Consider the following 57,671-nt stretch of genomic DNA (forward strand, 5'->3'; position numbering starts at 1 on the left):
TCACAAATTTGTAACGACATTGGAGAGTTAGATACAACTGGAACGTTTGGAGAGTTGAATCAGCCGTTAGGGATAGCTTTGGCTGTCCGAAGACAAGGATGGGATATTACAAATGTAAATGCCACTTCATCATTAGTAAATAATCAAACGTCAGCAACAGTTCGATTCGTTACAAATGGAGATGGATACGCTGCAGCTGGTTTTGGTGTTCAAATTGATGCGACGGGTCCAATTATTAATCCTGTTAAATCAGTTGATAAAACAGTTGCAGGAGTTGGAGATATTCTCACCTATACAATTACTGTTCCGAATACAGGGACAGGAAGTGCAGATAACGTTGTATTACAAGACAGTATTCCAAACGGAACGACGTTTATAACTGGTAGTGTGACGGTAGGGGGAGTAGCGCAACCGAGCGCGAACCCAGCTAGTGGAATTAATTTAGGAACGATACCTAATAATGCGCAGAGAATTGTAACATTTCAGGTAAGGATCACGTCATTTCCAAATCCAAATCCAATTCCAAATCGTGCGGTGGTATCTTATCAATTCCGTCCTTTCGTAGGAAGCCCACTCGTTACAAGTACAGCTTCTTCAAATACAGTACAGACGATAATTAATCGTGCGAATGTAAGCTTACAAAAGTCTGTAGATTTGCAAACAGCAACAATTAATGACATATTAACGTATACAGTTAATGTGACGAATAATGGAAACATCACTGCGAACAATGTTATTTTTGTTGATAATATCCCTGCTGGAACAACATTTGTTCCAAATAGTGTTACGGTAAATGGAGTAGCGCGTCCAGGAGCAAATCCAGCAAGTAGTATTAATCTTGGGAGTATTAATGCCTCGCAAACGACTGTAGTCCGCTTTCAAGTTCGAGTAACATCTAATCCTCTTGTAAATCCAATTCCAAATCGTGCAAGTGCAACATTTACCTATACCCCAGTGCCTGGTCAAACACCAATTTCAGGTCAAGCGACAAGTAATACTGTATTTACTACAATTAATGTAGCTGATATAAGAACGCGAAAAACAGTAGATCGAGCTTTTGCAACTGTAAATGACGTTCTTACGTACACTGTTACAATTGAGAATACAGGAAATGTACTTGCGACGAATGTTGTTTTTCAAGATCCAATCCCAACTGGAACGACTTTTATCGTAAATAGTGTAACTATAGATGGGATTTCACAACCTGGAGCAAATCCGGCAACTGGGTTTACGATAGCAAATATTTCTCCAGGCGGAAGTAGGACGGTTACATTTCAAGTACGGGTTACATCTACGCCATCCGGAGGCACGATTGCGAATCGAGGAAATGTATCTGCTAATTTCGTTGTTATTCCGAATCAACCACCAGTGACGATTAATAGACAAACGAATACAGTTGTGACACAAGTTAATACAGGTGGTTTAAATGTAATAAAAGAAGTGAATACGACACAAGCGGCAGTAGGTGATACTTTAACATATACGATTGCCGTCCAAAATACAGGAAACGTTCCGTTAACAAACGTGTTTTTCCAAGACACTATTTCTCCCGCTGTCTCATTTGTTGCAAATTCTGTAACAATTAATGGCGTACCACAAAGTGGATTGAATCCAAATACAGGATTTTCTCTTCCGAATATTCCTGCGGCTCAAACAGTTGTAGTCACATTTGACGTATTAATTGTACAGGATCCAGAAAATGAAGATATTTTAAATCAAGCAAATGTAACAGCAAGTTTTCAAGTGGATCCGAGTGAACCACCCGTAACAATCAATGTTCCGAGTAACATTGTGAATACAACAGTACAATCAGGGAACTTTGAAGTTGTGAAATCAGTGAATACGGATGTTGCAACGGTAGGGGATGTTTTAGTATATACAATCGAAATCATAAACGCAGGTAGTGTACCAGCAACAAATGTATTTTTCCAAGATTCAATTCCACAAGGTACATTATTTATTGAAAACAGTGTCTTTGTGAATGGGGTCTTACAAGAAGGGGCAGATCCAGAATTCGGATTCCCATTAAATAATTTGCCTACTGGTGCGAGTGTAATTGTTACGTTTGAAGTATTAATTGATGACATTCCCCAAGGAAATAATGTCCTAAATAATGCGAATGTAACTGGAGATTTTCTTGTAAATCCCACAGAACCACCAATTACTGTAACGGTACCAAGTAATACTGTTATGACAGTCGTGAATTCTTCAGGGTTAAATGTGAGAAAGAGTGTAAGCGCTACTGAAGCAGGAATAGGAGATACGTTAACATATACAGTTCGTATACAAAATAGTGGAACGGTAGCAGCGACAAATGTATCATTTCTTGATCCAATTCCAGTTGGAACAACGTTTGTAACAAATAGTGTAACAATAAACGGAACATCTCAACCAGGTTTAAACCCAACAACTGGATTTCCACTTGCCAATATTCCAGTAGGAGGGATGGTAACAGTTGCTTTTCAAGTGACAATCACGAGTGTACCACCAAATAGAGTTCTTCCGAATACTGCGAATGTAACTGCGGATTTCCAAGTAAGCCCTCTCCAGCCGCCAATTACAATTGTAACGATTAGTAATATTGTTGTGACGCGAGTGAATGTAGGATCACTTAATGTAATGAAGAGTGTAAATACATCGCAAGCAGGAGTAGGAGATACGTTAACGTATACGATTCTTATTCAAAATACAGGAACTGTTCCTGCAACGAATATTATTTTTCAAGATCCAATTCCGTCTGGTACTGCCTTTGTAGCAAATAGTGTGACGATAAACGGAGTCGTGCAGCAAGGTGCGGATCCTATGGCAGGTTTCCCAGTACCAAATATTCCGGTCGGGCAAACATCTACGATTACGTTTCAAGTTACAGTGACGAGTGTTCCGAACGGTGGAAATATAAGAAACCAATCGAACGTTACTGCAAGTTTTCTTATAAATCCAGCAAACCCTCCAATAACGACTGTAACAAATAGTAATTTTGTAGTGACGCAAGTAAACACAGCACAGCTAAATATACAAAAATCTTCATCTGTACAACAAGCAGCACTTGGAGAAACTTACACGTATTCTGTAGTCATTCGAAATAACGGCACAGTAACAGCAACGAATGTTTCTTTTATTGATCCAATTGCTGCAGAGACAACATTTGTCGCAAATAGTGTAACGATAAATGGAGCGCCACAACCTGGATTTGACCCAAATGTTGGTTTCGCACTTCCGAATATTGCAGCTGGAACATCATTGACAGTAACGTTCCAAGTTATGGTAGTTGCACCGTCTACACGTGGAGCAGTATTAAATACAGCATCTGCTACAGCCACTTTTTTATTAAATCCTTTACAACCACCTGTAACAACATCGAATTCAAGTAATACAACGGTAGTTACAATACCGTTACCTCCTCCTGGTGAAGTAACAGCAACAAAAACAGTTGATGTTGCAACTGGGGCTGTTGGAGATGTATTAACGTATACCGTGCTCATTTCAAACGTAGGGATTATCCCTGTTACAGATGTATTCTTCCAAGATGTCATACCAGAAGGAACGACGTTTGTAGAAGGTAGTGTAACGATAGGTGGAGTGCAGCAACTTGGTTTAAATCCAGAAATAGGATTTACAGTTACGCCATTATTAATCGCTAGTGGAAGTATTGAGGTCACATTCCAAGTGACAATTACAGAAATTCCAGATAATGAAGTCATATTAAATGATGCGGACGTTACATTTACTTCACAACCAAATCCGCAGGAACCACCAATTACGGAAACGATATTAACGAATTTAGTCGTTACGACAATTAATATAGCGTTTATTTTTCCATTGAAACTAGTAGATAAGGAAGTAGCCACTGTAGGAGAAATATTAACGTATGATGTATTGATCTTTAATTTCGGAACAGTGCCAGCAACCAATGTTCAATTTATCGATACGACTTCTGCTGGTGTAGCGTTTATACCAGGAAGCGTGAGCATAAACGGGGTACCGGCACCAGGATTAGATCCTTTCATTGGTTTTACAGTTCCAGATATACCTGTAGATAGTTTTGCACGTGTCACATATCAAGAAGTGGTTACGAGCATACCAGAAGGTGGAACGATTGTTAACTTTGTAGACGTTACAGCGACATTTGCTGTAAGTGAAACAGAGCCGCCTATTACAGAAACAACGACAAGTAATACGACATTAACAGAAATTAATGAACCTGGTTTAAATGTTTTAAAATCAGTGAGTCAACCGGTTGTTGCAGTAGGCGATACAATCATATATACAACAGTCGTTCAAAATACAGGAACAGTGGTAGCGACGAATGTTCAATATAGCGATGTATTACCGGCCTCTATCACATTTGTACCAGATAGTGTAACGATAGACGGTGTGTTACAACCTGGGTTCAATCCGAACAATGGATTCCCGCTTCCAGATATAAATCCAGGTGAAAGTGTAGAAGTCACATTCCAAGTAACTGTTGTTAGTGTGCCAACAAACGGAACAATTGCCAATACGGCAAATGTAACAGGAAGTTTTGTATTAGTACCAGGAGAACCACCAGTTATAGTAACAGAGCCGAGCAATACAACACTTACTACTGTAAATAGAGGACAATTTAATGTTATAAAACAAGTAAATAGGGCTGCTACTCTCGTTGGAGATGTATTAACGTATACGGTTCAAATAACGAATACAGGAACAGTAACAGCTAATGATGTTCAGTTTATTGATATTATTTCAGCAGGAGCGTCATTTGTACCAAATAGTGTAACGATAAATGGAGCCCTGCAACCAAACTTAAATCCAATTACTGGATTTGGAGTTGGAGATATACCAGTTGGTGAAACGGTTATCGTGACGTTTCAAGCGATAGTTACAAACATCCCGTCATCAGGAACAATTACGAACGTTGCAAATATAACAGGAAGCTTTACTTTAGTACCAGGAGAGTCACCGGTTGTAGTAACAGAGCCGAGTAATACGACGATAACAAGAATAAATAGAGGGCGTTTTAGCGTTATAAAATCTGTAAATAAAGAAGCAACACGTTTAGGAGATACGTTAACGTATAGTGTGCAAGTTACAAATACGGGAACGGTAACAGCAACGAATGTCCAGTTTATTGATGTCCCATCACCTAGTTTAGAATTCGTTCCTGGAAGTGTACAAATAAATGGGATTCCGCAAGTAGGTTTAAATCCATTTGTAGGCTTTTCATTATCAGATCTTGCAGTAGGGGATAGCGTATTAATTACATTTGAAGTAAATGTAATCGCAGTTCCGCCGTCTAGTAGCATTATGAATACAGCAAGAGTAACGGGTGATTTCGAATTGATTCCAGGAGAACCTCCGTCTACAATTACAAATTCAAGTAATACGACGGTTACGCCGATAAATAGAGGCAGCTTAGAAATGCTAAAAGAAGTAGACCATTCAGTTGTTGGCGTAGGAGAAACGGTAACGTATACTGTTCGTATATTAAATACTGGTACTGCTGATGCAATGAATGTTCAATTTATCGATGTACTATCTCAGGAAGCTGATTTCGTACCAAATAGTGTAACGATAAATGGGGTTCCACAACCGGGGTTAAATCCGCAGATTGGATTTACGATACCAGATATTCCAGTTGGTGAGACGGCACTTGTAACATATGAAGCTACGATTACAAGTTTTCCGGATGGTGGAACAGTAGTAAATGTTGCTGGAGCGTTAGCAGAATATATTTTAGTACCAGGAGAGCCGCGAGTTACATTGATGGACACGAGCAATACAGTTATTGTAACGGTAAATACTGCAATCTTATTTGTTGCAAAAGGAGCAAACTTTGAAGTAGCGATGGTAGGGGATGTTGTCACTTACGGAATTGCCGTTATAAATGATAGTACAGTTCCTGTGACCAATATTGTGTTAACAGATATCATTGATCCGAATACGCTATTTATAAATGGCACGGTAACGGTAAATGATGTACCTTTTCCATTCGCTAACCCGAATACTGGTATTCCGTTAGGTGATTTTCAGCCAAATGATGCAGCAATTATTAATTTCCAAGTTGTCATAACAGGAGAACAAATAAATAATTTAGTTACAAATACTGCTACAGCGAATGGGCTCGCAACTGTAAATCCGAATGAGCCGCCAGTAGTAGTTGAAGGTGATAGTAATACAGTTGTTATCTCGTTTATTCCTCAAAATGTCTCAACGACAGTCGTAAAAACGGCAGACCATCAAACAGCAACGATTGGAGATGTTATTACGTTTACGACAGTTATTACAAATACGGGGGATACAGCAATACAAAATATTCGTTTTCAAGATATGTTAGATAGTAGTGTTCGATTTGTCCTTGGAAGTGTAACTGTTGATAATACGCCAGTGTCAAATGTAAATCCAGTATCAGGATTTCTTATAGGAAGTTTAAATCCGGGTGAGGCACAGACAGTTTCGTTCCAAGTAGTAGTGGAGAGAGCACCAAGCGGTTCAGGGAATTATATAAACCAAGCGAGTATTCGTTTCGAACATCAAGTAGGCACAGTATTGCCACCTGTTACACAAATGGTAGAAAGTAACATAGTTGTCATTCCATTTGTTCCAACGATAGAACAAATTTGTGAAACGAATCTTAATTGCTTAGGGAAAATTCCTTTTCAATGTTCTCCGTGTAATCATTTGCAAATAAATAAAAAATAAATACAGAAAGAGCATCCGGAAAAAAGGATGCTCTTTCTGTATTGATCATGTAGATTCTTTTTTGGGTGAGGTGAAAAATTCGTCGATTTTGTCGGAGAGTAGTAATGGAATGGCTCCTTTTATAACAGAAATGTCCCAGTCCCACCATGCGAGATTCTCTAGTTTGTCAATCGTTTCTTGCGGGAAACGATATCGAACAAATTTTGCAGGATTACCAGCTACAATTGCATACGGGGGTACATCTTTTGTAACAATGCTCCTGGCGCCGATAATGGCCCCGTTACCAATTGTAACACCAGATAAAATGCAGGATTGATAACCAATCCATACATCATTGCCAATTACGATATCACCTTTTGAAGAAGGGTGACCAGTAATATGTGCTCCTTCATCAAAAAGTGCATTAAATGGATAAGTTGTTATCCAGTCTGCTCGATGTTCACCGCCAAGTATGAAAACGACTTCTTCTGCTAAGGAACAAAACTTACCTATTTTTAATTTTGTTTCATCGTTCCAAGAAAAAATGGTTGGCCCTACTTTACTATAAGTATAATCACCAATATCATATTTATTATATTCAGGTTTTTGATTTAAATATAACATGCTTCTTCAGCCTCCTTTCTCAATTAAGCGATACGTATGGAATATTATATGCAAGATGTAGTAATGTGAACTGTATTAATAGGTGAAATGAACAAAAGGGAGTGGGATGTATGCGATACGAAATGGGTTTATATAATAAACCGTTTCAGTCAATTCAATCAGGAAAAAAAGTATATGAAGTACGCCTATACGATAAAAAACGTCAACTAATAAACAAAGGCGATGAAATCGTATTTACGAATCTTACGACGACGGAAATGATGACGGTAAAAGTAACGGAAATAAAGCGATACGAGAGCTTTAAATCTATGTATGAACAAATTGATAAAAAATTATTGGATTGTGAGAATGATAGTTTAGAGGAAATGTTAGAAAGTACATACAAAATATATACGAAAGAACAAGAAAAAGAGTGGGGAACAGTCGCGATTCGTATTGAGGAAATAAAATGATAAGAAATCGCGGGGCGGCTATCATTGTACAGGAAGGGAAAATTGCTCTTATAAAACGTATTCGAGAAGAGGAAACATATTATGTTTTTCCTGGCGGAGGGGTTGAGGAAGGTGAAACGCCTGAAGAGGCAACGAAAAGAGAGGTATATGAAGAATTAGGGCTACATATAAAAGTGGAGCACCTTATTGCAAAGGTAAAATATAAAGGAAATGAATATTATTATGATGCCTATATTACAGGCGGAGTGTTCGGAAGTGGAACAGCTGAGGAATTTCAGCGGGAAGGTAGAGGAAGTTATATTCCGTTATGGCTACCGATAAACGAGTTGGAAAAAGTGAATATAAAGCCTTATGAAGTGGTCGGAAATATATTTAATCATTATAAAATATAACGTCTGACAACATACAAAAAAAACCATTGACATAGGCTTCTGATTTAAGTATTGTATTCGAGTATGTTTATAATCAGGAGGTTTATATGAGCAATCAAACTACTACACATCATGTGAAAATGACAACAGCGGATCCATCTGGAATTGGTCTATTTGGATTAGCGATGGTAACACTTGTAGCATCATCTCAAAAGTTAGGCTTAACAGATGGCGTTTCACTTGTATTACCGTGGGCAATCTTTTTAGGAGGATTTGCACAAATCTTTGCTTGCATTCACGATGCAAAGCATAACAATACATTCGGTACGACAGCATTTGGTGCGTACGGCCTATTTTGGTTAGGTGTTGGAATGACTTGGTTAATTCAACTTGGAGTATTTGGCGAAAAATTAGCACAAGCTGCAGATTCAAAACAGCTTGGTGTAGCCTTTATCGGATATTTGATTTTCACAATCTTTATGACGATTGGTGCAATGGAAACACATAAAGTATTATTTATGATCTTTGTCCTTATTGATTTCTTATTTATTGGTCTTTCATTAAGTACTTTAGGTGTTATGCCGCACGCAATGCATAATTTAGCAGCATATTCTGAACTTCTTATTTCATTATTATCTTTCTATGGTTCAGCAGCAGCAGTGTTAAATACACACTTTGGAAAAGTTGTTTTACCAGTAGGAAAGCCTTTTGGTATTTTTAAAAAGTAATAAAAAAGCACAGATGATTGTATAGTCATCTGTGCTTTTTTATTTATCCCGCTATTTGCCGGACAGTAAGACCCCCCACCTCAAAATTCAGTGGAAGCAAAGAAGTTAGGTGAGGGCCCTGCTGCCCGTAAAAGTCCGATTGGTTCAACTAATAATGAGTGGGGGATGAACAAAACTCCTACTCATTAAAGTTTCACTTTATTTGAAATAAGTAATGTAAATAAAAGTAGAAAAAATCAATTGAAATTGATTCTCATTATTAATATAATGAGAATGAGAATCATTTATTGTAAGAGGGGGATGCCGAAGTGGCGAAAATTTTAATAGCTTATGCAAGTATGTCAGGAAATACAGAGAGTATTGCTGATTTAATAAAAGTTAGTTTAGATGCTTTTGATCATGAAGTAGTATTGCAAGAGATGGAAGGCATGGATGCTGAAGAATTATTAGCTTATGATGGAATCATTTTAGGATCTTATACGTGGGGAGATGGTGAACTACCATTTGAAGCGGAAGATTTCCATGATGACTTAGAAAATATAGATTTATCAGGGAAAAAAGTAGCGGTATTCGGATCAGGAGATACGGCGTATGAACTGTTTTGTGAAGCGGTAACGATATTTGAAGAGAAACTTGTAGAACGTGGTGCAGAGCTTGTACAAGAAGGATTGAAAATTGAATTAGCTCCAGAAGATGAAGAGGATGTTGAAAAATGCAGTAATTTTGCAATTGCATTTGCTGAGAAGTTCTAAGAATGGGAGTGTCAACGTGGAGACAATGTTAAGTGCAACTGCTATTACAAAGTTAAGAGATGGAAAACTGTTGTTAGCTACTACATATAATGGCTTATTTATTGAACAAGACGGAGAATGGAAACGAATTTTAAATGGTTTTCAAAAACGAATTAGGGATTTACATAGCGAAGATAATGTAGTTTATGGTGTAGGTGACGAAGGGATTTTTATTCGTAGTATGAATGGTGGAGAGAACTGGACAATTCAGCGTTTTCCAACAAAAGCAACGAGTTGGAATGTATGTAGCAATGTACAAGGAACTGTCATTGCTCATGGAGAAAAAACGCTGTATCTTTCTAATAATTTCGGTTCGACATGGGAGACTATTCATCCGTTTCTTGAGTATGGCAGTGCGGCACCGTCTATTCGATCGTTATTTTTATATAAGCATTACTTATTTATTGGTACGAAAATACATGCTAAATATGGTGGTGTTTGGCTCTTTGATTTGAAGACACGTAAATTAAAGAGGATTAAAATTGCGATAAATCAAATGATCTCCGCGTTGACTTTACACAATTCTTATTTAGTAGCGGCAAGTGGATCGTGCAAGGGAGTTAGCGGGAATATTTCTTATTGTAAAATAGATGAAAGTATTGCGAGTGAAAAAATATATTGGCATACATGTCAAAGTGAGCAGAAAGCAAGTAGTTATTTAGACTTAAGTGTAGATCAACATGTTTTATATACAACTTCAACACAAAATAAGGCGGGTATTAGTAGTGTGTGCCGTGTGCTTCTTGACGAAGGTATTGTTACAGTATGTGATTCAGTTAAAGGGCACGGATGGCGCATTGTTAATCAAAAAGATGGTTATGTAGTAGCCGGATCAGGCGAATTAAAAGCAATGCAGTGGGAACGAAAAATAATTTAAGAAAAAAACTTTACTTTTATTATATTGATATGATATAGTATATTTAAACCATTTTACTTTTAATAATATAGAGATTTAAATGAGCTGTAACTTCCGAGGAGGATAGCAATGTTAAATCTCCTCAGGGGTTGCAGTTTTTTAATATCTGGCTTATTATTGTAAGGTGGTTGAAAATGAATATGTACATATAGGTACATTGTAGGAGGATTTTTTTCATGCAAAACGGTAAAGTAAAATGGTTTAACTCAGAAAAAGGTTTCGGTTTCATCGAAGTTGAAGGCGGAGAAGACGTATTCGTTCATTTCTCAGCTATCCAAGGCGAAGGCTTCAAAACTTTAGAAGAAGGTCAAGAAGTTACTTTCGAAGTAGAACAAGGTAACCGTGGACCTCAAGCTACTAACGTAAACAAGAAGTAATTTTTGAAAAAAGAAGGGCTCGCCCTTCTTTTTTTTTGCATTTTTATAGATGTCCTCCTACTTACATATCATAACAAGACTGAATTTTCATTTATTTTTTTGGGTATTTTTGTATAAAGTACATGAATAAATAAATACTGAAAATAAAGTGTTTGTGTGAAAAGGAATTTAGAAAGAGGTAAATAAATTGAAAAACGCTACACATTACATTGTGTTTGATATTGAGAGGAATTTCAGACCGTATAAATCAGAAGATCCGTCAGAAATAGTTGATATCGGAGCTGTAAAAATAGAAATAGGTACAATGAAGATAATCGAAGAATTTTCGGAGTTAGTAAAACCAAGTGCACGATTAACTCGTCATACAACAAAATTAACCGGTATTACGAAGAAAGATTTAATGGGTGTAGAAAAATTCCCTCAAATTATAGAGAAATTTATTCAGTTCATCGGCGAAGATTCTATATTTGTTTCATGGGGAAAAGAAGATTATCGTTTTCTATCTCATGATTGTACATTACATGGTGTTGAATGCCCAAGTATAGAAAAAGAAAGTAGAATTGATTTGCAAAAATTTGTTTTCCAAGCATATGAGGAATTGTTTGAACATACGCCAAGTTTACAATTTGCGGTAGAACAGCTCGCTTTAACGTGGGAAGGGAAACAGCACCGTGCTTTAGCAGATGCCGAAAATACAGCAAATATACTTCTTAAAGTGTATAGTGAGAGAGATATTAATAAGCGATACAAAAGACATGGTGAACTTGAACTTGTAAAAAACGGAAAACTAACAGAAAAAGCGAAAAAAAAGATGCGAAAATGGGTGTTTAAAGAACTAAAGAAAGATACAGAACGCCTTTTTGAATGGAGTACATTTGAAAGTAGTGACACGTGGGAAAGTATAACGGAAAGATATTATATAAGTGAAAATACAGTAGAACTGCTGAAAAAACATTTTCGTACGGCGGTTAGAAAAGCGGAAAGGCAGATTAGATACTTGGCTGAAATGGAGGAGAATACAGAGGTTAAATGAATTTCTTCTCCATCTCTAACTACATACATGTAATAACAGCGTATTGATATTAAATAGGCATCAACTTGTTGTTGTGATTGCGCATTATAATGGCTTAGGGAGTGTTAAGATGTAATAAGAGTTTTAAACCGTATTAATAAAATAAAAATATATATAAAGAAAAGAGTGTAGTTTAATGGAAACAATCTTTAACATTTTAACTGTTTTAGTTTTTGGGATAATATTTACCACACAATTAGCATTAACTACACTTTCTTTCATAGTAAAGAAGAATTGGAAAAAACTTAATATCTCTTTAAGTTGTGGTGTATTAAAGTTTAAAATAGAAGAGTAAGATTGAGTTTTGTACAAGGGAGGTGTGGTAGTGGTAGACTTGGATATTAAAGATGTCACAGTAAAGATGGAATTAAACGGTGTCTTTTGGAATGAGGATGGGATTGCTGAAATGAAGGTGACTACAAAAGAAGAGCATTCTTTTATTCTTCGTCTAGTAGTTGATTTAGAAAGTAAAACTATTAGGGCGACGAGTGCGGAAATAGTGAATGGATTCTGCCCTCTGTGCAAACAGAAAAAGGACGAATGTAGTGAACTTAATGACTTGCAAAACAAAATGGAAATTTTAGAAGAAGCCTACGATTGGGTAAGAGAACATCCGGAATATCGTTTTCAATTATCTTTTTACGAGTACAATAAATTTGAGGTAGTGAAGTGAAGTTTTAATTTTGAGAACATACATAGTGACTAAAAGGAACAACATAAAAAACTTATAGAAGGGTTTAATCAACTAGAAATATTGAAGCAGATATCTTTAATGGAAATACGCTTGTATAACAAGGAAAGAATCTACTTGATTCTGCAACAAATTTCATCTTAGATTAAAAAATTTTAAACATAAACATATTTTGCTATAAAGCAGAGCAACCGATTCTTAGTAGAATCGGTTTTTAATATAAATGTCAACTAAGTCTAAAATAAAAGAGCGCTTGTTAAAAGCGCTCAGTAAAAATAGTTATATGGAAGTATTTATTCAATACCGCTCGGATCAAACGAATACTGCTGCTTATTCTCAATCCGCTCAATCACATCTTGCAGCTCATCTGGCTTCAGAAACTCAATAGGAGAGAAGCCTTTTTCAAACGTAAGTGTGTCTGCTTCAATCATAAGTACATATCGGTCATTTACCTTCGCAATATGTATTTGATCCCCGAAATCAGCAAGCAGGGCCTTTACAGAGATATGGTCTGCTTTTAGCTTTAATTCCACTTCAGGAGCGTGCTCGACGATTTGAGCGGTTGCTTCCATTACCTCTTCGGTTGAAAATTGTTCCATAATTTCGCGTTTCGGACTGGCAGCCCATACTTCCATCGCTTGGTCGAATTGTTCGCGTTCTTCCGTACCTTCTTCAAATACATCTTCAATTTGGTCGTATACCATGTCCATTACCTGTGTTTTCATAATTTCAGGCATAGAGCGTTCATATTCGACAAATTTTAAGAAGTCTTCGAAGTAGCGGGCATGTGATGCTTGGTGTATTTTTAGTTCGCCTACTTCAACCATACCTTCTTCAGGCATGTACGGATATTGGATAGATTTCATATTCTTTGTTGTGATGGCCATTTCAACGTTACGAATCAGTGTTGATTCATCAGAAATAGAAGCCACCTTTGGTTCGAAGTCACATTTCATTACGAATACGAATGGATCATCAAAGTATTTGCGTAGTTTTGCCTGTGCAATTAAAAATACACCTCCGCGTACAGCGCTTGTGTCAAGATATGTATAAACGAGAGGTTCGCTCATATCTTTAAAGCTTTCCTTTGTTTCTGCAAAGCGAATACGATTAAAAAGGTTGTAATGAGGGTTTGAATCCAGTTCGTGTCCTTCTTCTACAATAAAGCGACCAATCTTTGTTGGGGCTTGTTCTGTTTTTGCATGACGTTCTACTTTTCGCTTTGATATTTTTAATAACTCACCATTCAAAAATTCTTTTAATGAGCTATCTTCATATTCTTCAGCGTCTAAAGTTTGAAAATGTTTGTAGCGTTTATCAACTGCTTCACCTTTTCCTTCTACTTGTACAACATAAAAGGAAAGATAATTTATTTCAAAATCCATATTTATCACCTTGTTTCATTTCATTAACTCTTATCAGTATAGAGATGGAAAAAACTTTCGTCAATTTATATAAGGAAGGGGGAGCCCCTTCCTTATATAATTTTTATTTTCTCGATTAAAATCCGTCTTCTAATGCTGCGAATGGAATGTTTAGTCTGTTTTCTACTGTGCGTAAACGTTGGTTTAAGCGGTTTAGTCTACGTGTATGGCGCTCAACTGTATTTTCTAGTCGACGTACTCTTTGTTCAAGCTCATTTACGCGTCTTTCTAATTGACGATTTCCAGTGCCAGGAAAAGAGATTGGAAGTTGGAATTGTCTATTTTGGTCATATGAATTCGTTTGCTCTGCTTGATCTATATAAGATTGGTATTGTGCTTGTAAGTCATACTGTGGTTGTTGGTACGCATATTGATTATATGGATCATATGGATTGTAGGGATACATAATAACATCCTCCATTTCTTTAAAATAGGTTGAATTCACCATAATGTATGTGCAAAAGCGGAGCGGTGACACGGCAAATACCTATTTATATTGAGGGATTTCTCTTTATCGTGCTATTTGCTGGGCAGTAAGACTCCCACTGATTAAAGTTTCACTTTATAAAAAATAGCTTGAGGGTTTTTAATTTGTATTTCTTTTGGTTAATGGTATATACTGGATAAAAGGGGAGTTTACATAAAAGTTACAATTCTATCAAGCTCAAACTTTTATGTAAATATGTATAGACATTTGTAAAAGAAAAGAGTAATTTATATAGAGTGAAAAATAACTTGTAACATTTTATAAACATATTGTAAAATGATTGTAACAAAACATACATAAAAATGAAATAAATACATAATAGTGATGTTGGGGAAAGGGAGAGAGTATATTGTTCCGTAAAGTAAAGGGTATATTAGTTGGGGTGTTATGTGTAGCTATAATGAGTGGCTGTGGTGCAAAAGTAAGTGATGTTGCATTGGTAAGTGATATTGGTGGGCACACTGTAGAGGCTAAAGCAGAAGTGCAGAATACTATTAGTTTAGTTGATGGTCGAACTGGTACTGAAGTGAAAAAATTAGATTTATCTAGTTTAGGCTATTTTGAAGATGAAGCGAAATTTAAAAAGTCTGTAACAAAGGTTGTTGGTGAGATTGGAAAAAGCGTCGACAAAAAAATGGTTCCTTCACGTATAGCACTTGATGGAAGTTGGCAAGAAGGAAAACCTTCTTATGAATTAATGGAAAAAGAATTAGTAGATAAATTGTTAAATGTTGGTATGTGGGATGCTACGTATCAGTTGCCGATCGTGGAGAAAAAACCAGTCGCAACATTAAGTGATGCGCAAGGAAATGGTACGGTAATTGGTAGATATGAAACGAACTTAGGTGGTTCAACAGGTGGCCGTATTGAGAATATTCGTTTGTCAGCAGCGAGCATAAATGGAGTTGTGCTAGCAAAAGGAGACCGTTTCTCTTTTAATTCATTAATCGGTGATACAACACCAGATAAAGGATATCAATTAGGGAAAGAAATAGTTGATGGTAAATTAGTAGATGGATATGGCGGTGGTGTTTGTCAAACATCTTCAACTTTATACAATGCAGCAGATCAAGCTGGCCTGAAAATGGTGGAGAGAACTACACATTCTAAAACGGTAGGTTATGTTCCACAAGGAAGAGATGCTACAATTGCATATCCATATTTAGATTTAGTATTTGAAAATACGAATGATGCACCTGTGAAGCTTTATATGGGCATTCAGGGTGGAAAGCTAGTTGCTGAAGTACATAAAATGAGATAAGAGTTAAAAAGCCACCTTTTCTAAAAGTTAAAATGAAGTGCACCCCAATTGTTAGACACAGTCTAACAATTGGAGGTGCATTTTTTATTATGAAAATAAAAATGTATGTAAATTCTGACTTTTATTATTTACATAGGATGATTTTACTTGTATCCTTCATAGTAACGGTTATATGTAATGGGGAAATATAGGGATAAGGAGATGAAGTTATTCATGGTACAAATTCATCCGAAAACACGTATTGGTCATGTTGAATTTAAAGTGAAAGATTTAGAGCGTCAAATTGCTTTTTATGAAAATGTTGTAGGCTTAGAAGTAATTAAGCAAGAGGAAAATAAAGCATATTTATCTGGAAAAGGTGGAAAGAACGCGTTACTTGTTCTTGAAAAGTTAGAGGAAGGGGTACTGCAAGAACCGCGTACGACTGGTATATATCATGTAGCCTTTTTAGTTCCGACTCGTGAAGCTTTTGCTTCTGCGCTATTTGGGGTTCTTCGTAATAAGAATGTAATTGACAGCCCGGCTGAGCAAGAAGGGCGTTATACATATTCAAATGAAATTTTACCAATTTCAAGGTTTAATAGTGCAAGTGATCATACATATAGCGAAGCTTTTTATTTGCAAGATTTAGAGGGGAATGGTATTGAAATTTATGCAGACCGTCCGCGCGATCGATGGGGAGAAGGGCCAGGAGGAAGTACACCACTTGATTTAAAAGAATTGGCAACACTTGTTGATTATGAGTTTGCTGGTTTGCCTGCTAATACTGTCGTTGGGCACGTACATTTACGAATAGCTAATGTAGAGAAATCACATGAATTTTATGTGGAAACAGTAGGTTTTGAAGTACAACAGCGTGAAGAGGATTGCTTATTTATTTCAGCAGGGGGATATCATCACCATATTGGTGCAAATACGTGGAACGGAGTAAACAATCCACATCCACCAGTACATGCAACTGGACTAAAGGTATATGCGATTGTACTACCGCATAAAGAAGCATTAGATGAAGTGAAAGAAAGATTAATAGAAAAACAACATGAAATAAATGAAACTACAAATGGGTTTGCGGTGGTAGATCCAAGTGGTATTACAGTGCAGTTTGAAATAGAAGCAGTGTAAAAGAAGCGAGAAAGTGTATAATCACTTTCTCGCTTTTTTGTGATCATTCATAGCTCAATCCAATATCTTCTTACTACATTCCCATCTTCCTCAGTGAAATCATCATTACGAATCCCGCCGTTATGTAAAATTGTTTTTTCAGAAGCGGTATTCACTGCGTCGCAAACGACAAGTACTTTCGTGATGTCTAATTCCTTCGTTTTTTCTAATGATAATGCTAGTAACTTCGTAGCATAACCTTTTCTTCTTTCAGAAGGGCGAATGCCATAACCAATATGACCGCCAGCGTTAAATAAATGTTCGGTTAAACTATGACGTATATTAACAACTCCCACAATTTTATTTTCATCTGTAACAAGCCAATATGTAGAGTCTGGTACCCAAGTTTCAGGGATATTTATTCCGTTATGCGCATCGAGAAGTTCTTGAACCATAGCTGGGAAGTTGGCAGGATTTTTTGAGATAACCCACGGGATCATTTTTTCATCGCTATCTTTCCATTCGTTATAGAAATCTAAGTATTCTTCTTGTAAATCAGTAGTAGGTGTAAGTAACGAGACGTTCATTGTTAGTAAGCTCCTTTATTTATGTAGTTTTTATAAAAAATTATGACACAAAATGAAAGCGTTTTCCGGAATTTCTCAACCTAATTTCATGTAATCCACCTTTGGTTTTTTAGAAAATTAGTGAAGGTTTAAAATTAGGAGTTATTTATTTTATGTTAATATTTAAAATATTAACATAAAACGGTCGGAGTATTAAGTTTATTTTAGTGATATTCTTTCATATTGATAAGTGGATATTTGTGATAATTTTTGTTTTATCTATCTATAATGAATGAAAGGGGGAAGTGCCCGTGAGTGTAGATTTTGATTTTATTATACGAATCGGTGTTGCTGGCTTGTTAGGAGCAATGATTGGTATTGAAAGAGAAATTCGATCGAAAGAAGCTGGATTAAAGACTCATTTCCTCGTAGCGGTAGGAAGTGCGTTAATAATGGTTGTTTCGAAATATGCCTTTTCAGATATTGTGTATGAAGAGCATACGTCTCTAGACCCAAGTCGGATTGCAGCGCAAGTCGTTAGTGGAGTTGGTTTTTTAGGTGCAGGCACAATTATTATTCAAAAGCAGGCGGTGAAAGGATTAACGACCGCGGCTGGTTTATGGGCTACTGCCGGCATAGGATTAGCAATTGGAGCAGGAATGTATGTAGTAGGCATTGGAGCGACGATTCTCGTTTTAATTGGTTTAGAAATTGTAAGTCGTATTTTTAAGGTGCAATTTTTATTTCCACAAAATATTACAGTGCAAATGTTTGTAAACAAACATGAAGCGGTACAACAAGTATTGGAAACACTACAAGTGAAAGGCATCCCAATACTCTCATATGAGGTGGAAGCTTCACAGCAAGGTACAGAAACTGTTTATAAGATAGGGATGCAACTGAAAAATATATCGTCAGAAGAACAGAATGAGTTTATTCAGCATATGCAAACATTACCGGAAGTTACGTTTATAAAGTTAAAATCATAGTGTTGAAAATGAGGATAGATGTAGCAGGAATTTTGCTATTATCTATCTTTTTTTGATATAAAATGTACGGAAAGTCAAGCGTTAATTTTACATGGAATGAATACATGTGTGAACGTTACCTTATTTTTTCTCAATACAGGACATAAAGTGAAAATAGTAAAATAATGGAGCGGGACACTAAAAATGTAAGGTAGGGGAGAGCATGAAAGGCTATTCAAAGAAAATGTTAGTAGGGGTAAGTTTTGCTAGTTTAATGTTAGGGAGTTTTCAAGGGGGAAGTTTGGCAGAAGATACTAAGGGAGAGCAAGTTTCTTATCGAAATGTGCTCAAAATGGAGCCAGTCGGTGTACAACTACTAGTACAAGAATTAGCTCATTCATCGAAAGTGCTCGAAAGCAAGTCTTTTGAGAAAAGGCTACAATTTGCCGATTTATCACAAAGACCACCTGAGGTGAAAAAAGAAAGTAAGCAATTAGCTGTAGCGAAAACTTATACAATTGCTGAATTAAATCAATTAAGCAATCAGCAGTTAGTAGATTTACTTGTAACAATTGATTGGGAGCAAATTACGGGGCTATTTCAGTTTAATACAGACAGTCTAGCATTCTATCAAAATGATAGTAGGATGCAGGCGATTATTGATAAATTGAAGCAGCAAGGACAAGCCTATACGAAGGATGATTCAAAAGGGATTGAGACATTAGTGGAGGTATTACGTTCAGGATTTTATTTAGGATTTTATAATTCGGAACTTAGTAAATTAAATGAACGGGGTTATCATGATAAATGCTTACCCGCATTAAAAGCGATAGCTAACAACTCAAATTTCAAGCTGGGTACATTAGAGCAAAATAGAGTGGTATCATCATACGGAAAGTTGATAGGAAACGCTTCGAGCGATGTGGAAACGATAACATCGGCTGCAAAGATTTTTAAACAATATAATGATAATTTTTCTACATTAGTAGATAATCTTTCAGCTGGAAATGCTATTTACGATATTATGCAAGGTATTGATTACGACATTCAATCGTATTTGTACGATACGAGGAAAGAACCGAAAGATACAGTATGGTATCAGAAAATAGATAGTTATATTAATGAACTAAGTCGTTTTGCATTAATGGGAACGATTACAGAAAAAAACGGTTGGCTTATTAATAATGGCATTTATTATACAGGTAGACTCGGTATGTTCCATAATACAGGAACGAAAGGGTTACAAGTTGTAACAGATGCGATGAAAATTTACCCGTATTTAGGGGAGCAATATTTCGTAGCTGCTGAGCAAATCGCAACGAATTATGGCGGAAAAGATGCAAATGGTAACGTGGTGAATTTAGATCAAATAAGAGAAGAGGGAAAGAAAAAATATTTGCCAAAAACGTATACGTTTGATGATGGGGCAATTGTTTTAAAAGCTGGAGATAAAGTGACAGAAGAAAAAGTAAAACGTTTATATTGGGCGGCAAAAGAAGTGAAGGCACAATTCCATCGTACGGTTGAAAGTGATCAACCTTTAGAAAAAGGAAATCCTGATGATGTATTAACGATGGTTATTTATAATAGCCCAGCAGAATATCAATTTAATCGTCAATTGTACGGTTATGAAACGAATAACGGTGGTCTTTATATAGAAGGAACAGGTACGTTCTTTACTTATGAGCGTACGCTAGAAGAAAGTATTTATAGTTTAGAAGAATTATTCAGACACGAGTTCACGCATTATTTACAAGGTAGATATGAAGTACCAGGGTTATGGGGACAAGGGAAAATATATGAAAATGAAAGGTTATCTTGGTTTGAAGAAGGGAATGCTGAATTTTTTGCAGGGGCAACGAGAACGGATAATGTTGTACCGAGAAAGAGTATTATAGGAGGATTATCTTCAAATCCAGCAGAGCGTTATACGGCAGAGCGAACGTTAAATGCAAAGTATGGAACGTGGGATTTCTATAATTATTCCTTTGCTTTACAATCGTATATGTACAATAAGAGATATGATATGTTCGATAAAATACATGATCTTATTAGGAAAAATGATGTAACAGCATATGATGCATATCGCTCTACATTAAGTAAAGATGCGAATTTAAATAAAGAATATCAAGATTATATGCAAATGCTAGTTGATAATCGTGAGAAATATAATGTGCCATTAGTATCAGACGATTATTTAGCGAATCATGCATCGAAGCGAGTTTCAGATATTGCGGCAGAAATAACAGCGGAAGCAAAATTGAAAAATGTATCAGTGAAGAAAAATAAATCACAGTTCTTTAATACATTCACACTACAAGGAACATATACAGGAACTACAGTAAAAGGAGAATATGAAGATTGGAAAACAATTACACAAAACGTTAATGATACGTTAAAACGTTTAAGTGCAAAGGAATGGACAGGCTATAAAACAGTAACAGCATACTTCGTAAATTATCGCGTGAATGCATCAGGACAATTTGAATATGATGTTGTGTTCCACGGTATTAATACAGAAGAAGGTGCAGAGAATAAAGCACCAGTTGCAGTTATAAACGGTCCGTATAGTGGAAATGTAAATGAAGCAATTTCATTTAAAAGCGACGGATCAAAAGATGAAGATGGGAAAATTACTTCATATAAATGGGAGTTTGGTGATGGAGCAGTAAGTAATGAGCAAAATCCAATTCACGTATATACAAAAGAAGGAACGTATACGACGAAATTAACGGTAACAGACGATAAAGGAGCAACTAATACTGCTACAGCGACTGTAACTGTTCAAAAGAAAGAAGATAACAGTGTAGAAAAAGAACCGAATAACTCATTCCAAACAGCAAACAAACTGCAGTTAAATCAAGTTTTACGTGCTAGTTTAGGAAATGGCGATACAAGTGACTTCTTTGAAATTAATGTGGAGACTGCTAAAAATCTTCAAATTAACGTAACGAATGAAAATAATATTGGAATGAACTGGGTACTTTATTCTGAAGCAGATTTAAATAATTATGTTACGTATGCTCAGCAACAAGGGAATAAACTAGTAGGTAGTTACTACACGTATCCTGGAAAATATTATTTACATGTGTATCAGTATGGCGGGGGGACAGGGAATTATACGGTGGAAGTGAAGTAGTAAAAGGGTAGTTGCCTTTTTCAATGAATGGAAAAAGGTCTGTACTTTAATGAAAAAACAACTGCAGGAAATGTCCCTAATGATAATAACAAATTAAGTGTCGCGAGATATTATATTTACATTAAACAAGTCTAATCAGTAAATGAGATAAAATCGATGAACTAATATTTCATCACGATGTAAGAAAAGTTATAAATATTAAGTGTTTTTAATTGAATTAAACTAAAGGATCAGAGTATATCTGTAACAATAGATAAGCTCTGATCCTTATTAGTTTTAATTAACACACATAAATTTAAGATAATTAATAAATAAGCTAGCTAACGGGATTCTTAAAATGCGCTTATGTAATTAACTAAACAGAAAATTGTTATCACGTTAGCAAGGGATACTAATAGAAAAGCGTGTCCCTTTCCCTAATTCACTCTCTATTTCTATATCTCCGTTTAATTCTCTAATAATACTATAAGCAATCATAGTACCAAGCCCAGTTCCTTTTTCTGTTGTTGAATAGAATGGCAAAGCAATTCGTTTTATTTGTTGAGATGACATCCCAATTCCTGAATCAATAATATCAATTATGATATTTCCTTTTACTTTTTGTATATTTATTTGTAATAATCCACCATTTTTCATAGCTTCAATTCCGTTTTGGATGATGTTGTTTAGACAGAGTTTGAATTTTTCGGGGTCCCCATTTATATAAAAGGAATCTGTACTATTTTGTTTGATTTCAACTTTGTATGATAGAGCGAGTGGTGAAATAGTATCTTTCACCTGATTTAAAATGTGATTAATATCTATTTTTTCTTTTAGGGTGTTCTGTGGTTTGGTTAAAGATAAATAGTTATTAATAGTAGATTGTATTTGCTGCATTTCAATTAACATGATTTCTAAGTATTGATCCTGAGAAGGCGTAGAGGCATGTTTTTCATTTAATAATTGAGTGAATCCATGTACCGTGGTTAGTGGATTGTGGATTTCGTGTGCAATTGAAGCTGCTAGTTCGCTAGCTATATAAAATTTTTCAGCCCGTTGCAGTTTTTCTTTCATTTTATATTTCTCAATCATCTCCTCTATAAAATAAACTGATAATAATAATGTGAAAATATTAATGACTATATAATTTAATAAAAATTCTATGAGAGTAGAGTCTATTTTACCTCCTGTATTTATTTGAGTTACAATACCGCAAATAGAAAGTGAAGCTGTACATACTAAAATAAGAAGTAAGCTAAGTGATATCTTTTTTTCTTTAAAATACATAGGTAATAAGTAACGAAAGAGCATTGTTATACCCAAAATAATAGTGAAGATAATAAATGATGGAAGAACGCCATTTCCGCCTAAGTAAAACCGATAAGAAAGATATAAAATTCCTATAAAAACAATGTTTTTTGTATTTCCATATAGAAAAACCAATATTATAGGAATAAAACGTAAATCATAAATAAATCCGACATGTAAATGAAAAGGAAAAGTCATACAAAAAATAATAGCAATGGAGGAAAGGATAGAAAATAACATATTATTACATGTTATTTTTTCTTTAAACTCTAGCCAAAATACGTGATAGCTAAGGATACAAATTATTATAATAAAGGTATTTAATAAAAGAGTAGAAATTCCCATAGTTTTGCATCTCCGATAGTTTGTAAGTAGAATTATGTATGAGTTGGACATAGATGTTTAGTATTAGTAGACTTTTTATCTAAAAAAGGAAGGGTACTTGAAAAGTGCTGTTATATTACTCGTATTAAAATTGATAAGGAAAATAGAAAAAAATAATAGATAAAAAATCTATTTAAATTTATGTACATATGAAATCATAAACTAACTTTTGTATAGGTGAAATTTGGATTGAGTTACTGATAAAATAAGTCTTTTTAAGTATGAATATTCTGTGAAAATGATATGCGTGGTGACTCCTGTTTTGTAGCCTTCGTTATATTAACATGGAATATATCAAATTACAAAGTGAAATTTTAGAAAAATTTTATTAGTACATTTTATCTGAAATAGAAATGCTATTTATTTGATTATTTTGGTACTTACTCGTATAAAACTTTGTTAGAAAAAGACTTTAAAATTTACATGTTTTTTATGAAGTGTAATATTGTAGCTTTATCTATGTGGCTTTCTCAATAACTATTAAGGTGAAAGGTTAAAATATATAGGTTTATAGATATGAATTATTACATAAAAACGCACTTAAAAAAGGATGTATGATGGTAATAGAATACAAACATCAAGGGGGAACTTAAAATGAAGTTAAATAAACTAGTGCTTAGTTGTGGAGTAGTTTCAGCATTAACACTTGGTGTGTTAGGGAATAATACTTATGCTGAAGAAGTACACAAAACGAATGATCCAATTCATTTAGTTGAACATGTTTCTGCAGACTTATTATTAACTCAAACAATGGATTATAGCGGCGAGGCTGTAACTTCTTTCGTATATGATGGGAGTACTGACTTAAGCTTCTCTATGAAAAATAATGGTCAAAATACAATGGGATATAGTGTAAAAGGTCCAAATACAGAGCTAATTGTTGGTGGTTATATAAAACCTGGAGAACAACAAATTAATGTTACAAATGTACGGAATGCTTTATCTCCATTACCGAATGGAACATATAAAATTTACGTTTCAAATGATGATGGTTCTAAGGGGCAATTCCAAGTTTCAGTAAGATCTATGAATTAAATTTAAAACGCTTTGTTTTTAAGTTAATTTAATCTTTGCTTATTGGAAAGAAGCTAAAATGAATTGAGAATTACCGATAAAAATGAAAACGAGCACCTTATCTAATTGTGAGAGGGTGTTCGTTTTTTGCTATTAAACAGAAAATAATTATAAATATATTTTGATATCCCCATTGCTAACCTACTAGATTGTGTCAACGAGAGAATGTCTACTATAAAAGATATTAAAATAAAGATGATGTAACATTTAGCTACATTATATGGGGAAATAGAAAAACCACTCTTATATGAGTGGTTTTTAGTAATTATTTTTAGGTTATACATTTAAAATTAGACTAAGTTATAGAAATAATAAACATTTTATCCGTTGTTATTATTTTGGTTCTGGATAATGATTGTAGTATGAGATTCTAATAAATTCTTGGTAGACATTTGTTAATTTGGCATCTCTAAGAGCATCGTTGAATTTTTGCATACGTACACTCCCTTGAGCGTAGCCTCCACCTGGAGTATAAGGGTTTTTAGCTTCAAAGTCATCCAAAAATACTTTTAATTTTTTATAGTCTTGAGATTGATAGAAAGCCACGGCCTCTTCAGGAGTGACATCAAAGTAAGAGGATGACGTTAAGTTATAAGAAGCTGCTTGAGCAGTAGGTGCCTCTAGCATAGTTGCAGCTCCACCGAACATAGTAAGCGCCATAGAAGATACAATAATTTTTTTAAACATAATAAAACCTCCATGTAGAATATTGGATTAATAGTAATCCTGTAATCATTATAGTTACATCGAAAATGATTATCAAATGCAATATTGCATAATATATCCCGCTATTTTTGGGCAGTAAGACTCCCGCCCAAAAATTCAATGAAAGCAAAGAAGTTAGAGGGGAATCGGGCGGATTAAAGTTTCACTTTATTCTTTGAACAAGAAGTCACCTTTATATTTAAATGGAGGAGTGTAATAGATTAAAAGAGGTGTATAAATTACTCAGATTAATAAGAAAGTGAAAAGGCTATTTTTAATAGGGGGAAAGCTTAATAATTGGAGTAAAGGAATTGCTATTTATATATTTAACATACATATTTGTCTTTTAAATTGTAGGCATGTTTTAGAATTTGTATATAGTAAATTCGTTAAAAAACTTGATAAATAATAAAATGTGTAAATTTTTTGACTATTTTATTAAAATTATTTAATATTTGTAATTTATTGTTTTATAATGATAATTGGGTCGATCGTGAATGTTTTAGATATTGCGATATATACTCGAATTAATTTATTCTAGGGAGGTTACAAAATTGGGTAAGAGAGTCATTATAAGAGTTTTTACATTATTATCAGTACTGGTATTATTCCTTAATGTATTTTTACCTAGGGCTAGTGCAGAGGTTATGACGCATGAGAAATATTCAATGGACTGGAGTTATAGTAACAGTCTAGCTAAGTACATTCGCACTGAAATGATTAAAAATTCAAGTGGTCAAATTGCTTATTGCTTAACTCTTGGATTAAAATCACCAAATGGTGAAGATCTTCCTGAAATGGGGAAAACAGATAATGTAGTATATAGAGTCTTATTAAATGGTTTCCCGCAAAAAAGTGCTGAACAGCTGGGAGTAGCTAATAAAAATGAAGCGCATTATGCAACGCAACTTGCGGTTTGGAATGCATTAGGTCAACTCGATGTAAATGAATTAAAACATGAGAATAAAAATGTTGAAAAAGCAGCTAAGGCTATTATTAGTAATGCTAATAATAGTGAAGAGACTCAAGATGTTTTTATGAATGTGATTCCTGCTGAAAAGCAAAAAGCAGAATTAAAGGGTGAATTCTTCGAAACAAATCTATATTCAGTACAAACAAATGCTAAGAGTGGTTCTTATAAGGTAGTAGCGAAAAATGCACCTAATGGAGTTAGAATTGTTAGTGAAAATGGAGAAGTGAAAGATCAGCTTTCAGTTGGAGAAAAATTTCGTATCCAAATTCCTAAGAATACAAAAACGGGTGAATTTAATTTAAGTGTTGCTGCTAATTTAACTAAAGTTCAAGCAATTGCTTACCGTGGTACGGATACTGTTCAGAATGCTACAGTACTATTAGAAAGAAATGAAGAAAAGCTTAGTAGTGATCTTGCAGTAAATTGGGAAGCAGCTGGTTCTTTAAAAATTAAAAAGGTTGGAGAAAATGGAGAAGTTTTAGCTGGTGCAGTATTTGAGGTCTTTAATACAAATAATGAATCAGTCGGAAAAATCACGACTGGTGCTGATGGTATGGCAGAATTAAACAACTTACCAATTGGTACTTACACATTAAAAGAAATTAAAGCACCAACAGGCTATGTTTCAGATGATAAACCACAAACTATTGAAGTTAAGACAGGAGAAACAGGAGCTGTCCAAATAGTAAATAACAAAGTAAAAGGTAACATCGAAATTAAAAAACTTAGTGATTCAGGAAAGATTTTACCAAATGTTGAATTCACAGTCTTCACTGAAGATGGAAAAGAAGTGAAAAAAGTAGTAACAAAAGAAAATGGAATTGCAAACGTTGAAGGTCTTACGTATGGTAAATATTATTTCTTAGAGACAAAAACACCTAATGGATATGTTGGAAATAAAACAAAGTATCCTTTTGAAATTAAAGAGCACAATAAAACACTTACTTTTACAGTGGAAAATACCGAAGTGAAAGGTAGTGTAAAATTACTAAAAGTAGATAATGAAGATATTAGTAAAAAATTAGAAGGTGCAGTATTTGAATTGAAAGATGAAAGTGGAAAAGTAGTTGGGAAATATAAGACAGATAAAAATGGCGAGATTAACGTCAAAGATTTAGCGTATGGTAAATATTCATTTGTAGAAAAGGCTTCTCCAAACGGTTACGTTCTTGTTAAAGAACAAATCGTGTTCGAAATAAAAGAACATGGGAAGATTATTGAGTTATTGGCAGTTAATCATCTTATCAAAGGTGATCTAGAAATTACAAAGGTAGATGTGGCTGATGGAAATAACAAGCTTCCAAATGCAGAATTTACGATTTATAACGAAGTAGGAAAAGAAGTAGTAAAAGGAAAAACAGACGATAAAGGAATCGCTAAATTTGAAAAATTACCATTTGGAAAATACACATATAACGAAACTATTGCACCAAAAGGCTATGTATTAAATGAAGAAACGTTCTCTTTTGAAATTAAAGAGAATGGTCAAATCATTAAACACATTGTCAAAGATGAAAAGATTCCTTCAATAAAAACAACAGCTACTGATAAAACAGATGGTACAAAAGAAATGCACACGTCTAAGTCTGTAACAATCCAAGATAAAGTGGAATACAAAGATCTACAAGTAGGTAAAGAGTACACTTTAAAAGGTAAATTAATGAATAAAGAGACTAATAAACCATTAGTTGTAAATGGTAAAGAAGTAACAGCTGAAACGAAGTTTACACCAAAAGAAGCAAATGGTTCTATTACATTAGACTTTACATTTGATGCAACTGGTTTAGAAGAAAAAGAAGTAGTAGTATTCGAAGAGTTACTGAAAGACGGAAAAGTTGTTACGACACATGCTGATATCAATGATAAAGGTCAAACAGTTAAGTTCGTTAAGCCATCAATAAAAACGACAGCTACAAACAAAGCTGATGGTGGAAAAGAGATTCATTCAAAGGATTCTATCACTATTCAAGACAAAGTAGAGTATACTAACTTAGTTGTAGGTAAAGAGTACACTGTAAAAGGTAAACTAATGAACAAAGCTATTAACAAACCATTATTAATTGATGGTAAAGAAGTAACAGCTGAGACTAAGTTTACTGCAAAAGAAAAGAACGGTTTTGTAACATTAGACTTTACTTTCGCTGGTGCTGAACAGCAAGGAAGAGAAGTAGTCGTGTTTGAAGACTTATTACATGAAGGTCAAGTAATTGCAACTCACGCTGACATTAACGATGTAGGTCAAACAGTTCGATTTGTAGAACCGTCCATTAAAACGACAGCTACAAACAAAGCTGATGGTTCTAAAGAGTTAGACGTTTCTAAATCTGTAACAATCCAAGATAAAGTGGAATACAAAGACTTAATCGTGGGTAAAGAGTACGTTGTGAAAGGCAAACTAATGGATAAAGCAACAAAAAAACCATTATTAGTTGATGGTAAAGAAGTAACAGTAGAATCTAAGTTTACTGCTAAAGAGAAGAATGGTTCTATCACATTAGACTTCATATTAAATGCTTCTGAACTACAAGGTAAAGAAGTAGTAGTATTTGAAGAACTGTATCAAGATAATATATTAGTAGCTATTCACGCTGAAATTGAAGATAAGGGGCAAACAGTGAAATTTAAAGAGGTAAAGCCGGAACAACCTAAACCAGAACAACCAAATTCAGATAAAAATACGCCAACACCAGAGCAACCTAACGAGCAAGTAAAAGAACAACCACAACTTAAGAAAGAAATTCAATCTAAAATTGGATGGTTACCACAAACAGGTACTAATCTTACAAGTTGGATCTCTATGGTTGCAGGAGCATTACTATTAATTGTTGGTGGAGTGATTTTCTTAAAACGTAAAAATGCATAGAAATTAAAAAATAAGCACATCTGTTTTTATAACAAGATGTGCTTATTTTTATCATTTTAGCCAAGAAGACTCCTATATTTAAGCGTGAATGGCATTTAAAATAGCAACTTTATTTGTAGTAAACAATACATAATTTTGTTTTACTGTTTTAATTAAAATACGGTCTGTTGTCCCATAAGCTGTTCCAATACATATTACATCTACTTCTTCAACACCAGCATAGGTAGCATCTTCGGTAACCTCAATCACATCACGTAATGGAATTATAATCTCCGCCAATTGCCATGAAATAATTAACTCTTCATTTGTTTTTTTTACATTAATGCCTAGCATTATACCAAGACCTTTCAATAATAATAATATGCTATACTTCTGATCTTATTATATAAATTTTTAGATTATTTATCTATATATAGGAATAGAATTTATTTCTATTTGTGAGCATCTTAATGATGTCAAACAAATAGAAGGATATACAGTCTTTCTATTAAGAAATATGTTAAGAACAAAATTTTACTTCAAATTAATATGAATTTGATATGGTTGAGATATTATGAACGAGAAACAGTAAGAGTTGCAGGAAGGAAATGAATAATGAGACTTAAATTAGTAGGGATTTTCATTTGTGTAATTATGATGTTAGGTATCTTTATAATTTACACCAATCAATCTATTGCTAAAGAACCAGATAAGATGAACTATGAATCTCGTGAAAACTTCATAAATAAAGAGAAAGATAGTAGAGGAAAAAGGCAATCAAAATACAATGAAAGTTCTTTTGCTAGTATACAGGCTGTAGTTAATAAGGAATATGGATTACCCGAAGACTTAGTGGACAGGATTGTTACTGCATTAACAGATAAACCTAATGTGTAAATTATTCAGTGTTTATGAATTCTATTATTACTATTTAAAGCCTAATTTCTCAATGTATTGTAGAGAAATTAGGCTTTTTTTATCAATTCATTAAAGTTTTTATAATTCAAGGACTCAAGTTAATGATTATATTTTCAAGTATTCGTTTTGAGCTACATAGATATAGTTTTCGTTGCAACTGTTTGTTGAAATATTTTATCATGCTCAACAATAACCATTGTGGGATTAAATTGTTGAATAAGTTCTTCAATCTGCATACGGGAATAGATATCTATAAAATTTAGTGGTTCGTCCCATATATATATATGAGCTTTTTCACATAAACTTTTAGCGATAAGCAGTTTTTTCTTTTGTCCACCAGAATAATGAGATATATCTTTGTCAAATTGAATTCGGTCAAAGTCCATCTTACTTAGGATGGACTTAAATAAGGTTTCATCAATCTTGTGCTCTTCAATAAAGCCTGATAGCGATCCCTTCAAATGAGAAGTATCTTGTTGGACATAGGAAATGATGAGTCCTGTACCTAAAGTAACTAAGCCTGTATGCTGTATCGGATGTCCTAGAATTAGTTTTAGGATACTACTTTTTCCGCTCCCATTCGTTCCATCAAGTACAATTCGGTCACCTTGTTCAACTATGAAGCTAATCGGCTCATTCACAATTTGATCATTGTACTTAACGGACACGTCAACTAAAGTAACCAATTCATTTGATTTAAATTGTAGTTGTTCCAATTTTAATGACTCAGTTTTTTCCACATTTTTTAGTAATTTTGATTTTTCCTCAATAGCTTTTTGTTGCCTTGATTCAAGGTTTTTTGCTCTTTTCATCATCTTGGCTGCTTTATGTCCTACAAACCCCTTATCCAACTTAGAGCCTGAATTCCTCGTTCCATTTTTTGAAGCTTCCACGTCATTAGACCAACTTGCTGAACGTTTGGAAGACTGTTTTAATCGCCCTATGTCTTTTTGTAGACGCTCATTTGTAGCCTTCTCGTGTTCTTGCTGTCTATCAAAATTTAACTTCCAAGAAGAATAGTTACCACTTTGAACTTCAATATTTGCTCTATTAATAGATAGGATATGGTCAACGCACCCATCTAAAAAGATTCTGTCATGTGAAATTAAAATAAATCCTTTTTTCTTCCTTAGATAATCGGAGACTATCTTTCGTGCATCTGTATCTAAGTGATTTGTTGGTTCATCAATTAATAGAAATTGACCCGCATTTAAAAACAGTGCAGCAAGCAACACTTTTGTTTGTTCCCCATTTGATAATGTTTTAAATGGTCTGTACATGACCTCAGCATCAACATTTAAATAGGATATCTCACGTAGAAGTTCCCAATCTGCGGCTTGGGGACAAATTTCTTCAAGGATTTCATGAGTGAATTTGTTCTTATCTGAAACAGAGTAGGGGAAGTAATTGAATTCTACTGAAGCAAGGATTTTCCCGCTATACTCATAATTCCCTAACAATAAATTAAAGAATGTCGTTTTACCTCGTCCGTTTCTACCAATAAATCCTAGCTTCCAATCCGTATCTATTTGGAAGTTTACACTTTCAAAAATATTATCAAAGCTACCTGGGTATGAAAAAGTTAAGTCTTGGACCTTTATCATTGACATAATAATTCCTCCTTTATATATCGAAACGTTTCATATAAAGTCGGAACATCCATCCATTTTTTAATTCCTCTATATAAGTTTGATGGATATTAACGACTTATATAGAGCATTACATGTGTAACAATAGTATCTGAAGTACTCATTTTTCTCGCTCCTTTATTTGTGAAGTACATTTAACAATTAGTAAGTTTCAACTAAGACAAACGGGAATAAAAAAATCCCCCAATTTGTAATCGGAAGGATTAGTCTTTCGTCTATACTTAATAAGTACTTATTAATCATTTGAATCATGACAAATAAAGTATGAACTGAATTTTAAAAATGGATAGACTAACCATATATTTTGTAGTTTGAAGTTATAAAATTCAACTTAAAATATAAATTAGTTAATCATTATTCATCCATCATTCCTTTCATAATTCTATTTTTAGAGTAACATTCTTTTTAGGGAGATGCAATATTAGCTTCAATTTCATCTAATTCTAAATCATTTATAATTCTTTGAGTAAGGAGATAAAACTTTACCGCCCTTTTTATAAACATCACATTTTTGTTCAATAGGTCATGTCTTTTGTCCGTTAAAAAGGGAGGATATGAAATTGACATCAACTTTTTGTGTAACTATAATAGTTACGGTTAGTTTCGTAAACTAATTTGAATTTCTATTTTAATGATAGTATATTTTCATTCCTTTTTAAGTGTGACAGATAGCAACTATAATCCAATAGAGGAGTAGATTCTATCTCATATGTAAAGAGTAGATAAGTTGTACCCGCCAAATTTACGATGCTCAAATACTTAAAAAATTACATTTTTCAGCTTATCCTTTTTAGAATCCTCAGTATTGATAATTGTAAACATCTACAAAAAGTTAATAAGATTGTTGTGTGTAGAAAGAAATCTTTTAAAAAGGTCATAATATGGATAATAGGTAGCACACATTTTAATTAGTAGGACTTGTGCCACCATCAAGCCATTTTTTAATAAAAGTATAGAAAAATCAAGAAGGTGAATCCATTGCGTAAACATGTATATGTGCAATTTTATGTATTGATATTGGCTTTAATAACTTATATAAGCTTTTGCTTTATATTTTTATTTGTTTTTCCGAATCATTATTTCGTATCAGATTTTAATATCCGACTATCATCTTTAGTCGTTGAAACTACTGTATTTATCTCATTACTGTATTCTATATTATCCCAAAAAATTAAGTTAGGAGTATTCTGGGTTTGCATTACTATTGCAATAGGGTGTTTTTTGATAGGGAATTTCATATCCGCTTTTCAAGTACTTAATGTAGAATTACCAATACAAAATTTTAATATTTCTGATGTATTTCTACTGTTTTTCTTATTCTTCTTTCTTTTTGCGTTCTTTTATAAAATTATGATGGAATGTAACAAATGGGAGAAAGCGTATTTACTTTGTGATTTATGCATTGTTGTTACTGCTATTTTTACATTAGAGTGGTACCTATTTAATAAACCATCTGTAAATATTTTATTCTTATCAATTGGAGATGTTTTTCTCTCATTTATTTTTCCGATTATAGATTTATTGCTTCTATTACTTGGAGTTACACTGATCTTTCGACCTGCTATTTTCAATGCAAAAAGTAAATTGTTTATTTTTATCCTAGTATTAACTGGATTGGCTATTACGGACTATTTGTATTTTTACTTACAAGGTGATTTGTCAGAGCGTTCAGTTATATTTTTAAGGTGTTTGTATAGAGTTTTCCTATTATTTATCGCTATTGCTGCTACAATCCCAAAGAATACTTCTTCTAAAAGAAATTATTTTATTATTAATCCGACATTTGGAGAGAAACTTCTTGGTATATTCCCTTATCTTGCAGTTGCAGTCTTAATTGGCTTTACTTTGAAAGAGCAAACTTCTTCAGCTACATTAATTACGGGAAATTGTATTGCTTTTGTATTTGTACTGATTCGTCATACAATCGTACGAATGCAAAACAAAGAGTTAACTAAAACATTAAAAGTGTTTAATAATCAATTAGAACAAACAGTATCTCAAAGAACAAGGGATTTAATAAATAAATCTAATGATTTAGTAAAAAATCAAGAGAGATTTAAGTCATTATATGAGTATCATCCGGATCCTATTTTAACGATTGATTCAAACGGTATCGTATTAAATATAAACCAGGCTGGAAGTATGTTATTAGGAAAAGAAAGTGCTGCATTGATAGGGAAAGAGTGCTTCTCTATTTTTTTAGATGAAGATAAATCTGAATTGGAAGCAGCTATAAAGAAAGGGAAACGATGTAGTTCATCTTCACTACAGTTACGTGTGAAAAATAACAATGAGAAGGATATACTCTTTTGGTATGTCACTATAGTTCCTATTATGATAGAAGGACAAACCTTTGGGAGCTATGTAATGGTAAAAGACATAACAAGGATGAAACAACAACAGGAAGAGATAAATTACCTTGCATTCCATGATACGGTGACGGAGATTGGAAATCGTATATTCTTCCAACAAGAATTAGATAGATCTATTAAGCGTGCACAAAAAACACAGGATAAGTTTGGGCTCCTGTATATTGATTTAAATCGCTTTAAGACTATTAATGATACATTGGGTCATTCGATTGGTGACAAGGTTTTAAAAGAAGTTGCCAAACGTTTTAGGACATGTCTGTCACCGACTATTCCTCTAGCAAGAATAGGTGGTGATGAGTTTGCGATCATTGTCCATAACCAAACAGAGCAACAGCTATTGGATTTGTGTACAACTCTATTTCGTATAACTGAAGAACCATTTGTAGTAAATCAGCATAGTTTTTACTTATCTCTTAGTATAGGAATAGCAGTGTATCCATTTGGAGGAATAAATACTACTACACTTTTACAACACGCTGATATCGCTATGTATAGCGCAAAGGAAAAAGGTAACAATGCTGTTTGTATGTATGACGAGACATTATCTCAAAAAGTAACTCGTCGATTACGATTAGAACAGGATTTACCAAATGCAATTGAAAATAATGAGTTGTTTTTATTGTATCAACCACAAATTGATAGTAAGGCAGGTAAGGTTATTGGTGCAGAGGCTTTAATACGTTGGCAACATCCAGAGCTTGGGCTGATTTCTCCTTTTGAGTTTATACCTATCGCAGAAGAAACGGCGCAGATTATTTCAATTGGGAAGTGGACGTTACAGAAAGCGTGTCAACAACTGAAAGAATGGCATTCTGCGGGCTTTTCAAATCTAAAGATGGGGATAAATTTATCAGCTATAGAGTTTGAACAGAAAGATTTTGTTCAAACCATTATATCTACCATAGAAGAGATAGGAATACCTGCTAATTCGATTGATTTGGAATTAACAGAGCGAATAGCAATGGTAGATGAAAAGGAAACCTTATCGAAGTTAAAAGCATTAAAATCATATGGTGTACATTTATCAATTGACGATTTTGGTACAGGTTATTCTTCATTAGCGTATCTGCCTCTTTATCCAATTGATACTTTGAAAATTCCAAGAGAATTTGTTAATAGGATTGGAACTTCTACTGATGGAGATGAAATTATACAAACCATTATTTCACTTGCTCATACTTTAAACATGAAAGTGATAGCAGAAGGGGTAGAAACGAAGGAACAATTAACAGTGTTACAACGTACTGCATGTTATCTAATTCAGGGCTATTACTACAGTAAACCTGTAAATGAAGATGAATTTATTGGTTTTTTAAGTACAATACAAAATGAATAAGTGAAAAATCAGTATATGTATGAAATAAAGTGAAAAGACGATCTATCCATATGGATTTGAACGTCTTTTCATTTTATTTTCAGTAGTTATGCAGCAAGGTTTCAGCCTTTGAAAGTAAAATAAGTATCTATATTCCTTGTATTTAGGGCTAATGGGATATGAGGTGAAAGTTGCTTCTTGTGAAACCGCATTAGGGACAGCTCGTATATTCTTAAAGCAATTTGAAAAAGCGGAAGAACATTTCAATCGTTCCATTGACCTTTTGCAAAAACATAATGAAGAAAAATTGATTTTAATAGTAAGGCATAATCTAGGACTATTATATGCAACTCAAAATTTATCTAAATTAGCAATTCGTCATTTATCAGAAGTGACAGAGAAGAATATTGCCCATTTTAAAGCATTGTTCTTACAAGCGCGTGAACACTATAAGCTAAGAAAAACAAATATTGTAAAAGAACTTATTGAAAAAGGATTAGCAGTTTGTATGGAATTAGGAAATGAAGAGTATATCATTTCAATATTTTACGTTCTCTTAATGAAGATGAAGCAATTAAACTCTTAGAAGAAGTGAAAAAAGTATTTCTTACTTCGAAAAGCAAGGTTTATGGGATTTCGTAGAAGAATATGCAGATCTAAAAAAGGAAGAAATTATACAATAATCACATGCTATCATTTTTAATAGCTAATTAACAAAAGGACTTCAATTATGGATTCTCTTTGTTAATGGGATAATGCTTTAGTTTATCTAATTATAACAATATTTGTAAAAGGTGTAAAAGGGTCCTAGTTTGGAGGGGGAATTATTTAATAAAAGGGATGATATTTAGTTATCTGCGCTTCTTAATTATGTTTTTTATCACAATTTGAAGTAAATTTCAGTTAATCTTATTTATTTTATAGGAATTATAAGTTATACTAAAAGTAGGTGCAAAATGTACCATTTGAAAAAGAGTGCATTGCAAAAAGGAATCCGTAAAGGATTCCTTTTTTGTTTCTTTTAAAATGAAGCAACGTTCTAATTATCTCTTTCTTTTTTTATGAATGAACTACCAATGTATAAATTTAAAAGGTATTTTTGGAAAATTGCCATATTCCTGTAACAAAACAAAGGTATGTTATGTGTGTTAAATATAAAGAGAAAGAAGGGAAAGTTGTGAAAAAAGTTTTGCCAATTGTTGCGTTATTAGGCATGATGAGTTTTGGAGTACAGGAAATGAATGTAAGAGCTGATACATACCACAAGGGAGATTCAAAAATTAGTTTTTGGGATTCGAAAAGAAAGGGTACTAATTTCATGAATAGTACGTCATTACCTGAAAACTATAAAAGTGCAAAAGAAGCTAATATTGAATATGTGCGTTTAGCACCTGATAAATGGGCAAAAGATAAAGATTTTCTATTTGAGGATAAACCAGATACTTCTGGAAAGGATTTTCTGATAGGTAATGCAGATAACTATCGGGGATTAGTAAAGGAAGATCTAGAAAACTTAAAGGCGGATTTAGATGCCGCACAATCACAAGGAATGAAAGTCGTTCTTACAATGTTATCCTTACCTGGTGATCGATGGCGTCAATTTAATAATAATAAGAATGACGACAGAATATGGGAAGAAGAGAAGTATCAAGAACAAGCAAGTCAATTTTGGAAGGACCTCGCTCTGGAACTAAAAGATCACCCCGCGGTGGTTGGTTATAATATTATAAATGAACCACATCCAGAAACAGCTAAAAATAATAGATATAATGATTTTTGGACGGAAGATTACGAGAAATGGTATGCAAAAGTAAAAGGAACGACAGCTGATTTAAACAGATTTTATGAAAAGGTGATTAACTCCATTCGTGAAGTGGACAAAGAAACACCGATTATTTTAGATTCAGGTTTATATGCTACTCCATGGGCCTTTAAATATTTAAAACCAGTAGAGGATAAAGAAACACTATACGCATTTCATATGTATGAACCATATGAATTAACGAGCCAAGGTGAAAAACAAAACAAGGAATATCAATATCCAGGATTAGTAAAAGTAGGGGATTTAGAGAAACCTGTAATGTGGAATAGACAGGGATTAGAGAAGTTTTTGAAGCCAATTCAACAATGGTCTAAGAAAAATCATGTACCATCTAATCGAATTATTGCAGAGGAGTTTGGAATTAACCGTACTGTTCCAGGTGCTACTCAATACATGCAAGATCTTATTTCTATCTTTAACCAAAAAGGATGGCATAAATCATTCTATGCATTCCGTGAAGACACATGGACAGGGATGAATTATGAATTGGGAACAGAAAAAATAAAATGGGATGAAGAGGGTAAACCGATGCGTCAAGATAATTCACTCTGGGATGTAATAAAAAAAGATTTACAAACGCGTAAATAGTTTAGAATATTAGGTTTAAGGACTAAAGGTAAGCATCTAATTCAAATAGAATTAGATGCTTTTTATTTCGAAAAAAGGTGGAGTTGAATTAAAGGTTCCATCTTTTCTTTTGCATAAAGAGTACCAATCAGGTTTATTTACAACGAAAAATAAGATTTTTAGAGAATAGCTTAGAAAAAATTGTGGAGGTTTAAACAAATGTGGTCACAATTGTTTAAACCTTTAAAGTAAAATGGAAGTTGGACAGTTGCTATACAGGCAGCAAATTTACAATATGTTTCGGCTGAGCCTTCGGGAAATATAATAGCAAATCGTAATGCAGTTAATGAATGGGAGAAATTCGAATTAATTCGGACTGGGGAATTATATACGTACGCTTTAAAAACTAAAAGTAATGGGAAGTATGTTTTGTTTGAGCCAAATGGTAGAGTAGTAGCAGATCGTACATCAATTGGTGCATGGGAAAAGTTTATCTTATATAATGGTGGAGACAATAGGATATATGTATTACAAGCACTAAGTAATGGTAGATATATATCAGCAAATGGTGGTAGAGAATTAACAGCTACTAGTTATGTAGCTGGAAGCTGGGAAAGATTTGTTATTGTATACTTCTAAACTTTGAAGTGTTATATATCTAAATGATAATGGCATGTTTAGTTGGTATAAATACCTAATACAATAAAGTTTTAAGCATGTAATACAAGTGTATATTAACGTGTAAAAGGGCTGCAAATAATTAGCAGTCCTTTTTGTATGGACTTACTGAGGTTATAATGAAAAGAAAAAGAACCCTATAGGGTTCTTTTTCAAGGCATATTAACAGTAAGGAGAATCATGAAATGCTACTTCAAATCTTTATTAGGGGAAAGATTTTGAAAAAGCTTAACATGTATTTATTTTTACATAAATGTAAGATGTAGTAAATTGATAATGTTTATACTTACTATTACTAATATTCAATTAAGATAGTTAATACCATTTATATAGTGTTAACTGGTGTATAGTACAGTATAGATTTAGAAATTTAATATTAGATTACATTTGTTAAAAAAGTTAATAGATATATTATTTCAAATTCTAACTAACATTTAAACGGTTTTAATTGAAATTGGTTGTGTATTAACCCTTATAAGCCGATAAAAGTAAATAAAATAAACAAAGACCCTGTAATAAATACAGGGCCGGATACAGGGTTAAGGGAACGCATAGTTTCTTAATATCATAGTAGCATATATTCTTTGTATAGCTACATGAGGATTTTGACAGAATTAAGAACAAGACAGAAAATCTGTAGGAAAGCAAATATAGTGCTGGAAATGGGATTTTAAATTAAAATATATTTATATTGAAATAGATGAAAACTCTTGAGTACCATGATTAAATTGCCTTTAATTATGAGGTTTAGGTTAGAGGGATAATTGGATCTTACTGAAAAGAAAAAATGTTTTTTAGATTAAAAGAAGAAAAGACACCTTTTGGGTGTCTTTTCTTTAGGTAAACAGTTCACATATTGCTGAATTAGATACGAAACCATAATTCGACTACGAAGTAAATCCTAACATAATCTGAACAGAAAAAATATGTAATATTACATTTTTATTTTTTAATTATTTTATTCAATATAGAGAAGCAACGTAAATAAAAGGGCATGCAGTCGTATCTGCAGCCCTTTTTAGGAGGAATTCAAGATACTATTAGGACACGTATTGGTAAACAGGTTCAAAAATAGTATGTGTGAAAAGAAAAAGTCCTATACCAAAAGTAGACAGGACCTCATCTTTTTTACATTTTAAAAAATGAAATTCTGTCCTTTTGAAATCAGTACAGCACACACTTGGTTTGAAATGAAATTAGAAAAAGTATACATGAAAATGGCAGACAACTATTTTGTTGCCTGCCGGTGCCAGTGGGTTGAATGAGTTAGTCAATTCAATAAATTGTGCTATCCCATTACCAGAAGAGTGAAGCCGCTAGTTCAAACGGCTTAGACATAGTTTGTCTAATAAAGAAAAAATTATGAGTAGAAATTTTGTTTGCTCTATATGAAAAGATAAATAGATATTCATCAGACAAGGATAATTTAGCATATCTTGAATAGGGTGTAGGAACGAATTAAAGAAAGGGATATTTGTTTAGGAAGGGACTGACTCAGGAGTGGGACTTTCGGACAGGGTTTGGAGAGCGGTGATTGCCTTTGGCATTGCGACTAATATCGTTGCTTATATAATGGCAGTATACATTCAAAAATATGAGCTAATGATAAATCATCTTACAAATATTTTATTTTTAATAATTATCTCTTTAACGTTTATAAAGATGAAAATTAACAGATGGGTGGCTGGCTTTAGGATTTACATTAGTTGTAATAGAGAAAGGTATTAAAGCGGGCTATGACTTCTACACACATAATTATTATAGTGTCAGTTGGAGTTTAGCTATCATTGTCTATTGCAAATACGAGATGGAAAAGTATCATATTGAAATAAACGAATAGGTGCAACAAAAAGGTGTTAGTAGGTGGAATTCTTTTGAAAATACTATAAAAAAGACACTACAAGAGTGTCTTTTTTTTGAAAATACTCTATAATTAACTTTGGGGAAGGTAATGTTAGAGTATTCGTTTAGCATTATCTTTATATTTGATAAACCATGAAATCGAAAGATTTTGTGGTTTATTTTATGAACAATAGATATTACAGTATTGGCAGTGAGTTATTAATCATTTTAAGCATTAGGGGAGAATGGATTAAAAGTCTAACATCGAATAACGGTTCCGGAATATAGTGTTGCGAAATGATCTCCCATATCCCAAACGGTACTTGCCTGTATATAGCCCTTAAAGCCTTCTGAAGAATAATAAATCTCTTTTGGTATACTTTCTTTAGTTTGGAAATGTGCTTTAGAGTACTTTACATAATGGTTTTTAACAAATTTTGCTTCTGGAACAATAGTGTTTTTTTGTTCCAATTTTGGCCTAGCACTAGAAGGTGGTATGAATTTTACTTTGTCTTGGTAATTAGGATCTAAGGTGTCAGCTTGTACACTGTGTGACGAAACAAAGGTGCTTAGACTACTTCCCGCGATTAAAGTTGCAAATACTAACTTTGAGAATTTTGTTAATCTACTCATTCTATAATCTCCTTTTTATTATTTTGTAAGGTATCTCCTTACACCTCACAGTCTATATCCACTACAAAAGGGTGTACATACATATTGATAGACAAAATTCTACAAAATACCGCATGTTTTTGGGATTTATGTATAATAATCCAATGTCTAATAATCTATCAAAAGTAAAAAGGTAGGTCTTATATAAAAGAAAATGAATAATTTATGCAGGTAATGTATATGGAATTATTGTTTAAATATTCTAAAATGAGTTGATAAAGATGTTGGTAGTTTTTTTGGAAAACAAATAATTCCCTAGGTGAAATTTGGAAGGAAGATTCTCTGTTAGAGTTTTTATAAGGGAATTCATTTTCGTAGATTCAAAATGTAAAAATAACTAAAAGAGCAAGTGTTTCAATGGGTAAAAAGCTATGTTGAGTCTTTTTTCTCTGTCGGTGGTCGTCTAATCAATGAAATGACGGATGCTTATGATAGTTTGTGTCTAGCAACATTCGTGTATAAACGAATGAATTAAGAAAAGGGTGAAATATTGGATAACTCGAAATGGATGCCTTTAAGTAATGTTGATGATGATGAGGAAATTTGGGTAGGAGCAAGAGTTAGGTTGTACAATGTTGGTATGAATAGAGAAGATAAAGAAAATAATTTCTATGAATATATTATTTCTTATATCTACGACAACACTAACTACTTACAACTAACTAATTTAACAACAGGAAAAGCAGGTTATATTATTTGTGTCATTGAAAAAGAATTACCAAATAATTATGCTTTGGGCAGAACATTAAAGCAAAGAATAGGTTTAGAAAATGCCTATTTTAGATTTGAATAATCAACAAATAAGGGAAGCACCAACTCTAAGGTGTCTTCCCTTATTTAATACTTTTTATCAATAATCAATATTAACAGAGCCTAATTGATGAAAGTGAGAAAAATGATAAACACTCTTCTCACTTTCATCAATTAGGGTGGCATATACATAAATATGCGTTTGGGTGGATTTTGGATGAAAAATCCACATGCATAGTATAACAAAAAAATTATGGCTTTTCGCATGTAATATTGCATATAAAAAAAGAGTAAAGTTTTTAAATTTTAATATTAAAAACTTATATATACATGTTACAATATAATTCTCTAGTTTATTTTATTCTTCTATTTAGAATTTATGTTTTAGTGATTCAATAAAATAAAAGTGGTTGTAATGAATAGATAAAACGATGAAGTAATACAGTTAGAATGGTTAAAAGACAGTTAAATATAAGTATTTAAAGAAATAAATGTACTTAGTTATATTTAGTGAATGTATTATGGTAAGAATTTCATCCGATTGGATTAGCGCTAAACTAGATTTTTATCCAAACAAATCCAATAATTATTTTTAAATGAAGTATATGTTGCATCCAGTTTATTTGGAATAATTCGTAGTCTAATAATTGCTGAATCTAGAAAAATAACATATTCGAAAGGAGGACAGATAAAACTCTGCCTGTGAAATTTAAATCGTTAAATGTTAAAGTGAAGATAATAGGATGTAATTGTGGTTTCATTTCGAATGGTACCATAAATGAATGTGGAAAAATAAAGGAGAAAAATTTAAATAAACTATATAAGTAGTAAAAATGAAAAGGAGAAGTATCTAGTGTTTAATATAAAAGAAAGATTGGGACAAATAAAGCTTAAAACGAAGTTGTCTATGGCATTTATAGCAATATTAATTATACCAAGCCTTATCGTAGGAGTATCATCTTATAATAAAGCAAAAACAGATCTTAATGAAACAATTCTACAATCAGCAAAAGATAATATAAGTATTTTAGATAAGATTGTTGATGATGAATTAGAAAATAAGCATATAGATGTCACTCATTTTGCAAAGGTACTTACACAAGGGGATTATAATCCTGAACAATCGCAAAATGTACAGAGTAAATTTGATCAATATATACAGTTACATCCAGAGATAGAAACGATTTATACGGCATCCAGTAACAATCAATTTATTCATGCACCGGTTGGTAAAATACCAGAAGGGTTTAATCCGTTAGAAAGTAGTTGGTATAAGGATGCAGTAAAAGCAAATGGAGAGATTATTGTTTCATCTCCCTATAAATCAAAGTCTACAGGAAATATGGTAATTGCAATTGCAAAGCAAAATGCAGATAAAAGTGGTGTCATTGGCGTAGATTTGAATATTACAGATATCGTAAAAACATCCAAAATGATAAAAATTGGTAAACAAGGATTTGTATCTATAGTTAGTCAAGATAAAACTATAGTTGTTCATCCATCACTAAAGCCTGGAGAGAAATTAGAGAAAACTTTAGCGGATGAATTGTATAAGACAGAAGATGGAGTAATTACTTATAGCCTCAATGGCGAAGATCGAAACATAAGCTTTAAGACAAACAAAAAAATAGGTTGGAAAATAGCTGGCGTAATGCCTACGAAAGAAATTGAAGAAGCTACTAATCCTATTTTTTATAAAACGCTCACTATAATAGGGGCTTCATTATTGTTAGGTGGGATTGTAATTCTATTCATACTCAGATCTATAATTACTCCACTAAGACAATTAGTCATTTCAGCTCAAAGAATTAGTCAAGGAGATTTAACCGAGAAAATAGATATTCGTTCAAAGGATGAACTTGGTCAATTGGGTGGTAGTTTCAATACAATGGCAGAGTCGTTACGTAATATTATTTCTCAAATTAACACATCGGCAGGACATGTAGCTGCGTCTTCTGAGGAACTAACTGCTAGTGTAGAGCAAGCAAGTGTTGCGACAGAACAAATTACAAAAGAGATGGAAGAAATTTCGAACAGTGCAGAGGTTCAAAATAATGAAGTTGAGTCTGGAGCTGAATTAATTGGTGAGGTAACACGAAATATTCAATATGTAGCTGAGAATGCATCTGAAGTATCGGCTTCATCCATATACACAAAACAAAAAGCCAATGAAGGAGAACAATTAGTAGAACAAACTGTAGCACAAATGCAATCTATCCATCACTCTGTTTCTCAATCCGATAATGTAATAAAATTATTAGATAAGAAATCGCAACAAATTGGAAGTATATTAGAAGCGATTCAAAATATTGCGGAACAAACAAATTTATTAGCATTGAATGCAGCAATTGAAGCAGCTAGAGCAGGAGAACAGGGGCGAGGGTTTGCAATTGTTGCTGATGAAGTTAGGAAACTAGCAGAGCAATCATCCGAATCTTCAATGGAAATTGGAAGTTTAATTAAGGAAATACAAGCAGACGTACATGAGACTGTAAAAGCTATGAATGAAGTAGGCGTAGAAGTACAGTCGGGAATTAAGGTTGCGAATGATACAAAACAAAGTTTTTATGAGATTTCAAAATCTGCAAATGATATCGTATCAAAAGTGCAGGGTATGGTAGAACTATCAAATAAAATGACAACTGATGCAATGAAAGTTGATACATCGATTAATCAAATAGCTATGGCTGTAAAAGAAAATTCTTCAAGTATGCAAACGATAGCTGGTTCATCTGAGGAACAACATGCTTCTATGGAAGAGATAAATTCTTCAGCAATACAATTAGCACAGATGGCGGAAGAACTTCAAGAGTTAATTGGTGGATTTAAGATTTAAGTTGAGATTCTAGGAGAGAATGCTAGAATCTTGTTACAGAGTGGAAATGAAAAATCTTATAACATAGTAAATAAGTATAATATGTAATCTCTATGCGTATTGAACAGGCAGATAAGCCATTTAAAAACCCTCCATTTGGAGGGTTTTTAAATACATTTACATTAAATTTGTGGTGGCGCACCACCATAATCGCCAACACTATATGAAGGAGCAGGATAATGCCCATGAGTAGCAAGCTGATCTGTTTTAGAAAACTGAAAAATTCCCACCGTTAATACCCCAATAAAAGCAATGCCTGATAATAATAAGCTAATTTTTTTCATTATTTTAACACTCCTTTTGCGATTGATTTTTGTCTTGCTTGATAACAAATATGGAAATAGTCACTTACTTTTTGGTGGTTCTCTAATTGTCTACATTTTGTGGCAAATAATTCGGCGTATTCGACAACATATTCCCATAACTCTTCTTCCTCAAAGTATAAGATTCCTTCTTGAATGATTTTTTCTAATTCTTCCAATGGAATATTTTCGTTTAATCTTTTTAAAATAGAGAAGTGGTGTGTGTATTCTTCGTTATGAATTTTTCTGCAAATCTGTAATCCCTTATCAATGAGTTGGTTGGCCGTTGATTGTTCTCCTAATTTATAATGTTCCTTAGCTTGTAGGAAGATGGCCTTGAAGTGTGTAGGGATTTTCTCTGTTACTTCTGAAAGATGACGAATAGCTAAAGTAGACATACTTTGATCAGAATACAACCAACCCATCGTATTTTTTACGTATAACAAGGAATCTTCTTCCCCATTTTTTTGTAGTAAATCAATTGCACAATGTAGATATTCTTCTGCTTGTTCGTACTGTTTTAAATAGATACAGCAACCACCTAGCAAACTATTACAAAAGGCTGTTTTTACTTCATAACCTTCATACTTTGAAAAGATTGCTCTCGATTTATTTGCGTATTCGATAGAAGTGAGATTGTTATAGGTATGGTGATAGAAAGTAGCAATTCTATAGTAAAATTCAGCATGTTCAATTTCATCTGGTATAGCTACCAATATTTTTTCTGCTAGTTTATAATGTTCCTCTGCCTCAGTATAATTTGATATAAAAGTGGAATGAATGGATTTGAAAAAATGATAATAGAATTGTAGAAATTGATCTGTAGGCATATCATAATCGATAATAGTATCAAAACTATTTTGTTGAATACCAAGGCTATCTGTTAAGACCTTGTAACGAAATTCGAGTAGTGAATAGTATAGTAACAAATTTTGATCCTGATGCTCTTGATCCGGTTCAATGCTTAACTTATTAATTTTTTCATCAATTTTCTTTTTTAGATTAGTAGCTTTTATAACTTGCTGAGATAGCATAGATCGATACCAGTCGTTCAATAGAGAGGTTAATTGCTCATTTCCTTTTACTGAGACACTCATAATATACGCCCCCATTTTCTAAAAAAATCCTAATCCAATTTAATTATAAACATCATAACAAAATAGAAGAAAAAATGGAGTGATATTACAATATTTTTCAAGAAAATTCATAAAAAATAATCAATTCGTGTCGAATATACTTAGAATAAAGCATTCAAAAATTATCAAAAGATGATATGAGTCTTTATACGTTCTATCAGGTGAACTTAGAAACTGTGATTGAAGATTTATGAAATTTCCTTATATATCAATTTAATAATGATTAGGGATTTAGAAAGTTCTATGGAAATTACATATCAACCTGATTGGAAGATTGGAAATTTAATAACTAGTGATACATTTTACTTAACGCAACATTTTGGTGCGCAAATGAAAATTTTTAAAGTCCACACAAATGGTATCCTAGAACGATTCCAAACAATAGAACCAGAATTAAAATAAAATTTTTGCAGGATCGATTAAATTCATTCCTTGTTATGCAAACACATTTTCAGCGGAAATAACTTCTTTACTATTTTGCGCTAGACAGACTTTATAAAAAATGGTTACATTTCCTGATCTTGAAATAATCCTTTCAAATTACAATCCTACTTTTTCTAAAAATTTTACTGCATCAACAATATTTGTAGAAGTAATTGCTAAAAAATTTTTTCAAATAAAATTTATAAAAGCTTGATAGGCGATACCAAATGAAAATACCGTAGCTACTATATGTGCAGTCCATTTAGGCATATTTAATTTCAATACGGTATTGTACAACATTCCATATACGATACAAATGATTAATATGAATGCAATGAATTGAAGAACTAATAAAAATAGCGGTTGTTCCATTTATTATCACTTCCTTTGTTTAATATATTAATATAATTTATTTAAATGTGAAAGTTTTATTTCTATAAATTTTCAAAAAATTGATATGAAAGGCATAGTAGTAATCACAAGAATTACTGCAAAACTATAATGGAACTAAAAGTATTATGACGAGATCAGTAAAATAGTAAAGAAGGTCACCATTCACGGCGATCTTCTTTACTATGCGTTATACCCAAATAATTTTAAATCTTCTCCTGAATCTGAAATGATTTTCTCAAATCGTAATCCTACTTTTTCTAAAAGCTTTCCTGAGGCGATGTTATCTATAGAAGTAATTGCTACAATTCGTTTCATGCCGAGCTTTTGTACACCGTATTCGATTATCGCAGAAGCTGATTCGTAGCCATATCCTTTTGAACGGAATGTTTCTAAAAAGGCAAATCCGATATCAACGTCTTCTAATGAATCTCTTTTAATAAGGCCACACATACCAAGTGGAGTGAGATCTTCTTTTCGTTCTACTAAGTAAAGGCCAAATCCGAGTTTGTTATACATATCGATGGGACCGTTTACAATATAATTTTTTGCATCTTCTAAGTTTCTAACCCCTTTGTCACCGATAAACTGAATCCATGCAGGATCGTTTACTAACTCAAGAATAAAAGAAGCGTCTTTTATATCAAACCAACGAAGATTTAGACGTTCGGTTTCAAGAACTATCAATTATTACACCACCTTTAAAAAGTTATAACAATTAGTATGGATTGTGTAAAACAAAAGTGCAACATATTTTAATGGGGGTATTTGTTCACATAAAGTTCGTTTGTTTTGTATAGAGAGATATTTTATAATTAGGATTGATTGTAAAGAGTGAGATACTTATACAATGACTCCTAGGTGACTAGGAGTTTTTACTATATAACTATCATTATTACTAAATATGACACACTACACATTCTACTCAAGGAGGTACATAATGAAGAAATTATATAATGCATCGTTTACGTATTTGATTATCGGTTTATTATCAGGGATTTTCGCTAGGGAGTATGGTAAGTATAAAGGGATTTTAGGATCTACTTTGTTAAATCTTTTGCATACACATACACTTGTACTTGGCTTTTTCTTCTTTTTAATTGCTTTAGGATTAGCAAAAGTATTCGCGTTTCATGAAGTGCAAGGGTTTAATAAGTGGTTTGTTTTACATAACATTGCATTAACATTAATGTTAGGTTCGCTAGCAGCGAGAGGGCTTCTTCAGTTAAATGGAGCTGACTTTAAAGGGCTAACTTATATTGTAGGGTTTTCTCATTCGTTGATGGCAGTTACATTAATTTGGTTTATGTTGTTAATAAAGAAATCGTTTAAAATGTAGTGAAAAAGAACTTGTAGCGTGTGCTGCGGGTTCTTTTTTGTATGTTCAGGTTAAATAATCTTATTTTTCTAATTATTTTGTATAAAGATGGTATACTTGTTTTAAAATTAAAAAGGAGAGTTGATTATGGAAATAACAATTGAACATGTAGTAAATGAATTAAAAGGCATACTTCCTGAAGATCGAGTAGTAATAAATATGACAGTACGAGAGTTACATAGTAAAGATGAATCTTACCACGTTAGTAGTTTACCTGATGTAGTTGTTTTTCCAAAAACGACCGAAGAAGTTAGCGCGATAATGAAAATAGCGAGTCAGCACGGAACAGCTGTCGTTCCATTTGGAGTAGGATCCAGTTTAGAGGGACATGTAATTCCTTACGAAAAAGGAATTACAATGGACTTTTCTCTTATGAACAAAATACTTGAAATAAGAGAAAAGGATTTTCTTGTGAGAGTACAGCCAGGGGTGACGCGCTCTCAGCTTAATAAAGAATTGAAAAAGTATGGATTATTTTTTAGTGTAGACCCAGGAGCTGATGCAACGTTAGGAGGAATGGCTGCTACAAATGCGAGCGGAACGACAGCGGTAAAGTATGGTGTAATGCGTGATCAAGTTCGAGATTTAGAAGTCGTTCTTGCTGATGGAGGAGTAATACATACCGGGAATTTAGCGGCGAAGTCATCATCAGGTTATCATTTAAATGGTATTTTCGTAGGATCAGAAGGAACACTTGGATGTTTCACGGAGTTAACTTTAAAAGTATACGGTATACCAGAACATGTTATGGCTGCGAGGGCATCGTTTCCAACTATAAATGATGCAGTAGAAGCTGTAATTAACATATTACAAGCAGGTATTCCAATCGCGAGAATTGAACTCGTTGATGAATTATCTATGAAACAAGTAAATTATTATAATGAAACAAGTTACAGAGAAGAACCGACACTGTTTTTAGAGTTTCACGGCAATGAAGCAGGGTTAAAGCAAGATATTGAATTTACGAAAGAAATCGTTCTTGATCATAAATGTATAGAAATTACGTTTGAGACGGAAACAGCAGCGAGAAATAAACTGTGGGATGCAAGACATAACTTAGCGTACTCTTACGTGCATAGTTATCCTGGTAAAAAGCTAATGAGTACAGACGTATGTGTGCCAATTTCGGAATTAGCTGGAGCGATTCAACATGCGAAAGAGGTATTAGATAAAGTAGGGCTTATTGGCGGTATTCTCGGTCATGTTGGAGATGGGAATTTCCATGTACTCTTAATGATTGACACAAATGATAAAGAGGAAGTAAAGAAGGCGGACGAAATAAACGAAAGTATCGTTCTGTATGCTCTTAAACGAGGAGGAACGTGTACAGGAGAACATGGCGTTGGAATCGGAAAACGAAAGTATCAAGAAGAAGAACATGGGGCGGCATTATTTGTAATGGAGAAAATAAAGAAAGCTCTTGATCCGCAAAATATTTTGAATCCGAATAAGGTGTTTCAATTAAAAGATAGGGGCTGATTGGATGAAAGTACTAGAAGCGATAAGTAATATAGCTGGAAAGTATTTTGCATTTTGGGTTATTTGTATGGCAGCTATTGCATACTTCATTCCCGTGCCATTTCTAGGGTTAACTAGTTACATAACGATTTTACTTGGGATTGTAATGTTTGGGATGGGATTAACATTAAAGGCTGTTGATTTTAAAATCATCGCTACAAAACCATTGCCAGTTATTATCGGTGTATGTGCTCAGTTTATTATTATGCCACTTGTCGCATACGTACTAGCCTACGTTATGAATTTACCAGCGGAATTAGCAGCTGGATTAGTGTTGCTCGGTTCAGTACCGGGTGGCACTGCATCAAATGTTATGGTTTATTTAGCAAAAGGGAACTTAGCGTTGTCTATTGCAATGACTTCATTATCAACATTACTAGCACCAATTGCTACACCGCTCATTCTACTATTACTTGCAGGGCAATGGATGCCAGTAAATGCTATGTCCATGTTTCTTTCTATCGTACAAGTCATTATTGTGCCTATTATTTTAGGACTAGTAGTGAAAAAGTTTTTCCCTCGTATCGTTAATAAAGGAATGACTGTTATTCCTTTAATATCGGTTGTAGCAATTATTATTATTGTTTCCGCAGTTGTTTCAGCAAATGTAAGTAGCATTACTTCTTCAGGACTTCTTATTTTTATTGCAGTGATGCTCCATAATGCTTTCGGTTTTTTGCTCGGATATATAACTGCGTTCGTACTTGGACTAGACGAAGGGACAAGAAGGGCTATTTCAATAGAAGTAGGAATGCAAAATTCTGGCTTAGGTGTTGCACTGGCGACAACGCATTTTGGACCTGCTGCTGCACTCCCAAGTGTATTAGCGGCGGTATGGCATAACATTGCAGGACCAATTTTAGCAACCATCTGGTCAAAAAATGCAAAGAATACTTTCAGCGATGAAAATGTATCAATAAATATAGAAAAATAAGAGATAAGCATTTCATTTGAAATAGAGGAATGATAAATAATGCAAAAACGTACTGTACATTTTGAAGGAATGGTTGTATTTTTAGCCACGATTTATATGTATTCGATATATGAGTTTAGTTGGATTATATTTTTTGTATTCCTTTTAGCTCCGGATTTATCAATGTTAGCGTATAGTATAAATAATCATGTAGGCGCTAAAATTTATAATATTTTTCACACATATATTATATCAATAGTAACAGCTATCATAGGTGTCTATTTTAAGGTAGATACAGTTATAATGATTGGCTTAATATGGACAGCGCATATTGGAATGGATCGAATGTTTGGATATGGATTGAAATATGAGACGGATTTTAAGGATACTCATATTCAACGGTTATAATTTGTTTTGAGAAGAGGGATAGGTTGAAACAGAGAATTGCTATCGAAGAATATAATGTCAAATGGGAAAATGAATTTAATAAAATACACACTCTTATTAACAATGTAATGGAAGACAGCATTGTATCTATTGAACATGTTGGGAGTACATCTGTTAAAGGACTTGCAGCAAAACCAATATTAGATATTGATATAGTAATAGAAGAGTACGAAATTTTTCCTGAAGTAGTAAAAAGGCTCGAAACGATAGGATACTATCATCAGGCAGAATGGAGTTACAAAGGGAGAGAGGCGTTTGGTAGAAAGGATGCTCTCGTTCCGTGGAGTGAAGAAAATACAGTTTGGATGGAACATCATTTATATGTGTGTGACAAAAATAGCGAAGAGTTAAGAAAACATATAGCGTTTCGGGATTACCTTCGTGAACATGAAGCCGTTGCTGCTGAATATGGACGTTTAAAGGAAGAGTTAGCGAGAGAGACGAAAAATCGATCTAGTTATATTGAGGGTAAGACCGTATTTATTACAAATATATTAGAAAAAATAAACTAAAGCAGCATGGAATACATGCTGCCTATTGTTTTGAAATAGAAAGCTGCCATTATAAAACAAATACAAACTGGCCCTGTTGATTGATGCGGTTACTAAATATAATAGGAAATAAAATAGAAAAGAGCGGAAAAGAGGGAGCTTATGTACATACCAAAATATTTCGCAATACAAGATGAAGAGATGAAGTACGAAATAATGGAACAAAATAGCTTTGCGACATTATTTTCTCAACATAACGGAGAACCATATGCAACGCACTTGCCGTTGTTATTAAATAGGGAGACCCTTACTTTACATGGTCACTTCGCACGGCCGAATGAACAGTGGAAAGATATTGGGACTCAGCAAGTACTAGCTATATTTCAAGGACCACATAGTTACATCTCTCCGTCATGGTATGAAACAAACAATGCAGTACCAACATGGAATTACGTTGCAGTGCATGTATATGGTGAATTAGAAATTGTTGAAGATGAGAAGACATTAGTAGATTCTCTTCAAGATTTAGTAAATAAATATGAAGATCCAGAGAGCACCTACTCACTTAATGATGTAGATCCGAATTATATGGGAGGATTAAGTAAGGGAATAGTTGGATTCAAAATAAAGATAAATAAAATAGAAGGAAAAGCGAAGTTAAGTCAAAATCATTCTGTAGAGAGACAGAATTTAGTTGTGGAGAAACTTGAGAAAGTTGGTAGTGAGGAGAGTAAGAGGATTGCGGAGTTGATGAGAAAATAAAGCCTACATGAAAGGGAAATATTCTAAATAAGCGTATTTAAAAAGACCTTCTTAATTGAAGGTCTTCCGTTTTTTAAAGTGCTTTTTCAGTTGTTGTTGAGTTGTAGTCTTTACTTGCGTCAACAGATTGAACAAGGTCAGGTCTTTGTGGTGCAGGAAGATCAGCATGACCCGCTTGGTATGTAAATGAACTATGAATACCAGTAGCTAGAATACCGAAAACAGATAGTCCTAAAAAAACAGAGCTAATTTTTTTAATCATTTCAATGCCCCTTTCTCAAACGTTTTTTCTTTTGCTTGTAACGCTTTATGAAAATATTCACTTGCCTTAATGTGGTTATTTTCACTATAAAATTTAACAGCTAATTTTTCTGAGTATTCTTGAGTGTAGTTATATAATAATTCTTTGTCGAAAAACGTAATTCCTTTAAGAATAATTGTTTCTAATTCTTCAGAAGCAACATTATTATTTAGTTCGTTTAGAATTTTAAAATGATATATATATTCTTCATTATTTAATTCAGTACAAATTTTTAACCCTTTTTGGATTAACCCTTCAGCAATACTAGTTTCATCTAGTTTAGAGTGTTCTCTTGCTTGCAAGAAGAGAGCTTTGAAATGTGTAGGTTTCTTTTCAGTTACTTCTGATAGGTGACGGATTGCGAGTGTGGAGAGGTTTTGACTCGCATATAACCAACCCAAATTATTACGTACACTTAAAATTAATTCTTTTTCATTAGATTTTTGTAAAAGGTGTATTGCTGAATTATATTGTTCTTCCGCTTGTTCATATTGTTTTAAATATACAAATGAGGCACCTAATGTATTTTTGCATAATCCAACTTTAACTTCGTAGCCAGTATGTTTATCGAAAATCTCTTTAGCCTTAGTTGCATATTCAATGGATTCAATTGGTTGATAAAAGTGATAATGGAAAATCGCCATTCGATAATAAAATTCAGCATGCTCTAGATTATCAGTGTTATTTACTAGTAATAACTTAGCTTGTTCATAATGTTCGCTAGCTAAGTTATAGTCTGTGGTTAAAGTTGCATAAATGCCTTTAAAGAAGTGATAGTAGTAAGCCAGTGGATGGTTGGATGAGATTAAGTAAGAATCTATTTTATCAAAACAATCTTTTGAAATACTTAAACTATCTACTAAAACTTTATATCGAAAGTCTAGTAAGGAATGATATAATGCTAAGTTTTCATCTTCTTCAAAGTTTAGTTCCTTTTCCTCAATTTCATGCTTTAAGTTTGTCGCCTGGGACACATCTTGTTTAAGCATAGCTAAATACCAATCATTAAATAATTTCGTAATTTGTTCATTACCTTGTAGTTGAACGTTCATGAAATCCCCTCACTTTTTGAATATTCTTATAAAATATATTATCAAAAATAACAATATTTAGAAATGTAATTTTTATTTCTCAATATTTGTTTAACGAGCTTATGAGTAAGTCTATTGGAATAGTTTAATTTTTGTTTTGGAGTAAAGAAAAGGAATCGGGAAAGGTGCATTTTAAAGTTCTAGTTGAGAGGGGAGAATATAAAAAAGTGTGTTCACACAATCTGTATGAACACACCTTTTTACATGTTAAACAATCAAGTCCCACAAAAAGTACGATAAGGACGATTCGTCGGTGCAGGCGGAATGCAGTATTCTTCTTGATCTGTAGAATACGCATAAGGGTTTGATAAAGCTTCAAGAAGTTTCTCCATTACGCTATAGTCGTCATTTGTAACAGCTGCTTCTAGTGCTTCTTCTACACGGTGGTTCCTCGGGATGATTGATGGGTTATTATTTTTCATCATCTCGTAGGCGTTTTCTTTCGATTCTTCTTGTTTTTCTAATCGAGATTGCCACAGTTTGTACCATTCTTTAAATTCAGGACTATCGAATAGAGGGGTATTTTCTAACGTATCAAGAGTTAATGAACGGAATGTATTAGTGTAATCTGCTTTATATTTCTCCATCATTTTTAAAAGTTGCTCAATAAGTGATTGATCTTGTTCTTCGTTGCTAAATAGTCCTAATTTCTTTTTCATTCCAAGGAACCAATTGTTTTCATACTGTACGCTAAATTTCGAAATTTCGTCTTGAGCGATTTTTAGTGCTTCTTCATCATCTTCGTGCAGAATCGGTATTAAAGATTCTGCTAGTCGTGCGAGATCCCATGCGGCCATATATGGTTGATTTCCATATGCATAACGACCTTGTGTGTCAATAGAGCTAAATACGGTTCCTTGGTCGTAATTGTCCATAAATGCACAAGGACCGTAATCAATTGTTTCGCCACTGATCGTTATATTGTCAGTGTTCATTACGCCGTGAATAAATCCAACAAGTTGCCATTTTGCGATAAGACTTGCTTGTTTTTTTATGACTTCTTGTAGTAATGCAGTATATCGGTTTTCATGGGATTCACTTTCTGGGTAATGTCTTTTTATCGTATAGTCAGCTAGCGATTTAAGGTCCTTTATTGAACCACGAGCTGCAGCATATTGAAATGTACCGACGCGTATATGGCTACTAGCTACTCTAGTTAAAATTGCTCCAGGTAACTTTGTTTCACGATATGTTGCTTCACCAGTTGTGACAACTGCTAAACTACGAGTAGTCGGAATATCAAGTGCATACATTGCCTCACTAATGATATATTCACGTAGCATCGGACCGAGTGCAGCACGGCCATCTCCTCGGCGTGAATAGGGAGTAGGGCCAGAACCTTTCAGTTGAATATCGAAACGCTCACCTGAAGGAGTAATTTGTTCGCCAATTAAAAGAGCACGACCGTCGCCTAACATATTAAAATGTCCGAATTGATGACCAGCATATGCTTGAGCTAATGGATGAGCTCCTTCTGGGAGTGCATTACCAGCGAAAATAGCAATTTCAGCTTCCTTATTCAGTTCTTCAGGGGTCAAGCCAAGAGATATCGCTAATGAATGGTTTAGTTTAACTAACTCCGGTGAACTTACGGGAGTAGGGGGGATTTCTGTATAAAATGATTGTGGTAAAGTCGTATAACTATTATCTAAATTCCAACCTGTTTCATTAATTTTAGTCATTGTATCTCCTCCTTTTTATATTTTAAGTTATGTATTTGTACGTATGTATTCTTTGTAAAGTTAGCTAAAAGTATAATATAATATTTCCCCTTGCAATCTATTGTAAGGACTTCATTGCACTATGTCTATTTAACAGCAAATTTAAAACCTCCATTTTAAGAAAATGGAGGTTTTATTATTATTTAATTTTTACAATTATTTTTCCTTTTGCTCTTCCAGACTCTGAATATTCCATTGCTTTTTGCGCATCTTCAAAAGGGAAGACTCGATCGATTACCGGTTTGATTTTTCCGGCTTCAATATAGTTTGCAATAGTACGTAATTGACCCCCGCTTGGCTTCATAAATAAAAATGAATATTGAGCATTATGCTTTTTTTCAAGTGCAGTAAGTTTTTTGCTGGCTAATGAAAATAAGAGAGTTTTAAAGAATCCTGAACCAAATTCTTTACCGAAGCGAGCATTCGGCATACCTGAAACGGAAACAATGTTTCCGCCGCTTTTTATAATATTGAATGATTTTTCAAGTGTTGCACCGCCGATTGTATCAAATACCGCATCATAATTTTTTAGTATATCTTCAAATTTTTCTGTTTTGTAATTAATAATTTCATCTGCGCCAAGAGACGTTACTAAATTTGCACCAGCTTCACTAGCAGTCGTTGTAACAGTAGCACCCATTATTTTTGCTAACTGAATTGCGAAAGTACCAACACCACCAGACCCAGCGTGAATTAATATTTTTTGTCCTTTTTGTAATTGCATAATGTCATGTAATGCTTGATATGATGTTAAGCCAACGAGTGGAATCGAAGCAGCTTCCTCAAAATTTAAATTTTTTGGTTTTAAAGCTATATCATCTTCATGAATGGCTATATATTCCGCGAAAGTACCAATCTTATTTTTTCTTGGGCGTGCATATATTTCATCACCGACTTTAAAGTTAGTCACTTTTGCCCCAACCTTTACGATAACACCGGAAAAGTCATTCCCAAGGATTAGGGGCATTTCATATTTAAGTAACATCTTTACTTTTCCATCACGTATTTTAAAGTCAATTGGGTTAATACTAGCTGCATGAATTTCTGCGAGCACTTCATGCTCATTTATTTCAGGAGTAGGTACCTCTGCCATACGCATTGGAACTTTCCCGTATTTATCAATTATCATTGCTTTCATTTCTTATACCTCCACATTTCAATAAAAGTTGTGTAATAGCTTTTCGATATCTAATACAAGATTTTTTAATAAACTTAATTTTGTACGTATATCAATATAATAAAAGTTTTTTGTACCTTCTTTTCGCATTAAAATAATACCAGCTTCTCGTAAAATCCGAAGGTGATGCGATACCGCTGGTCGAGAAAGGTGTGTTTGTTTCGTGATTTCTCCTACACGTAATCCGGTTTGACATTCCGTTTCCATGAGAACTAACAAAATAGCTTGACGTGTTTCATCGCCAATTGCCAATAATACTTTTTGAGAATCAATAAAATCTTTTTTTATAACATTTAATTGTTCTTGTTTATTCATTTCAATCACTTTACCTCCTGGTAATTAGTCGAAAGGTTTAAGATGATGAACCATTACATCGATACGGTAATGCTACATGATTGTTGTATGAGGTGCAATATTGGGAAAGAAAATCGAGACGAATGAATTTTTTATTTTTGAAAATTATAGGGAGATAGAAAAGGGATTGGAAGGACTATATAACACAATAGATGAAGTTTTAAAAACAAAAAATGATGTAACAATAAAATAAGCGGTCGTAACCTTGTATAATCGATAAGGTTACGACCGCTTATAATGTTTGCATTATTTTTGATTTTTACGATAGAACATAGTTCAACGTAAAGTACGTTCTTTTGTTTTACACTTTCATACAGACACAATTCAGGTGGATTATAGATGTATGAAAAGGTAAAAAGGATTTTGGGGCGTAATCTATCTATATGATAATTCAAAATGAAATATAAGTCTATATTTTAATGTTTTTTTTGATTATATTTATGACACTGAGCTCAGAACAATGATGTGGAGGGTAAATATATGAAATCGAATTATGTACCAGTTTTAATTGTTGGAGGGGGATTATCTGGGTTAGCGTCTGCGTTATTTCTTGCAAAACATAACATTGAGTACTTACTTATTGAAAAGCATCCGTCTACTGCCATTCATCCGAAAGCAGGCGGCCTTACTTTACGTACAATGGAGTTATTTCGAGAATTAGGTTTGGAACAAAAAATTAAATTGGCAGGTAAAGCATTAGAGAACTGCCGAGGAAGAATAGCAGTTCATACAATAGCTGAGGCGAATAAAGAAGAATTGGAACAAATGAGAGCGACGCAATACGGAAACGATGAAGAATTACTTCAAAAAATAGAAAAGATTAGTCCATCAAAACAAACTGCGTGTTATCAAATTATTTTAGAAGAAATGATGTTACAAGAAGCGAAAACGCTAGGCGGGCAACTATCTTTTTA

At 33.5% G+C, this 57,671-nt stretch carries 45 protein-coding genes and 4 pseudogenes (2 of these 49 cut by a window edge); 31 read left to right on the forward strand and 18 right to left on the reverse strand.

Going from position 1 to position 57,671, the window contains the following annotated elements; genetic code table 11:
- A protein-coding gene (locus tag MR143_RS12135) for a DUF7507 domain-containing protein (protein ID WP_242280784.1) crosses the window boundary here: on the forward strand, positions 1-6,681 show its 3' portion. The gene continues 792 nt to the left of window position 1, outside the view; the window shows 6,681 of its 7,473 coding nt (coding positions 793-7,473); its start codon lies off the left edge, out of view; it ends in the stop codon at positions 6,679-6,681.
- A 45-nt stretch (positions 6,682-6,726) separates the two neighbouring features.
- On the opposite strand, the gene MR143_RS12140 is transcribed toward MR143_RS12135, so the two are convergent.
- The gene (locus MR143_RS12140; protein WP_000966299.1) at positions 6,727-7,284 is read right to left on the reverse strand and encodes a CatB-related O-acetyltransferase; all 558 of its coding nucleotides are present in this window, start codon (positions 7,282-7,284) and stop codon (positions 6,727-6,729) included.
- Positions 7,285-7,394: 110 nt separating this feature from the next.
- Here MR143_RS12140 and MR143_RS12145 point away from each other — a divergent pair, with 110 nt between their 5' ends.
- The 8 genes from MR143_RS12145 to MR143_RS12180 all read left to right on the forward strand — a co-directional run bounded on the left by MR143_RS12145 (position 7,395) and on the right by MR143_RS12180 (position 12,664).
- Positions 7,395-7,736: an ASCH domain-containing protein gene (locus tag MR143_RS12145; RefSeq protein ID WP_001268365.1), complete on the forward strand. Its 342-nt coding sequence runs from the start codon at positions 7,395-7,397 to the stop codon at positions 7,734-7,736.
- Entirely contained in the window at positions 7,733-8,128 is a 396-nt protein-coding gene (locus MR143_RS12150; RefSeq protein WP_000620833.1) for an NUDIX hydrolase, read from the forward strand. The genes MR143_RS12145 and MR143_RS12150 overlap by 4 nt, the downstream gene beginning before the upstream one ends.
- Before the next feature lie 86 nt (positions 8,129-8,214).
- Complete coding sequence (locus MR143_RS12155; protein ID WP_000070938.1) at positions 8,215-8,835, forward strand: acetate uptake transporter; 621 nt, start codon at positions 8,215-8,217, stop codon at positions 8,833-8,835.
- A gap of 308 nt (positions 8,836-9,143) precedes the next feature.
- On the forward strand, positions 9,144-9,587 hold the full coding sequence (locus MR143_RS12160) for a flavodoxin (RefSeq protein WP_001062755.1): 444 nt from the start codon (positions 9,144-9,146) through the stop codon (positions 9,585-9,587).
- A gap of 16 nt (positions 9,588-9,603) precedes the next feature.
- Positions 9,604-10,503, forward strand: a complete 900-nt coding sequence (locus tag MR143_RS12165; RefSeq protein WP_000449488.1) for a WD40/YVTN/BNR-like repeat-containing protein — start codon at positions 9,604-9,606, stop codon at positions 10,501-10,503.
- A 215-nt stretch (positions 10,504-10,718) separates the two neighbouring features.
- Positions 10,719-10,919, forward strand: a complete 201-nt coding sequence (gene cspB / locus MR143_RS12170) for a cold shock-like protein CspB (protein WP_001179150.1) — start codon at positions 10,719-10,721, stop codon at positions 10,917-10,919.
- A 187-nt stretch (positions 10,920-11,106) separates the two neighbouring features.
- Entirely contained in the window at positions 11,107-11,952 is an 846-nt protein-coding gene (locus MR143_RS12175; RefSeq protein ID WP_000786428.1) for an exonuclease, read from the forward strand.
- A 364-nt stretch (positions 11,953-12,316) separates the two neighbouring features.
- The gene (locus tag MR143_RS12180) at positions 12,317-12,664 is read left to right on the forward strand and encodes a hypothetical protein (RefSeq protein WP_000227979.1); all 348 of its coding nucleotides are present in this window, start codon (positions 12,317-12,319) and stop codon (positions 12,662-12,664) included.
- A gap of 311 nt (positions 12,665-12,975) precedes the next feature.
- Here MR143_RS12180 and MR143_RS12185 read toward each other — a convergent pair whose 3' ends face one another.
- Together MR143_RS12185 and MR143_RS12190 are read right to left on the reverse strand one after the other, a co-directional pair.
- The gene (locus tag MR143_RS12185; RefSeq protein WP_000345055.1) at positions 12,976-14,067 is read right to left on the reverse strand and encodes a DUF3900 domain-containing protein; all 1,092 of its coding nucleotides are present in this window, start codon (positions 14,065-14,067) and stop codon (positions 12,976-12,978) included.
- Between the two features lie 115 nt (positions 14,068-14,182).
- Entirely contained in the window at positions 14,183-14,512 is a 330-nt protein-coding gene (locus MR143_RS12190) for a hypothetical protein (protein WP_000283713.1), read from the reverse strand.
- A 430-nt stretch (positions 14,513-14,942) separates the two neighbouring features.
- Here MR143_RS12190 and MR143_RS12195 point away from each other — a divergent pair, with 430 nt between their 5' ends.
- Together MR143_RS12195 and MR143_RS12200 are read left to right on the forward strand one after the other, a co-directional pair.
- On the forward strand, positions 14,943-15,854 hold the full coding sequence (locus tag MR143_RS12195) for a VanW family protein (protein WP_242280785.1): 912 nt from the start codon (positions 14,943-14,945) through the stop codon (positions 15,852-15,854).
- 213 nt (positions 15,855-16,067) lie between these two features.
- Positions 16,068-16,976, forward strand: a complete 909-nt coding sequence (locus tag MR143_RS12200; protein ID WP_061884464.1) for a VOC family protein — start codon at positions 16,068-16,070, stop codon at positions 16,974-16,976.
- A 47-nt stretch (positions 16,977-17,023) separates the two neighbouring features.
- Here the strand turns inward: MR143_RS12200 and MR143_RS12205 are convergent, their stop codons facing one another.
- Positions 17,024-17,542, reverse strand: coding sequence for a GNAT family N-acetyltransferase (locus tag MR143_RS12205; RefSeq protein WP_089148871.1), 519 nt, complete (start codon positions 17,540-17,542; stop codon positions 17,024-17,026).
- A gap of 290 nt (positions 17,543-17,832) precedes the next feature.
- Here MR143_RS12205 and MR143_RS12210 point away from each other — a divergent pair, with 290 nt between their 5' ends.
- Together MR143_RS12210 and colA are read left to right on the forward strand one after the other, a co-directional pair.
- Positions 17,833-18,510 carry an MgtC/SapB family protein gene (locus MR143_RS12210; protein ID WP_000109731.1) on the forward strand — a complete coding sequence of 226 codons (678 nt, stop codon included), beginning with the start codon at positions 17,833-17,835 and terminating at the stop codon, positions 18,508-18,510.
- Between the two features lie 202 nt (positions 18,511-18,712).
- Positions 18,713-21,628: a collagenase ColA gene (gene colA / locus MR143_RS12215; protein ID WP_199717647.1), complete on the forward strand. Its 2,916-nt coding sequence runs from the start codon at positions 18,713-18,715 to the stop codon at positions 21,626-21,628.
- A 378-nt stretch (positions 21,629-22,006) separates the two neighbouring features.
- Here the strand turns inward: colA and MR143_RS12220 are convergent, their stop codons facing one another.
- Positions 22,007-23,260 carry an ATP-binding protein gene (locus MR143_RS12220; RefSeq protein WP_199717646.1) on the reverse strand — a complete coding sequence of 418 codons (1,254 nt, stop codon included), beginning with the start codon at positions 23,258-23,260 and terminating at the stop codon, positions 22,007-22,009.
- 633 nt (positions 23,261-23,893) lie between these two features.
- Here MR143_RS12220 and MR143_RS12225 point away from each other — a divergent pair.
- Positions 23,894-24,334, forward strand: coding sequence for a hypothetical protein (locus tag MR143_RS12225; RefSeq protein ID WP_000773515.1), 441 nt, complete (start codon positions 23,894-23,896; stop codon positions 24,332-24,334).
- A 372-nt stretch (positions 24,335-24,706) separates the two neighbouring features.
- Here the strand turns inward: MR143_RS12225 and MR143_RS12230 are convergent, their stop codons facing one another.
- Positions 24,707-25,060: a hypothetical protein gene (locus MR143_RS12230; RefSeq protein ID WP_000473480.1), complete on the reverse strand. Its 354-nt coding sequence runs from the start codon at positions 25,058-25,060 to the stop codon at positions 24,707-24,709.
- A gap of 572 nt (positions 25,061-25,632) precedes the next feature.
- Here MR143_RS12230 and MR143_RS12235 point away from each other — a divergent pair.
- Positions 25,633-28,914, forward strand: a complete 3,282-nt coding sequence (locus MR143_RS12235; RefSeq protein ID WP_242280786.1) for a VaFE repeat-containing surface-anchored protein — start codon at positions 25,633-25,635, stop codon at positions 28,912-28,914.
- A 78-nt stretch (positions 28,915-28,992) separates the two neighbouring features.
- Here MR143_RS12235 and MR143_RS12240 read toward each other — a convergent pair whose 3' ends face one another.
- Positions 28,993-29,247 (reverse strand): SunI/YnzG family protein, encoded by a 255-nt coding sequence (locus MR143_RS12240; protein WP_061884458.1) that lies wholly within the window; start codon positions 29,245-29,247, stop codon positions 28,993-28,995.
- Positions 29,248-29,508: 261 nt separating this feature from the next.
- Here MR143_RS12240 and MR143_RS12245 point away from each other — a divergent pair.
- Positions 29,509-29,742 (forward strand): annotated as a pseudogene (locus MR143_RS12245) (hypothetical protein); the annotation flags it as partial.
- A 200-nt stretch (positions 29,743-29,942) separates the two neighbouring features.
- On the opposite strand, the gene MR143_RS12250 reads toward MR143_RS12245, so the two are convergent.
- On the reverse strand, positions 29,943-31,421 hold the full coding sequence (locus tag MR143_RS12250) for an Lsa family ABC-F type ribosomal protection protein (RefSeq protein ID WP_199717645.1): 1,479 nt from the start codon (positions 31,419-31,421) through the stop codon (positions 29,943-29,945).
- Between the two features lie 1,017 nt (positions 31,422-32,438).
- Between MR143_RS12250 and MR143_RS12255 the strand changes: the two genes are divergently transcribed.
- The 5 genes and pseudogenes from MR143_RS12255 (at position 32,439) to MR143_RS12275 (ending at position 40,054) form a co-directional block, all read left to right on the forward strand.
- Positions 32,439-35,168, forward strand: coding sequence for a sensor domain-containing protein (locus MR143_RS12255; RefSeq protein WP_199717644.1), 2,730 nt, complete (start codon positions 32,439-32,441; stop codon positions 35,166-35,168).
- Positions 35,169-35,322: 154 nt separating this feature from the next.
- A pseudogene (locus tag MR143_RS33695) lies at positions 35,323-35,806 on the forward strand (tetratricopeptide repeat protein); the annotation flags it as partial.
- A 482-nt stretch (positions 35,807-36,288) separates the two neighbouring features.
- Complete coding sequence (locus MR143_RS12265; protein WP_242280787.1) at positions 36,289-37,557, forward strand: glycoside hydrolase family 5 protein; 1,269 nt, start codon at positions 36,289-36,291, stop codon at positions 37,555-37,557.
- A gap of 231 nt (positions 37,558-37,788) precedes the next feature.
- Positions 37,789-38,175 (forward strand): annotated as a pseudogene (locus MR143_RS12270) (fascin domain-containing protein); the annotation flags it as partial.
- A 1,539-nt stretch (positions 38,176-39,714) separates the two neighbouring features.
- Positions 39,715-40,054: pseudogene (locus MR143_RS12275) on the forward strand (hypothetical protein).
- 260 nt (positions 40,055-40,314) lie between these two features.
- Here MR143_RS12275 and MR143_RS12280 read toward each other — a convergent pair.
- A complete protein-coding gene (locus MR143_RS12280) occupies positions 40,315-40,689 on the reverse strand; it encodes a hypothetical protein (protein ID WP_000088956.1) in 375 nt (124 codons plus the stop codon).
- Positions 40,690-41,236: 547 nt separating this feature from the next.
- Here MR143_RS12280 and MR143_RS12285 point away from each other — a divergent pair.
- Both MR143_RS12285 and MR143_RS12290 read left to right on the forward strand, forming a co-directional pair.
- Positions 41,237-41,521 (forward strand): hypothetical protein, encoded by a 285-nt coding sequence (locus MR143_RS12285; RefSeq protein WP_002164123.1) that lies wholly within the window; start codon positions 41,237-41,239, stop codon positions 41,519-41,521.
- 810 nt (positions 41,522-42,331) lie between these two features.
- Positions 42,332-44,314, forward strand: a complete 1,983-nt coding sequence (locus MR143_RS12290; protein WP_000481854.1) for a methyl-accepting chemotaxis protein — start codon at positions 42,332-42,334, stop codon at positions 44,312-44,314.
- A gap of 161 nt (positions 44,315-44,475) precedes the next feature.
- Here the strand turns inward: MR143_RS12290 and MR143_RS12295 are convergent, their stop codons facing one another.
- Together MR143_RS12295 and MR143_RS12300 are read right to left on the reverse strand one after the other, a co-directional pair.
- On the reverse strand, positions 44,476-44,637 hold the full coding sequence (locus tag MR143_RS12295) for a hypothetical protein (protein WP_000724107.1): 162 nt from the start codon (positions 44,635-44,637) through the stop codon (positions 44,476-44,478).
- A complete protein-coding gene (locus tag MR143_RS12300) occupies positions 44,637-45,752 on the reverse strand; it encodes a Rap family tetratricopeptide repeat protein (protein WP_000116958.1) in 1,116 nt (371 codons plus the stop codon). The genes MR143_RS12295 and MR143_RS12300 overlap by 1 nt, the downstream gene beginning before the upstream one ends.
- 258 nt (positions 45,753-46,010) lie before the next feature.
- On the opposite strand from MR143_RS12300, the gene MR143_RS12305 reads away from it, so the two are divergent.
- Positions 46,011-46,193 carry a hypothetical protein gene (locus MR143_RS12305; protein WP_033690191.1) on the forward strand — a complete coding sequence of 61 codons (183 nt, stop codon included), beginning with the start codon at positions 46,011-46,013 and terminating at the stop codon, positions 46,191-46,193.
- A gap of 210 nt (positions 46,194-46,403) precedes the next feature.
- Here MR143_RS12305 and MR143_RS12310 read toward each other — a convergent pair whose 3' ends face one another.
- Both MR143_RS12310 and MR143_RS12315 read right to left on the reverse strand, forming a co-directional pair.
- On the reverse strand, positions 46,404-46,586 hold the full coding sequence (locus MR143_RS12310; protein WP_000437511.1) for a hypothetical protein: 183 nt from the start codon (positions 46,584-46,586) through the stop codon (positions 46,404-46,406).
- A gap of 201 nt (positions 46,587-46,787) precedes the next feature.
- Complete coding sequence (locus MR143_RS12315; protein WP_000636213.1) at positions 46,788-47,291, reverse strand: GNAT family N-acetyltransferase; 504 nt, start codon at positions 47,289-47,291, stop codon at positions 46,788-46,790.
- Between the two features lie 253 nt (positions 47,292-47,544).
- Here MR143_RS12315 and MR143_RS12320 point away from each other — a divergent pair, with 253 nt between their 5' ends.
- The 6 genes from MR143_RS12320 (at position 47,545) to MR143_RS12345 (ending at position 52,113) form a co-directional block, all read left to right on the forward strand.
- Positions 47,545-47,943 carry a DUF2871 family protein gene (locus MR143_RS12320; RefSeq protein WP_000737896.1) on the forward strand — a complete coding sequence of 133 codons (399 nt, stop codon included), beginning with the start codon at positions 47,545-47,547 and terminating at the stop codon, positions 47,941-47,943.
- 126 nt (positions 47,944-48,069) lie between these two features.
- The gene (locus tag MR143_RS12325; protein WP_000406581.1) at positions 48,070-49,461 is read left to right on the forward strand and encodes an FAD-binding oxidoreductase; all 1,392 of its coding nucleotides are present in this window, start codon (positions 48,070-48,072) and stop codon (positions 49,459-49,461) included.
- A 4-nt stretch (positions 49,462-49,465) separates the two neighbouring features.
- On the forward strand, positions 49,466-50,434 hold the full coding sequence (locus tag MR143_RS12330; RefSeq protein WP_000865852.1) for a bile acid:sodium symporter family protein: 969 nt from the start codon (positions 49,466-49,468) through the stop codon (positions 50,432-50,434).
- A 39-nt stretch (positions 50,435-50,473) separates the two neighbouring features.
- Complete coding sequence (locus tag MR143_RS12335; RefSeq protein WP_001172140.1) at positions 50,474-50,821, forward strand: DUF4260 domain-containing protein; 348 nt, start codon at positions 50,474-50,476, stop codon at positions 50,819-50,821.
- Between the two features lie 23 nt (positions 50,822-50,844).
- Positions 50,845-51,372 (forward strand): GrpB family protein, encoded by a 528-nt coding sequence (locus MR143_RS12340; RefSeq protein WP_000813518.1) that lies wholly within the window; start codon positions 50,845-50,847, stop codon positions 51,370-51,372.
- Between the two features lie 141 nt (positions 51,373-51,513).
- A complete protein-coding gene (locus MR143_RS12345) occupies positions 51,514-52,113 on the forward strand; it encodes an FMN-binding negative transcriptional regulator (protein ID WP_000275795.1) in 600 nt (199 codons plus the stop codon).
- Positions 52,114-52,186: 73 nt separating this feature from the next.
- Here the strand turns inward: MR143_RS12345 and MR143_RS12350 are convergent, their stop codons facing one another.
- From MR143_RS12350 to MR143_RS12370, 5 genes are all read right to left on the reverse strand, one after another.
- Positions 52,187-52,375: a Phr family secreted Rap phosphatase inhibitor gene (locus MR143_RS12350; protein WP_000592014.1), complete on the reverse strand. Its 189-nt coding sequence runs from the start codon at positions 52,373-52,375 to the stop codon at positions 52,187-52,189.
- The gene (locus tag MR143_RS12355; protein WP_001102707.1) at positions 52,372-53,466 is read right to left on the reverse strand and encodes a response regulator aspartate phosphatase; all 1,095 of its coding nucleotides are present in this window, start codon (positions 53,464-53,466) and stop codon (positions 52,372-52,374) included. The genes MR143_RS12350 and MR143_RS12355 overlap by 4 nt, the downstream gene beginning before the upstream one ends.
- 254 nt (positions 53,467-53,720) lie before the next feature.
- Positions 53,721-55,187, reverse strand: coding sequence for a protein adenylyltransferase SelO (locus MR143_RS12360; protein WP_000161561.1), 1,467 nt, complete (start codon positions 55,185-55,187; stop codon positions 53,721-53,723).
- A 178-nt stretch (positions 55,188-55,365) separates the two neighbouring features.
- Positions 55,366-56,364: an NADP-dependent oxidoreductase gene (locus MR143_RS12365; protein ID WP_000646408.1), complete on the reverse strand. Its 999-nt coding sequence runs from the start codon at positions 56,362-56,364 to the stop codon at positions 55,366-55,368.
- A gap of 18 nt (positions 56,365-56,382) precedes the next feature.
- Positions 56,383-56,727, reverse strand: coding sequence for an ArsR/SmtB family transcription factor (locus tag MR143_RS12370; protein ID WP_000571881.1), 345 nt, complete (start codon positions 56,725-56,727; stop codon positions 56,383-56,385).
- Positions 56,728-57,237: 510 nt separating this feature from the next.
- On the opposite strand from MR143_RS12370, the gene MR143_RS12375 reads away from it, so the two are divergent.
- Positions 57,238-57,671, forward strand: the 5' portion of a protein-coding gene (locus MR143_RS12375; protein WP_000841672.1) for an FAD-dependent oxidoreductase. It continues 1,186 nt past the right edge of the window; 434 of the gene's 1,620 nt are visible here — the first part of the coding sequence; its start codon is at positions 57,238-57,240; the stop codon falls past the right edge of the window.

Origin of the sequence: Bacillus cereus group sp. BfR-BA-01347 (assembly GCF_022663835.1) — a bacterium.
In the GTDB taxonomy this organism is placed as follows: Bacteria; Bacillota; Bacilli; order Bacillales; family Bacillaceae_G; genus Bacillus_A; species Bacillus_A thuringiensis_K.

Coding starts and splice junctions, on each gene's coding strand:
- MR143_RS12140 (WP_000966299.1), bottom strand. CDS start 7,284: ATGTTATATTTAAATCAAAAACCTGAATATAATAAATATGATATTGGT.
- MR143_RS12145 (WP_001268365.1), top strand. CDS start 7,395: ATGCGATACGAAATGGGTTTATATAATAAACCGTTTCAGTCAATTCAA.
- MR143_RS12280 (WP_000088956.1), bottom strand. CDS start 40,689: ATGAGTAGATTAACAAAATTCTCAAAGTTAGTATTTGCAACTTTAATC.
- MR143_RS12200 (WP_061884464.1), top strand. CDS start 16,068: ATGGTACAAATTCATCCGAAAACACGTATTGGTCATGTTGAATTTAAA.
- MR143_RS12150 (WP_000620833.1), top strand. CDS start 7,733: ATGATAAGAAATCGCGGGGCGGCTATCATTGTACAGGAAGGGAAAATT.
- MR143_RS12335 (WP_001172140.1), top strand. CDS start 50,474: ATGCAAAAACGTACTGTACATTTTGAAGGAATGGTTGTATTTTTAGCC.
- MR143_RS12310 (WP_000437511.1), bottom strand. CDS start 46,586: ATGGAACAACCGCTATTTTTATTAGTTCTTCAATTCATTGCATTCATA.
- MR143_RS12305 (WP_033690191.1), top strand. CDS start 46,011: ATGATTAGGGATTTAGAAAGTTCTATGGAAATTACATATCAACCTGAT.
- MR143_RS12265 (WP_242280787.1), top strand. CDS start 36,289: ATGTGTGTTAAATATAAAGAGAAAGAAGGGAAAGTTGTGAAAAAAGTT.
- MR143_RS12230 (WP_000473480.1), bottom strand. CDS start 25,060: ATGTTTAAAAAAATTATTGTATCTTCTATGGCGCTTACTATGTTCGGT.
- MR143_RS12240 (WP_061884458.1), bottom strand. CDS start 29,247: ATGCTAGGCATTAATGTAAAAAAAACAAATGAAGAGTTAATTATTTCA.
- MR143_RS12220 (WP_199717646.1), bottom strand. CDS start 23,260: ATGGGAATTTCTACTCTTTTATTAAATACCTTTATTATAATAATTTGT.
- MR143_RS12205 (WP_089148871.1), bottom strand. CDS start 17,542: ATGAACGTCTCGTTACTTACACCTACTACTGATTTACAAGAAGAATAC.
- MR143_RS12155 (WP_000070938.1), top strand. CDS start 8,215: ATGAGCAATCAAACTACTACACATCATGTGAAAATGACAACAGCGGAT.
- cspB (WP_001179150.1), top strand. CDS start 10,719: ATGCAAAACGGTAAAGTAAAATGGTTTAACTCAGAAAAAGGTTTCGGT.
- MR143_RS12325 (WP_000406581.1), top strand. CDS start 48,070: ATGGAAATAACAATTGAACATGTAGTAAATGAATTAAAAGGCATACTT.
- MR143_RS12285 (WP_002164123.1), top strand. CDS start 41,237: ATGCCTTTAAGTAATGTTGATGATGATGAGGAAATTTGGGTAGGAGCA.
- MR143_RS12250 (WP_199717645.1), bottom strand. CDS start 31,421: ATGTCAATGATAAAGGTCCAAGACTTAACTTTTTCATACCCAGGTAGC.
- MR143_RS12360 (WP_000161561.1), bottom strand. CDS start 55,187: ATGACTAAAATTAATGAAACAGGTTGGAATTTAGATAATAGTTATACG.
- MR143_RS12365 (WP_000646408.1), bottom strand. CDS start 56,364: ATGAAAGCAATGATAATTGATAAATACGGGAAAGTTCCAATGCGTATG.
- MR143_RS12320 (WP_000737896.1), top strand. CDS start 47,545: ATGAAGAAATTATATAATGCATCGTTTACGTATTTGATTATCGGTTTA.
- MR143_RS12350 (WP_000592014.1), bottom strand. CDS start 52,375: ATGATTAAAAAAATTAGCTCTGTTTTTTTAGGACTATCTGTTTTCGGT.
- MR143_RS12190 (WP_000283713.1), bottom strand. CDS start 14,512: ATGTATCCCTACAATCCATATGATCCATATAATCAATATGCGTACCAA.
- MR143_RS12185 (WP_000345055.1), bottom strand. CDS start 14,067: ATGGATTTTGAAATAAATTATCTTTCCTTTTATGTTGTACAAGTAGAA.
- MR143_RS12295 (WP_000724107.1), bottom strand. CDS start 44,637: ATGAAAAAAATTAGCTTATTATTATCAGGCATTGCTTTTATTGGGGTA.
- MR143_RS12330 (WP_000865852.1), top strand. CDS start 49,466: ATGAAAGTACTAGAAGCGATAAGTAATATAGCTGGAAAGTATTTTGCA.
- colA (WP_199717647.1), top strand. CDS start 18,713: ATGAAAGGCTATTCAAAGAAAATGTTAGTAGGGGTAAGTTTTGCTAGT.
- MR143_RS12225 (WP_000773515.1), top strand. CDS start 23,894: ATGAAGTTAAATAAACTAGTGCTTAGTTGTGGAGTAGTTTCAGCATTA.
- MR143_RS12355 (WP_001102707.1), bottom strand. CDS start 53,466: ATGAACGTTCAACTACAAGGTAATGAACAAATTACGAAATTATTTAAT.
- MR143_RS12345 (WP_000275795.1), top strand. CDS start 51,514: ATGTACATACCAAAATATTTCGCAATACAAGATGAAGAGATGAAGTAC.
- MR143_RS12300 (WP_000116958.1), bottom strand. CDS start 45,752: ATGAGTGTCTCAGTAAAAGGAAATGAGCAATTAACCTCTCTATTGAAC.